Below are 57671 nucleotides of genomic sequence, written 5' to 3'. Positions count from 1 at the left end.
GGTCAGCGCCCAGGTGCTCAGCACGGTCGCCACCATGGCCGCCAGGAACCCGACCACGAGAGCCTGCACCGAGCGGCCGATCACCCCGAGCTGGCGGCGCAGCAGCGCCACGCACAGTGCGGCGAGGGGGCCGAACTCCGGACCGACCACCATGGCCCCGACGATGAGAATCGGCTGGTCCAGCAGCACCCCGATGCCGGCGATCATGGTGGCCACCACGATCAGCACGAGGTAGGTGCCGGACAGTTCCGTCTGCTCGCCGGTCTTCGCGGCGATCTCGTCCCAGACCACCGCGTCCGCGCCGCTGCCCGGTGCCTCCTCCGCCGCCCGGTCGGCCGCCGCGGAGATGGTCAGCTCGACGTCGTCGGCCGCGATGCCGCCGCTGGTGTCCACGCCGATCCGCCGCAACTCCCGCAGCACGCGGTCGGCGCTCTCCCGCACCACGTCGCAGAGGATGAGATCACCCGGTGGTTGCCGAGCGGCACCAGGCAGCACGGCGAGGTGAGTCACCCCCGCCTCCGCGGAGAGCAGGTCGACGACCTCCGTCGACCGGTCCACCGGGGCGATCACCCTCAGGTGCAGCACGCCATCCCCCTCGCCCGACCGGCCAGTTCTTCCCTCGCCTGACCGGCCGTCGCGACTCTACCGCCCGGCCCTTCGACGCCAGGAGCTGCACAAGGCCGCTGATCTGGCCGTGTCCGAGTACGGGGTTTCGGGGTTGATCGGGGGAATGCGGACTGACTGTCGCGATTCGGTGACACCGCGTCATGTGTACCTGATATGACAAATGAGTACCTTTTGTGTAAATCGTGTGGGAGGTCACACCGTGCCGGTGCCTGATGGTCTCGTGGACGCCGATCTGTCACTGCCCCGGTCCAGCCCGAAGCGGGGCAAGCGAGTCGCCGACGTCATCGTGGCGGCGGTCCTTCTCGTCCTGGTCACGCCGTTGCTGATCGTGGTGGCGGCTCTGGTCGCGATGGGTCTCGGTCGCCCGGTGCTCTTCCGCCAGTGCCGCGCCGGACTGCACGGACAACCATTCGAGATGGTCAAGTTCCGCACCATGCGGCCACCCAACCTGAACCTCGGCCTGGTCGGAGACCGCGATCGACTCACCCCGCTCGGGCGTTGGCTGCGCGCCACCAGCCTGGACGAGCTGCCCACGCTCTGGAACGTGCTGCGGGGCGACATGAGCCTGGTCGGCCCGCGCCCGCTGCTGCCCGAATATCTCAGCCGCTACTCCCCCCGCCAGGCCCGACGGCACGAGGTCCGGCCCGGCGTCACCGGGTTGGCCCAGGTGCGGGGGCGCAACAGCTTGAGCTGGGAGGAGAAGTTGGAATTCGACGTGCGGTACGTGGAGAGCCACAACCTCCGGGTGGATCTGTCGATTCTCGCCGCGACCGTGCGGACCGTGCTGCGCCGCGAGGGAATCAACGCGGCCGGGTCCGCGACCGCGCCGGAGTTCCTCGGTACGCCGCCCCGACGTCCGGCACCTCCGCAGCGCGACCGGACACCGGCGTGACGACCCTCGGGGGAGCCGGCCGATGAGCCAGACGATCCACCTGTCCCCGCCCGACGTCGGCCCTCTCGAAGAGTCGTACCTGGTCGCGGCCCTGCGTTCCGGCTGGGTGGCGCCGGCCGGCCCGGACCTGCAGGCCTTCGAGCACGACATCGCCGAGCGGGTCGGCACCAACGGAGCCGTGGCGGTCAGCTCCGGCACCGCCGCCCTGCACCTGGCCCTGCTCGGCGTCGGCGTGAGGCCTGGTGACGTGGTCATCGTGCCCACGCTCACCTTCGTCGCCACCGCGAACGCGGTCCACTACATCGGCGCGCGTCCGGTCTTCGTCGACTGCGACCCCAGGACCGGCAACCTCGACGTCGATCTCACCGCCGACCTGCTGCGTCGGCTGCGATCGCGCGGCGAGCGGGTCGGCGCGATCGTCCCGGTGGACATGTTCGGCAGTTGCGTCGACTACCTCTCGCTGGCCCCGGTCTGCGCCGAGGCCGAGGTCCCCCTGGTGGAGGACGCCGCGGAGGCGCTCGGGGCGAGTCACCGGGGACAGCCCGCCGGCTCCTTCGGGCACGCCGGCGTGCTGTCGTTCAACGGCAACAAGATCATGACCACCTCCGGCGGCGGGATGCTGGTGAGCGACGACGTCGCACTTCTCGACCGGGCCCGCCACCTCTCCACCCAGGCCCGCGAACCGGCGCGGCACTACGAGCACCGGGAGACCGGCTACAACTACCGGCTCAGCAACCTCCTCGCGGCGCTCGGCCGGGCCCAGTTGCTCCGGCTGGACGAGATGATCGCGCGACGCCGTCAGCTGCGCGACCACTACGCCAAGCTCTTCGCCCCGGTGCCGGGCGTCCAGCTGCTCGGCGCCGAGGACACCGAGTCGAACTGCTGGCTCACCGTCATCACCGTCGAGCGGGAGCGGTGTGGTTGGCAGGCCGACGACCTGGCGGCCCACCTGGCCGAGCGGGACATCGAGACCCGGCCGGTGTGGAAGCCGATGCACCTTCAGCCCCTGCACGCCGGCGCGGAGAGCCTGCTCACCGGCGCGGCGGAGCGGCTCTTCGCCGACGGGCTCACTCTGCCCAGCGGGAGCGCCCTGACCGAGCCGCAGATCGCACGCGTGCTGGCCGCGATCGACGAGTTCCTGGCCGCTCAAACGGGAGGGCCCGCGGCGTGACAACGGGACTGGTGGTGGTCGGTTGCGGCGGCCACGGCCGGGAGGTGCTGACCATCGCCCGGGCAGTGAACGAGGCCGCCAGCCGGCCGATCTGGCAACTGCTGGGCGTCGTCGACGACCGACCCAGCGAAGAGAACCTGAAACGGTTGCAGCGACTCGACGTGCCGTACCTCGGGGACGTGGCCTGGCTGCGCGACGCGCCCCCGGCCACCCGACACCTCATCGGCATCGGCGATCCCCGGATCCGCCGCGTCATCGGCGGCCGGATCGACGGGTACGACACCGAGGCCGCGAGTCTCGTCCACCCGGACGCCACCATCGGGCCGGACACCGAGTACGGGCCGGGTTTCGTGGCCTTCGCGGGAGCCAGGGTCACCACGAACGTCACCCTCGGCCGGCACGTCCATCTCAACCAGAACGCCACCGTCGGCCACGACAGCCGCCTCGCGGACTACGTCTCGGTCAACCCGCTCGCCGCGGTATCCGGTGACTGCCACCTGGCCGAGGGCGTGCTGGTCGGGACCACCGCCGCGGTGCTCCAGGGCCTGCGGATCGGGCGGGACAGCACGGTCGGGGCAGGTGCCTGCGTCGTCCGGGACGTACCCGACCAGGTGACGGTCAAGGGCGTTCCGGCCCGCTGAAGTACCGGACCTACCGCCTATTCAGCTCGCAAACACCGAAAGCGCCCAACAGCGCCACTTTGGCATGTAACAAGAACAAAGAGCCTAGAGGCTTCTTCCGCCGTGTGGGCGGAAGAAGCGCGCGACGGGACAGGGAGCCAGCACATGCCGCAGGACACCGAGAACACGCAGCGCGCGGACCGGCAGGCGCGGCGGGCCAGGGCCCGTCAGCGCACGGCCGGGTTCCTCGCCACCGACACCACCGCCTGGGTCGGTGGATTCGTCACCGCCGCGTGGACCCGGTTCGAGTTCCAACTCCCCCCGGGTCAACTGGGTCGGGCAGCAGCGGTCGGCGTCGTGGCGGCGGTCGTACACGTGGCGGTGGCGGCGCTACGCCGGCTCTACTCCGGACGGCACCCGCTGGGCAGTCTGCAAGAGGTTCAGGGCGTCGCCGGGACCGCCATCACGACGGGGGGCATCGTGCTGCTCGCCCTGCTGCCGTCCGGCGAGCGACCGGTTCCGGCGAGCACCCCTCTGGTCGGCGGCGCGCTGGCCCTGCTCTTCATGCTCGGCGCCCGGTTCGCGTACCGGCACCGGCGCGACCTCGCCATGCGGCCGGACGTCCGGTCGTCGACGCCCGTGCTGCTCTTCGGGATGGGTGACGCCGGCCAGGGCCTGCTCCGCGCCATGCTCAGCGACCCGCGCGGCCGGTACCTGCCGGTCGGCGCGCTCGACGACGACCCCGACAAGCGCGACCTGCGCATCGGCGCCGTGCGCGTGCTGGGTGGACGGCAGGACGTCGCCACCTCGGTCCGGCGTACCGGCGCCACCACCGTGATCTTCTCGGTGGCCAACGCGGACGCCGCGCTGATCCGCCAGATCCGCGAGGCCACCCTGGAGGCCGGCGCGGTCTTCAAGGTGCTGCCACCGGTGCGGGACCTGGTCGACCACCGGATCACCGTCACCGACGTCCGGGACGTGCAGGTCAGCGACCTGCTCGGCCGCCGGCAGGTGATCGGTGACCTGCCGCTGAGCACCAACAGCCTGACCGGCCGGCGGATCCTGGTCACCGGCGCCGGCGGGTCGATCGGCTCCGAGCTGTGCCGCCAGGTGATGAAGGCCAACCCGGGCGAGCTGATGATGCTAGACCGGGACGAGTCGGCCCTGCACAGTCTTCAGATGTCGCTCGCCGGGCGGGCCATGCTGGACGGGCCCGAGCTGATCCTCGCCGACCTTCGTGACGACGAGGGAATTCGGCGGATCATCCGGGAGCGCCGGCCGGAGATCATCTTCCACGCGGCGGCGCTCAAGCACCTGACGCTGCTGCAGCGGCACCCGGGCGAGGCGATCAAGACCAACGTCTGGGGCACCCTCTCGGTGCTGGACGCCTGCCAGGACGTGGCGAAGTTCGTCAACATCTCCACGGACAAGGCCGCCGATCCGATCAGCGTCCTCGGCTACTCGAAGCGGATCACCGAGCGGTTGACCGCACACGCCGCGTCCCGGTTCCCCGGCACGTTCCTCAGCGTCCGGTTCGGCAACGTGCTGAGCAGCCGCGGCTCGGTGGTGACGGCCTTCCAACGGCAGATCGAGACCGGCAAGCCGCTGACCGTCACCCACCCGGACGTCACCCGCTACCTGATGACCCTGCAGGAGGCCGTCCACCTGGTGCTGCAGGCCGCCGAGATCGGCCGGGACGGGGAGGCGCTGGTGCTCGACATGGGCGACCCGGTGCGGATCGTCGACCTGGCACGCCAGATGGCCGACCAGGCATCCAGTTCCGTGCCCATCGTCTACACCGGTCTGCGGCCCGGCGAGAAGCTGCACGAGGATCTGCTCGGGACCGGCGAGGTCGACACCCGACCACTGCACCCTCTGGTGTCCCACGTGGCCGTGCCGCCGCTCGACCCGATGGAGGTCAGCGGGCTCGACCCGTACGAGGACGCGGCGAAGGTCGTCGAGCACCTCGCACTGCTCTGCACCCAGCCGACCGACCCGGTGGTGGAAGGCCCCCTGGGCGTACCGCTGCAGTCACGCTGATCGCACGACCGGGCTGACGCATCAGGGCCGGCGACCGCAGGTACGCGGTGGCCGGCCCTGATGGCGACCCGGTCTCAGCGGCGGATGCCCGCCCAGTCGTGGTGCCGGCGGACCGTGGAGAGGATGAAGTCGACCACCCGCCGGGAGGTGTCCGGCACCTGGTAGTCGACCGGACAGGGCACCCCTCGCGCCTCGACCTGGGCGACGGTGACCCCGATGGCCTCGACCACGCCCTCCGGGTCGAGGCCGGTCATGATGATTCCGCCCGCGTCGAGTGCCTCCGGACGTTCCATCGAGTCGCGCAGGGTGACCGCCGGGAAGCCGAGGATCGCCGCCTCCTCACTGATGGTGCCGCTGTCGGAGAGGGTGCACCGGGCCTGGCTCTGCAGGCGTACGTAGTCGAACAGACCGAACGGCTCGTGGAAGGTGATGCCGTCGGCGCTGAGGTCGACGTCGGTCAGGGCCTCCAGCCGCTTTCGCGTGCGGGGGTGGGTGGAGACGAGCACCGGCAGCCCCCAGGTCTGCCGTACGACGCGGAGGCAGTCGAGCAGCCGACGCAGCCGGGCAGGCTGGTCGACGTTCTCCTCCCGGTGAGCACTGACCACGAAATAGCCGTCGGGTTCGAGGCCGAGTTGGCGCAGGATCCCGGAACCCTCGATGTCCGCGGCGTAGTGGTCCAGCACCTCACGCATGGGCGAGCCGGTGTGCAGGATGCGGCGCGGATGAAGCCCTTCGGCGAGCAGGTTGCGCCGGGCGTGCTCGGTGTAGACCAGGTTGAAGTCGGCGATGTGGTCGACCAGACGCCGGTTGGTCTCTTCCGGGACGTTGAGGTCGAAGCAACGGTTGCCGGCCTCCATGTGATAGACGGGCACTCGCATCCGCCGTGCCATCAGGGCGGCGATGCTGCTGTTCGTGTCGCCGAGGACCAGGAGCGCGTCCGGCCTCAGCTCGGTGATGGCCGTCTCCATCCCGGTCAGCACGCCGCCCAGAACCCGTCCCAGCGAGGACGTGTCCACCCGCAGCGACCGGTCCGGCTCCCGCAGCCCCAACTCCTTGAAGAAGACGTCGGAGAGGGTCGCGTCCCAGTTCTGCCCGGTGTGGACCAGCACGTGCTCCACGGTCTCGTCGAGCGCGGTCATGATCCGGGACAGTCGGATGATCTCTGGTCGGGTCCCTACCACGGTCATCACCCGTGTCATGTGTCCACCCTTCGCCGATGACTGCGCCGGACTCCGTCTCGGGCCGGCAATTCGATCGTTGGACAAACGAGTCGAGATAGCCGGTGGTAGCGGCATTTTTAATGAAAATTAGTCGCTTACCAAATTTGTCAGCGGTTATCCGGCTTCCCGGGTCATTGGTCTGCTTAGGACGGTATGGTCCGGATCTATGAAAACTGCGAACTCCCCTGAAACGGCGGAGAGGGCTGGAGGAGAAGTGATTTCCTCGCTTTCGGACCGACGTTTCCTGATCACCGGCGGGACCGGCTCCTTCGGGCAGACCATGGTCCGTCGCCTGCTCGACGCCGGGGCCTCCGAGGTGCGGGTACTCAGCCGCGACGAGTCGAAGCAGGACGCGATGCGGCACCGCATCCGCGACGACCGGGTCCGCTACTACGTCGGCGACGTACGCGATTACGACTCCGTGGCCAAGGCCAGTCGGGACACCGAATTCGTCTTCCACGCCGCTGCTCTCAAGCAGGTCCCCTCCTGTGAGTTCTTTCCCCTGGAGGCGCTACGGACCAACGTGTTGGGCAGCGCCAACGTCGTGGACGCCTGCGAGCGCAACGGCGTCGAAGCGCTGGTGCTGTTGAGCACCGACAAGGCGGTCTACCCGGTCAACGCGATGGGCATGACCAAGGCGCTCATGGAGAAGGTGGCGCAGGCCCACGCGCGCAACAACCCGGCCGCCCGGACCCGCGTCTGCTGTGTGCGCTACGGCAACGTCATGTACTCGCGGGGCTCGGTGATTCCGCTGTTCATCGACCAGATCCGCAAGGGGACACCGCTGACGGTGACCGAGCCGACGATGACCCGCTTCCTGATGTCGCTCGAAGAGTCAGTGGACCTGGTGGAGCACGCCTTCCGGCACGGCCAGCCCGGCGACATCTTCATCCGCAAGGCCGACGCCTGCACCATCGGCGACCTGGCGACGGCGCTGTGCAACCTGTTCGGGGTCCCCGTCAAGATGAACGTCCTCGGGATCCGGCATGGCGAGAAGCTCTACGAGACCCTCGCCAGCCGCGAGGACCTGTCCCGCGCCGAGGACTTCGGGGAGTTCCTCCGGGTGCCGGTGGACAGCCGGGACCTCAACTACGCCCTCTACTTCGACGAGGGCAGCGTCGACCGGGGCACCCAGGACTTCAACTCGCACAACACCCGGCGTCTCGTCGTTCCGGAGATCGAGTCGCTGCTGCTGAACCTGCCGGAGGTGCGGGCGCACCTCGACGCCGTCGCGGCGTGAGCGCCCCGGCCAGAAGTGGCGGACGGCCTGACCGGGTCGCACTGGTCAGTCAGTGGTTCCCCCCGGAACCGGCGCCCTTCGCCGAAGGCATCAGCGACTCGCTGCGCCGACAGGGCTTCGACGTCGACGTGCTCACCGGGGTGCCGAACTATCCGAAGGGCGTCGTGTACGACGGATACTCGGCCCGCCGACGGACCGTCGAGCTGCGCGACGGCTCCCGGGTCGTCCGTACGCCCCTGCACCCGAGCCACGACCGGTCCGCGGTCGGCCGGGCCGCCAACTACCTGAGCTGGGCGGCGTCCTCGTCCCTGCTCGGCGCGTCCGTGCTGCGCGCCGCCGACGTCGCTCTGGTCTACTCCTCGCCGGTTACCGCCACGGCCGCGGCCATGACGGCACGGCGACGCTGGGGCACCCCGTACGTGACCATGGTGCTGGACCTCTGGCCGGACTCCATCTTCGCCACGGGGTTCCTCACCGACGGGGTGGCCCGCCGGCTCGCGGAGGCGAGCCTCGGCTGGTTCACGGACCGGACGTACCGCTGGGCCGATCACGTCACGGTCCCGGCGCCCGGCCTGCGGGACACGATCATCGCCCGGGGCGTCCCGGCCGAGAAGGTCTCGGTGGTCTACAACTGGGCCGACGAGAAGGTCATGCAGCCGACCGAACCGGAGCCCGGCCTACGCGCCCGGCTCGGCCTGCACGACGACGACTTCGTGCTGATGTACGCGGGCAACCACGGCCCGGCGCAGCGACTCGACACCGTGATCGACGCTGTGGCCCGGCTGCACGACCTGCCCGACGTCCACCTGGTCCTGGTCGGCGACGGGGTGGAGAAGGACGCGTTGATCGCGCAGGCGGCGCGGAGCCGACCCGGTCACGTCCACTTCCTCGACCCGGTCCCGCCGGACCGCTTGGCGGCCCGGATGGCAGCCGCTGACCTGCATCTCGTGTCCCTGGCGAACGATCCGCTGTTCAGCATCACCCTGCCCAGCAAGGTCCAGTCGATCCTGGCCTGCGGCCAACCCGTGCTCGCCTGCGCGCCCGGCGACGCCGCCCGGGTCGTCCGGCACGCCGGCGCCGGCTTCGACGCCCGACCCGAGGACCCGGCGAGCCTGGCCGAGGTCGTCCGGCAGGCCAGGCAGACGCCGCGGTCGCGGCTCCGGGCGATGGGACGGGCGGGCCGGCACCACTACCTGACCCACATGAGTCAGGCGACCAACGTGCAGGTCCTCGCCGACCTGCTCACCGAAGCGGCACGGCGGGCCAGGAGCGACACCCGCCGGGACAAGGAGTCACGATGACCCGACGCGTCCTCGTCCTCGGAGCGACCGGGATGCTGGGCCACGCACTCGTCCGGGAGCTGAGTGAGGATCCGGGGCTCGACGTGTACGGCGCCGCGCGGAGCATGGAGGGCCGCGCGCACCTCTTCTCGCCCGACCTGCTCGCCCGGATCACCCCCGCCCTCGACGTCAGCCGGTTCGACCAGGTGCGACAGGTGATCGACGACATCCGCCCGGACGTCGTCGTCAACTGTGTCGGCGTGATCAAGCAGCGTCCGGATGTCCAGGACGCCGTCCACACGGTGATGCTCAATGCGATCTTCCCGCACCTGCTGGCCCATGCCTGCGCTCAACTCGGCAACCGGCTCGTGCACATCAGCACCGACTGCGTGTTTTCTGGCAAGCGCGGTGGCTACCTGGAGGACGACCTGCCGGACCCACCCGACCTCTACGGGCAGTCCAAATTGCTGGGCGAGACCAGGTCGGCTCCCGCGCTCACCCTGCGCACCTCGATCATCGGGCACGAGTTGACCACCAACCGGTCACTGCTGGACTGGTTCCTCTCCCAACAGGGTCTGGTGCGCGGGTTCACCAGGGCGATCTACAGCGGAGTGACGACCGTTGAGTTCGCCCGACTGCTGCGCGAGGTCATCCTGCCCCGCGAGGACCTGACCGGGCTGTACCACCTCGCCGCGGAGCCCATCTCGAAGTACGACCTCCTCCGGCTGGTCGCCGACGTGTACGGCTGGCGGGGCGAGTTGCTGCCGGACGTCGACTTCGTGATTGACCGGTCGATGCGCGCCGACGCGTTGGCGCACGCCACCGGTTACCGGCCGCCGGCCTGGCCGGACATGATCCGACTGATGCACGACGCGCGAGCCAGGTGGAGCATCCCCGACGCACTGGTGAGCCGACAGACCACGCCGGTCTGACCGCACGTACACCAGGGGTCGGCTGCCGGCCGGCCTCTCCGCTGACACATCGACCAGGACCACCCGCCGACGCCGATCCAGGCCGGCAGGAGCCGAAGGACATCACGTGGTAGAACGCCTTGGCCTCGTCGCCCTCGTCGTCGGGGCAGTCTGTCTCACGGCGGTCACGACCGCCTTTGCCCTGGACGAACCCATCATCGCCGCCGGTGTGGCGCTCCTGCTCGCCGCGCTCTATCTCACGCGGCGACTCGACGCCTTCCGACGGATCCTGGCCGTGGCGACGATCCTGCTGGTCTGCGCCTCGTCGAACATGCCGTCGCTGGTCACCTTCAGCTTCTACGCGCGGTACGTCGCGGTCGGCTGCCTGATCGTCTGCGCGTTGGTCGGGCGGGACCGCCGGGTCCGGCCAGCCGACAACTGGACACGCCTGTTCATCGCCGCGCTCTGGGCGACCGCGGCGCTGGCCACGCTGAGCAGCGTGTGGTCGATCGCCCCGCTGCACACCCTCCAGCAGGGCGTCGCGCTGCTGCTCCTCGCCGCGCTGGCCCACGTGTTGCTGCGCCGCCGGTGGGTCGACACAGCGGCCGTGGCCACAGACCTGCACGTGGTCTACGCGGTGCTCAGCCTGTCGCTCGTGGCCAGTCTCGGCTACGGGATCGCCGGGCGGGCGTCGGCCACCTCCTTCAACGACCGGTTCCAGGGCCTGTACGCCAACCCGAACATGCTGAGCATCATCTGTGCCCTGACGATTCCGCTCGGCTGGGCGCTCTACCAGCAGTCGCGCAAGCGAACACAGTTGCTCGGCGTCGTGCCGGCGCTCATCGCCGTCCCCCTCACCGAGTCCCGCACCGCGTTGATCGCCGTCGTCGTCGGCGGGCTCTGGGTGGTGCTGCGGCACGGAGCCGGGCCGATGGCACGCCTGCTGGTGGTAGCGGTCGGGGGCCTGGGGTTGGCGTACCTGTTCGGCATGCTCCCCAGCGTCGTGGGTTCGACCTGGGCGCAGACCTTCGCCGCCCGGTTCACCGACCCCGACAACGGCGATCTCTCCAACGGACGAACCCAGACCTGGCAGGCGGCCTACGAGCTGTGGCAGAGCCGCCCGACGCTGGGCTTCGGCTACTCGTCCGGAATCCACCTGTTCGAACAGACCCGCCAGAACGGCTTCTTCGACGTCAGCGTCAACCTCGTGCACAACAGCTACCTGCAGTGGCTCCTGGAGCTGGGGGTCATCGGCGTCGCCCCGCTGCTCCTGCTCCTGCTCGCCGCGATGCGGGCGGTGCTGCTGGCGCCCATCGGGGCACTCAACTCGGGTCTGGTCTGGCTCATCGTCACCGGCCTGCTGATCCAGGTCACCGAGTCGACGATGTTCGGCATGGGCCAGCCCTACCCGTACGTGTTCTGGCTGGCCGTGGCCGGCGTCCTGGTGAAGACCCGCTCGGGGCGCCACGTCTCCGGGGTCCCCGCCGCCGTGTACATCTCGGCGCGTTCGAACGGCGGGCCGTACCCGCACAGCTCGACGGGTCGGCGACAGCCGACCGGTGCGCCCGGTTCGAACCGGCGGGAACGGGTGCCCGTGCGATAAGGCCCGGCCAGGAATGCCGGACGGCCGCCCCACCGGGGCGGCCGTCGGTCGTTTCGGAACCCGCGCGTCAGCTCGCCGGGCCGGTCGGACCGAGGAAGGCCGTCACCCGTGCCCGCCAGGCCCGGTGGTCGAAGGACTCGCGGGCCGTCCTGCGGGCCGCTCGGCTCATCGCCGCCCAGTCCTCGTCCCGCAGGCGCAACGCCCGCTCGATGCCGCGCTGGACGTCCTCCGGACCGTTGCCGTCGAGCACGAGGCTCTCCACCCCGTCCCGCACGTACGCGGCGAGGTCGCTGGTGTAGTTGAGCATCACCGGACATCCGGCGGAGAGGCTCTCCGGCACCTTGGACGGGAAGCCGTGGGCGGCGTACCCCCCGGTGGGGCGCACCAGCAGCGAGAAGTGCGCCTCGGACAGCAGAGTGAGCACCGTGTCGCGAGGCACCCGGCCGAGGAACGTCACCTCGGCCGACATCGAGTCCAGCACCGAGACGTCCAGGTCGGACAGAGCGGCGGCGTCCTGGCGGCTGACCCCGGCGATGGTGAGGCGTACCCGCGCCTGGTCCTGCGGTGACAGTCGGCTGATCCCACGGAGGATGACGTCGAGCATGTCCTTACGGCCGGGAGTGCCGGCGTACAGCAACCGTAGCCCGCCGGTCAGCGACGACGGCCGCGGCTCGGCGAACTCGTCGCAGTCCACCTGCGGCGGCACCACCAGCACGTCGAGGCCACGCCGTTCGAAATAGCCGCCGAGGGTGGTCGAGACGGCGATGACCCGGTGGACGAGGCGGGTGGCCAGGAACGTCGACCAGCGATGCCGAACGAAGTAAGGGGCCAGCCAACCGCGCCGGAACTGGCGACGATCGTGCCGCTCGCTCGCGTCCACCACCACCGGGCAGCGCAGCGCGAACCGCAGGACCGCCCAGTTGCCCAGGGTCATCATGGCCATCGGCAACAGCACCACCGAAACGTCACCGCGCACCACCCCCCGACGGCGCATCGCCCGCAGCACCCGCACCGGACGGGCGAGGCGGGCCGACATCCGGGTGACGCGGTTCCCTCCCGGGGTCCGCAGCGTGATCAGCTCGATGCCCGGGACCTCGTCGCGCTGCGGTGGCGCGGACCCGTCGGACGGCCAGTCGTTGACCACCAGGGTGTGCGTGCCGTGCGGGGCCGCACACCGGGCGAGTTGCAGCAACCGGTTGGAGGTGGCGTCACCGTACGGGAAGCGGTAGTGGCCGATCAGGAGCGGACGTGGCTGCCCTGCCCGCCGCGCCGGGCCGTCGTGCGTCCCGTTGTCGGTTCCGAGCACCGTCGTCTGGTCGTTCATCTGTCTCACCGTTCCGAAGCGGCGGGCAGCCGACTTCTGTTCTTGGCAACAGGTACGGACGGCAGGCCTTCGGGCAGCCGCCGCCGGTAGATCGCCAGGTGCGTCTCGACTGCCGCTTCGATCGCGAAGGGGCTCGACTGGAAGCGTCTGCCGGCCGTGTCGGGATCGGTCGCCATGGTGTGGCCGGCGGCGCTCGCCACCGCCGCCGCCCACACCGCCGGCGCCGCGTCGGTGTCGACGATGGTGACTCCGGGCAGGTGCTCGTCGATGAAGCGCACACCGGGCAGGTCGGCGGCGACCGTGCCGATCCCCAGGGCGATGGGTTCCAGCACGCCGCCCGGCAGGCCTTCCAGGCAGGACGGGTGTACGACAACGTCGGCCTGGCGGAGCAGGCCGCCCACGTCGTCGCGTGGGCCGAGCAGGTGCACCCGGTCGGCGACGCCGTGTTCGGCGGCGGCGGCTCGCACGCGGGCTTCGTCGTTGTCATCCGAGGGGCCGATGAGGACGACGTGGGCGTCGACGCCCTGATCGCGCAGACCAGCCAGGATCGGTGGCAGGAGCCAGCGCCGCTTCTCCGGCGAGGCCCGGCCCACGCTCACGCAGAGCAGGTCGTCCGGGCCGGCCCCAGTCAGGGCCCGGAGGTGGTGGCCGGTCGGCCGGTGGAGCCGGTCGAGGTCCAGACCGTTGAGCACGACCTGACACCGCGGGTCGTCGCGCCACGCCCGGTGATAGCCACAGGTGAGAGCGCTGGGCGAGACGCCGAGGATGTCGGTGGCCGACGCTCGCAGGAGCTGTCTCCAGACCCAACGCTGCGCCCGCCGACGCAGGCTGCGGTGCTGGTTGTCGTCACCCCGGAAGTGGGCGACCCGGGTCGGTACGCGGCCGAGCAGCGCGAGGCAGAGAAGCACGCCGGAGAAGTTCGCGCAGTCCACGTGCACCACGTCCGGGCGCAGCCGCCGCAGCAGCCGGAGGAAGCGCAGCGGGAACCGGGCATCGAGCGGGATCGGGATGACCGACCCACCGTGCCGGACGGCCGCCTCGGCCAGGGGCCCGGGCCCGATCCGGTCGCTGAGCGTCACGAAGTGGACCTCCGTCCCGGCGGCCGCGAGACGGGGCAGCAACTCGGCGGTCCGCATCTCCGTACCCCCGAAGTTCAGCTCACCGAGGACCCGCAACACCCGGCACGAACCGTCGTCGGCCCGACTCCCCGGGCCGACGCCGACGTCGGCGCTACCGACCGCGTCCTCGCGCATTGCGCCCCCTCGCGCTGCCGTCCGGCTCCGCGTCACGGTCGGACCGCCCGTGACGCGGCTGCCGCCGACCTGTCGACCTGGCGGCCCGGACGCTCCCGGTCCAGTCCCAGCAGCCGGGTGAAGTACGCGCCCCGCTCGAACGCGTCCGGTTCCGGGACCACCGCCCGGTCTATCTCGTCGAGCGCATCAGCGAGGCTCGCCACGTCCGCAGTGCGGTACGGGGTCAGGGCACTGCCCGCGACCTCACGGGACTGCTCGCTGTCCGGTGCCAGCACGGGCAGGCCGTAGACGCGTGCCTCGGCCAACGGGTAGCCGAAGGACTCCACCAGGCACGGGAAGAAGACAGCCGTCGTCCGGCGCCAGTGTTCGGAGAGTTCGTGGTGCGGCAGCTGCCCCAGCAGGTCCAGTCGCGGATGCCGGGCCAGGTCTTCCGGCAGTTCGTGGGGGTGCGCGGTCATCCGTACCCGGGCCGGGTGCTGGCGTCGGTCCAGCGCGGCGAGCAGCACGCGGAGCTCCGCGACCACGTTCTTGAACGGTGACGGCACGATCGGGACGAGGATCGACACCTCGTCCGTGGGCACCCGGGGGCCGACCGGGCTCACCGGGTTCGCGAGCACCAGCAGCCGGTCGCGTACCGCCGGCACCCGGTCGGCGACCCGTCGCGCCATGGCCGAACACGGTACGGCGATCACGTCGGCCCGATGCAGCATCCGCCGGACCACGGGAATCTGCGCCCGCAGCGACCGGGGTTGCAGCGCCAACAGTCGCCCCTCGGTGGGTGCCAGGAAATGCAGGGCGTTGTGCACCAGCACCCGCCGCTCGGCGCCGCGCCAGGCGAACGAGACGTTGTTCAGCGAGACGACCACGGGGGTGCCCACGGCGGCGACCTCGCGCCGCACCAGCCACGACGGCGTGAGGTGGCGGTCCCGCCCGATGACCCGGATCGGGGCGGTGCCATCGGCGAGGAAGGCGTCGAGTTCGGTCTTGAGACGTCCGGCACCGCCGCCCGCCCCGCCCGCGGCGTCGATGACGATCTGCGCCTGTTTCATCGAAGGACTCCCCTAGCTGTTGAAGAGGACCGGCCGGCTGACGATCCCCGCCGGCCTGGACGGCGGACGGTCACACCGCCACCTCGGACCCGCTGCGCGCGGCGGCACGGTCGGACCTGGCCAGCGCGCGCCGGTAACCGACGATGGCGGCGGGCCAGATGGTGAGCAGGTAGGCCAGGCAGCCAGCCAGCGGCAGGCCCACCAGCCCGAACTCCCGTAGCCCGGCGAGCTTCAGCGCCGTCGCGAGCAGCAGGAAGGCCGCCCAGCCGACGAACTGCGGTCGAAGGAGGCCGATGCTGTTCTGTACGAGAAGCAGCGGGGAGGCGACCGCCACCAGGAACGACCAGAGCGCAAGCCCGGCCAGGACGGTGACCGGCACCACCGCCGTGTCGACCCCACCGACCCACAGGTCGAGCAGCCGGTGACCGAGAACGACCAGCGCGAGCCCGGCCGTTCCCACGATCAGGCCGTTGAGCAGCACCATCCGTCGGGTGGTCCGGCGTACCCAGGCGATGTCGCCACGGGCGAGGGCGGCTCCGTTGGCCGGCCAGACCGTCATCCCGACCAGCGCGACGAACAGTGACAGGACGCCGAAGAGCTTCCCGACGACCGCGTAGTACGCGGCGACGCTGAGCCCGAGGACGTGTGCCACCAGCGGGTTGTCCACATTCAGCGCGATCGACGACATCGCCGAGAGCGCGAAGAACTGGAGGCCCAGCCGGAGCAGGCCCACCGCCGTGGCCCGGTGCACCAGCCCGGGTCGCGGTCGTGCGGTGGACTCCTGCCGCCAGAAGTAGACGAGGGTGTTGATCAGGTTGGTCAGCGGGACGGCCAGCACGGCGCAGGCGATCACCGTCAGCGGGCTACTCCCGGCGGCGATCGCGGCGAGCACGGCCACCATCGAGGCCAGGGCACCGGCCGCCTGCCACGCGTTGCTCTGGGTAACCTGCCCGCGGGCGTACTGGACCCGTTGGATCAGCGAGAGCGGAACGTTGACCGCGAAGGCGCCGAAGCAGAGCAGGGCGAGGGCCGACGCCTCCGTGGCGATGGCGGGGTCGGTGACGCCGAACACCCGGGCCCAGGGCACCACGGGTTCGATCAGGACGAGTCCGGCCAGCAGGGCCATCGCGACCACACCGAGCGTGGCGTACGCGCTGGAGATCTCCCGCGCCCGCTGGCGGGGGTCGTCGGCGAGGAGACTCAGCCGGGTGAGCAGACCGTTGCCGAGCCCCAGGTCGGCGAACCAGGCCATCCCGGTGAGCGCGGTGATCGCCATCCACAGGCCGTAGCGCTGGTCACCGAGATATCGGAAGCACGCCGGGGTGATGACCAGTGGCGCGGCGAGACCCACGCCCTTGGCGACCAGGGAGGTGGCGATGTCGACGCTGAGTCTGCGGTCGCGCCCCGCCGGCAGGAGTCGCGACAGGCCGCGTCGGGCCTGGACCCCCGGCGCGGCCGGTGCGCCGGGGGGTGGGAGGGGCGGGTCGGCGGTGAGTTGGGCCCGCCCTGCCCTGCTCGTTGACTTCTGGGTCACCGCTGTGCGGCGTGTTCGACGTGCAACAGCCCGGCCATCCACTCGATCGTCGCCCGGAGCCCGTCGGTCCGGTCGATCGGCACGACGTCCGGGAACAGCGCCCGCAGCCTGGTGTTGTCGGCCAACGAGTGGGGGACATCCCCGACGCGGGGCGCTGCGTACTCGCGGGCGATCGGGCGGTCCAGCAACTCGGTGAGTTCGTCCAGCACCTGCAGCAGACTCGCCCGCGCGCCGAAGGCGAGGTTGACCGGGTGCGGGTGGTGCACGCGCCGACGGATTGCGTCGAGAATGACCTCGCACACGGTGCCGACGAAGGTGAAGTCGCGGGACTGGGTGCCGTCGCCGTGCAGCACCACGGGCTCCCCCCGCAGGGCCGCGTGGACGAACCGGGGGATGACCGCGGCGTAGGCATGGTCATGCCGCTGCCCGGGGCCGAACACGTTGAAGAACCGGAACGCCAGCGTCGGCAGACCGAACGATGCCTGGTGGGCGAGGGCGTACGCCTCGGTGGCGAGCTTGCTGGCAGCGTAGGGGCTCATCGGCCTGGTCCAGGTGAGCTCCTCCTTCGGTAGCGCGGGGTTCAACCCGTAGACCGACGAGGAGGAGGCGACCAGGACGTGGCCGACGTCGTGCCGTCGCGCCGCCTCGAGGACCATGAGCGTGCCCGTCGCGTTCGCGTGGTGGGAGGCGAGCGGGTCGCTCAGCGAACGGGGCACGCTGGGCAGCGCCGCCAGGTGGACGACGGCCTCCCGTCCGGCCATCGCGGCGTCCAACGCACCGGGATCCAGGATCGACCCCTCGACGAAGTCGACATCCAGCCCGTCGAGGTTGCTCCGCAGTCCGACCGACAGGTCGTCGAGGATGGCCACTTCCTTCACCGCAGGATCGACCAACGCGGCGCGGGCCAGGTTCGAACCGATGAAACCGGCCCCGCCAGTGATCAGAATGCGCATCGACAACCCCTCGGTGTGTGGACCGACCACCTGTACATCGAGCGAGGACAGCGCTCAGTAACGGGAATTCCCTAACGGGAAAAGGGCGTAATCCCGATTAATCGATGCGGCTGCCACGAGCAGCAGCGAACCTCGTCCATTTGTCGATGGCAACATTCCCGCCAATGGGTGAGGATGAGGTCCAGGGGTGTTAATCATGATCGATATGACTGTGTACCGGGGCGGCAGCACACTCTCCATCCGGTCCCGGTTCGACAACACCCGCGACGTGATGATGCCGGTGAATCTGGCGTACCCTCCCGCCACCATGGTCGGCCTGTGGCACGCCGGCCTCCCGCAGGTCATGCTCGTACCGACGACCGCGACCGACGCCCAGGTCTGGCCGGTCGTACCCTCGAGCATCGGCACGAAGATCCACGACACGTCGGACGACAACTGTCCGATCAACACCGGCTGGTCGTACGTCGGCGGCAACCACGGCTACAGCGTCGGCAACCGGATCGCCCTGGCCAACCACGGCAAGACGACGGCCGACGTGGGCTCGCGGTGGACCGACGGGGCGCGCGTCTACACCCTGTTGGCGATCATCGACGGCGACAACCTGTTGTTCGGTAACCCGTACACGATCGTCGGCGGCATCGCCGAGGGTGTGAAGATCCCGCCATCGGCACCGCTCACCCACCTGTCGGGTGCGACCCACGCGGCCACCGTGCCGATCCAGGACATCCTCATTCCGGCAGTACAGATTCTCCCCGCCACCCACTCCCGCACCGTGACCGTCGAGCTGGACGGCCGGCCGGTCCCCGACGGCACGTCGACGGGGCAGGCGTTGACGATCGAGGAGTCGTACAACATCTCGTCGTACCGAGGAATGATCGACACCGCGCAGGCGAACATCGGCACACCGATCTCCACGATCATGCCGCAGGCACCCTCGCTGTGCCACGTCGGCAATATCTACCGCTGGTCGCGGGGCACGCTGGTCGTCGCCCAGCGGGTGACCGCTCTGCAGAAGTTCACACTGAACATGGGCGTCACCCAGTGCTTTCCGCTGACCGCGCCGACGGGCGGCACCCGCAGGCAGTTCATGCCGAACGTGGGCGTCGCCGGCACCCTGGACTGGTCGACGTGGGCCAACATCGACACGCTTCCCGCGCTCACCGATATCACCCCGGCGACCCTGAAGAACCCGCTGATGCCGGCGAGCAGCATGACCCAGTGGGCGGTCGACGCAAATGGCGTCCCGCAGTGGGGCATCACCGTCGGCCTGCTGCCGATCGGTGACGGGCACCCCCAGATCCGGGTCAGGTACACCACAGCGAAGGGCTGGTTCATCAGCTCCAGCTTCAAGAAGAACTATCCGCAGCTGGTGTGGGGCCGCACTCTCGAGGCCGGGGAGTCGGCGGCTGGCACCGCCTACCGCCGGTACCTTCCCCCACCCCGCACCGCCACCGAGATCATCGTGTCGGACGGCACCCACGAGTTCGCCATGATCGAGCGGGTCGGCACCGTCACCGGTGCTCGCATGCACGCTGCGGAGCTGCTCAACCGGAGGCTGGTCCCGGCCGGGCCGACGAACCTCCGGGTGCCGGACCGGGTCACCGCCGACGGAATCCCGTACGAGGTGCCGACGTCCCCCGGGTACGGCATGTGGCTCGCGGAGCCCTACGAGCCACGCATGGAGGCCTTGCCCGGGGCGACGCACGGGGTGGGCACCTACTTCCTGCCCGTGGCCGGCGAGACCGGCAGCACCACCTGCGCGGGCACCTACCAGCGCCTCCTCCTGCACCCGACGTACCTGGCCGAGGCCACTCCGGTCGACCGGGTGTGCGTCGAGGTGACCGGGGCCGGCACCGGCGTCCTGCGGCACGGCGTCTACGGCCACGATCCGGCCACCGGCTGGCCCGTGACGAACCGCCCGATCGCCGACTTCGGCACGCTGGACGTCACGTCCACCGGGGTGAAGGAATCGGTCCTGGCGACGCCGGTGGTCCTGCCAGTCGGCTGGCACTGGTACGGACACGTGTGGCAGGCGACCTCCACCACCCCGCCCACGTTACGGACCAGCACCACCGGCAGCGCGACCCCGCTGAACCTCGGCACCAGCTCGGCGGCCATGACCGGCGACCGTTTCGGCTACGAGGCGACCGGGGTGACCGGGGCGCTGGGGACCATCACCATCGCCGGCGTCCACCAACTGCCCGCGCCCCGGGTCGCCTACCGGCGGGCCTAGCCGCGAGCCGCCCCGGAGGGCGGCGTCAGACCGTCGTCACACCGTAGATCTTCTTGATCGCCTCGTGCTTCGCCTGGACCGCGAGATGGCCGATGCCCAGCGACTTGGCCTGCAACTGCTTCAGATACTCGTCGGTGGTGCGCAGCGGGCGAGCCGGCACTCCGGCCGCCACGGTGTTGTCCGGGATGTCGCGGGTAACGATCGACCCCGCCCCGATCACGCACCTGTTGCCGATGTTGACCCCAGCCAGGATCATCGACCGCATGCCGATGTAGACGTCGTTGCCGATGGTGATCGGGGCCGTCCAGTCCAGCTCGGGGTGGTCCTTGCGCAGGATCAGGGTGCCACCGTCATGGGTCACGAACTGGACCCCGGCGGTGATGTAGACGTTGTCCCCCATGGTGATCAACCAGGGCTCGGACCCGAACATCGCACGGTTCACCGCGTAGAACTTGACCCGGCCGTTCAGCTTCACACCAAGTGACCGGGCGAACGCCTCCGGATCACGGGAGCCGGCGAGGTGGTCCTGGACCCTGCGGATCATCGTGCGAACGCGACTGGGCACCTGTCGACCTCACTTACTGAGCAATCGGCGGAGAACATGGCACAACGTGATCGGACCAGACACCTCCGTAACGATCCCGTCGAGCCGAGGTGACGGAACTTCTGAGCGCAGCTCTGCTTCGGACCGACCACGGTCACCGCCGTACACCTGCGGATACGCCCTCGGCGTGCCAGCACACCTTCCGGTGTACGCCGGGTGCGCTCGCCACCGATGTGATGAGCTGTACGGGTGTCGGGGCTGGGACTTGTGCTGCACCCCACCCGGGATGTCACCGAGGTGGTCGGGATCATCGAACGGTGGGCGACGCGCCACCGCAAGACGCTGATCGTGCGCGAGGAGGACCGGCACCGGGTGCCGTCCTGCGTCGAACCGGTGCCGGCGGACGAGGTCGCCGCCCGGGCCGACGCGTTGATCAGCGTCGGCGGCGACGGCACGATGCTCGGTGCGCTGCGCTCCGCCATCCGCGACCCGAAGCCGGTGCTCGGCGTACACCTGGGTCATCTGGGGTTCCTCGTCGAGGTCGAGCCGCCGGAGCTACCCGATGCGCTGAGCCGGCTGCTGTCGAAGGACTTCACCATCGAGTCGCACGCCTGCCTGGCCTGCGACGTGTGCGGCGACGACGTCGTGGCGTTCAACGACATCGCGCTGGTGCGCCAGCCCGGCTCCGGCTTCGTCAGCGTCACGCTCGCCATCGACGGCCAGCAGTACGGCTACTACCGCAGCGACGCCGTGGTGGTCAGCACCCCGATCGGCTCGACGGCCTACAGCTACGCCGCCGGCGGCCCACTGATCTCCCCCGCCGCCGACTCGGTGGTGATCACGCCGTCGGCGCCGATGGCCGGCATCTCCCGGTCGGTGGTGCTCTCGGCGGACGAAAAGATCCGGCTGGAGATCCGACCCGACTCGTCGCCGGTCGTGGTGGAGATGGACGGGCTGGTGTTCCGCGACGCGGCGACGGAGGGGACCGTGGACATCACGTACCGCCGCAACGCCGGCCTGGTGGTCCGTTTCGACCCGCTGCGCTACCAGGAGCGCAACCAGTTGAAGATGACCCTGCTCGACCTGCCGTTCCTCCCCGAGCAGCTCCGCGAGCTGCTCCCCGAGGAGTTACGCCGACGCACCCAACAAGAAATCCCCCCACCCTGCTGAACCCACCCCACCCATCCCGTCGATCATGAAGTTATTGCCGCGACACGCCGAGGTGCAGGGCAATAACTTCATGATCAACACGGACGTTCGGACGTTCGGCCCGGGGTTAGGCGGTTAGGGCTTGGTCTACCAGGGCTTTGGCTTCTTCCTGGATCTTCTTGAGGTGGTCGGGGCCCTGGAAGGACTCGGCGTAGATCTTGTAGACGTCCTCGGTGCCGGACGGGCGCGCGGCGAACCAGCCGGACTTCGTGCTGACCTTGAGGCCGCCGATCGGGGCGTTGTTGCCGGGAGCGGTGGTCAGCGTCGCGGTGATCGGCTCGCCGGCCAGCTCCGTGGCGGTGACCTGGTCCGGTGAGAGCTTGCCGAGCACGGCCTTCTGCTCCCGGGTGGCCGGGGCGTCGATCCGGGCGTACGAGGGCGCACCGAACCTCTCGGCCAGCTCCGCCCAGTGCTCGCTCGGGCTGCGCCCGGTGGTGGCCAGGATCTCGGAGGCGAGCAGGCAGAGCAGCAGGCCGTCCTTGTCGGTGGTCCAGGTGGAACCGTCGCGGCGCAGGAACGACGCCCCGGCGCTCTCCTCGCCGCCGAAACCGACCGCGCCATCGAGCAGGCCCGGCACGAACCACTTGAAGCCGACCGGCACCTCCAGCAGCGGCCGGCCCAGGTCCGCGGCGACCCGGTCGATCATCGACGAGGAGACCAGCGTCTTGCCCACCGCAGCGTCCGGACCCCATTCGGTACGGGTACGGAACAGGTGACCGATCGCCACCGCCAGGTAGTGGTTGGGGTTCATCAGGCCGGCGTCGGGGGTGACGATGCCGTGCCGGTCGGCGTCCGCGTCGTTGCCCGTGGAGATCTGGTAGTCGGCGCGAGCGGCGATCAGCGACGCCATCGCGTTGGGCGAGGAGCAGTCCATCCGGATCTTGCCGTCGCCGTCCAGGGTCATGAACCGCCAGGTCGGGTCGACCGTCGGGTTGACCACTGTCAGATCCAGCCGGTGCCGCTCGGCGATCTCACCCCAGTACGCCACGCTGGCCCCGCCCAGCGGGTCCGCGCCGATCCGGACCCCGGCATCGCGGATGGCGTCGATGTCGATCGCCGACGGCAGGTCGTCGACGTAGTGGGCGAGGAAGTCGTACTCCCCGGTGGTGTCCGCGGCCCGGGCCCGCGCGTAGGTGATCCGGCGGACCTCCTTGAGCCCGCCGGTGAGGATGGCGTTGGCCCGGTCCTGGATCCACCGGGTGACGTCGGTGTCGGCCGGCCCGCCGTTGGTGGGGTTGTACTTGAAACCGCCGTCGTCGGGCGGGTTGTGCGACGGGGTGATGACGATGCCGTCGGCGAGCCCGCTGGTGCGACCCCGGTTGTGGGTGAGGATCGCGTGCGACAGCGCCGGCGTGGGGGTGTAGCCGTCGCGGCTGTCCACCAGCACGGTGACCCCGTTGGCGGCGAGCACCTCCAGGGCGTCCACCGCGGCCGGCGCGGAGAGCGCGTGGGTGTCGCGGGCGAGGAAGAGCGGCCCGTCCAGGCCCTGCTCCCGTCGATAGTCGCAGAGCGCCTGGGTGACCGCGAGGATGTGGTCGGAGTTGAACGCGTTGCGCAGGCTGGAGCCGCGGTGCCCGGAGGTGCCGAACGAGACCTGTTGCGCCGGGTCCGTGGGATCCGGATGCTCGGCGTAGTAGGCGGTCACCAGGCGCGGCACGTCGACCAGGTCGGCGGGCTCGGCGGGCTGGCCGGCACGGGGGTGGGTCACTGCGGGATCCTCCTCGGGGAGTGCGGGTCGGTCACGGCTCGACCTTCTGGCCCTTGCCGATCACTACGATGCCGTTGTCGGAGACGGTGTAGCGCTGCCGGTCCTTCTCCAGGTCGACGCCGATCTCGGCGCCCTCCGGGACGAAGACGTTCTTGTCCAGGATCGCTCGCCGGACCACCGCGTGCCGGCCGATCTCCACACCCTCCATCAGCACCGAGCCCTCGACGTGCGCCCACGAGTGCACCCGCACCTTCGGCGAGACGATCGAGTTCTCCACCAACGAGCCGGAGATCACCACGCCCGGGGAGACCATCGAGCCGACCGCCCGGCCGACCCGCTCACCCCACTGGTGGACGAATTTCGCCGGCGGCCACGGCGGCTGCTCGGTGTAGATCGGCCAGTCGAAGTTGTACATGTTGAACACGGGGTGCACGTTGATCAGATCCATGTGCGCGTCGTAGAACGAGTCGAGCGTCCCCACATCCCGCCAGTAGCCACGGTCGCGGTCGGTGCTGCCCGGCACCTCGTTGTCGCGGAAGTCGTAGACGTTGGCCTCGCCGCGCTCCACCAGCATCGGAATGATGCTGCCGCCCATGTCGTGCTTGCTGGTCTTGTCTTCGGCGTCGCGCTCGACCGCTTCGCAGAGCGCGCGGGTGGTGAAGACGTAGTTGCCCATCGAGGCGTAGATCTCGTCCGGTGCGTCGGGCAGACCCACCGCGTCGGTGGGCTTCTCGCGGAACGCCCGGATCCGCTTGCCGTCCTCGCCGACCTCGATGACGCCGAACTGGTCGGCCATCGACAGCGGCTGGCGGATGCCGGCGACGGTCACCGCGGCGCCGGAGGCGATGTGGTCCTCCACCATCTGCCGGGGGTCCATCCGGTAGATGTGGTCGGCGCCGAAGACGATCACGTAGTCAGGCTGCTCGTCGTTGATGAGGTTGAAGCTCTGGTAGATGGCGTCGGCCGAGCCGGCGAACCACCACGGGCCGCGACGCTGCTGCGCGGGCACCGGGGTGACGTAGTTGCCGAGCAGCGTGGACATCCGCCAGGTCTTGGTGATGTGTCGGTCGAGGGAGTGGGACTTGTACTGGGTCAGCACGACGATCTTGAGATAGCCGGCGTTGGCCAGGTTGGAGAGGACGAAGTCGACCATGCGGTACATCCCGCCGAACGGGACGGCCGGCTTGGCCCGATCCGTGGTGAGTGGCATCAGGCGCTTGCCCTCACCACCCGCCAGGACGATCGCGAGCACCTTGGCAGCCATGCCCCGACGCTATCCACCCTCGCCCCACTTCACCACTCGTACGGGGACTCTTCTGCACTAGGGTGCGGGGTCATGACGGAACCCACCCCGCTGCGCGTCGATCTGCTCACCCGCGAGTACCCGCCGGAGGTCTACGGCGGCGCCGGGGTGCACGTCGAGTACCTGGCCCGGGAGTTGCGCCGCCTCACCGACGTCCGCGTGCACTGCTTCGGTCTGCCGCGCAGCGAGCCGGGCGTCACCGCGTACGCCGAACCGCCCGGCCTGACCGGCGCGAACGCCGCGCTGCGCACGATGGGCGTGGATCTGGAGATGGCCGCCGCCGCGGCCGGCGCCGACGTGGTGCACAGCCACACCTGGTACGCGAACATGGCCGGCCACACCGCGAAGCTGCTGCACGGGGTGCCGCACGTGGTGACCGCGCACAGTCTGGAGCCGCTGCGGCCGTGGAAGGCCGAGCAGCTCGGCGGCGGTTACGCGCTCTCGTCCTGGATCGAGCGCACCGCCATGGAGGCCGCCGACGCCGTGATCGCGGTCAGTGGGGGGATGCGCAACGACGTGCTGACCGCCTACCCGCAGATCGACCCGTCCCGGGTCCGGGTGGTCTACAACGGCATCGACACCATCCAGTACGCCCCGGACTCCGGCACCGACGTGCTGGTCCGGCTCGGTGTCGACCCGTCCCGACCCAGCGTGGTCTACGTGGGCAGGATCACCCGGCAGAAGGGCCTGCCCTACCTGCTGCGAGCCGCCCGGGAGTTGCCGGCGGACACCCAGCTCGTGCTGCTCGCCGGCGCGCCGGACACGGCCGAGATCGCCGCCGAGGTGGAGGACCTGGTCGCCGAGTTGCGGGCCAACCGCTCCGGCGTGGTCTGGGTGGCGGAGATGCTGCCCAAGCCGGAGGTGATCCAGGTGCTCACGCACGCCACCGTCTTCGCCTGCCCGTCGATCTACGAGCCGATGGGCATCGTCAACCTGGAGGCGATGGCCTGCGAGACGGCCGTGGTGGCGACCGCGACCGGCGGCATTCCCGAGGTCGTGTCCGACGACGAGACGGGCCTGCTGGTGCCGATCGAGCAGGTCAGCGACGGCTCGGGGACCCCGTTGGAGCCGGAGAAGTTCGTCGCCGACCTGGCGTCGGCGATCAACACGCTGCTCGCCGACCCGGCGCGTACCGCCCGGTTCGGTCAGGCCGGTCGGCGGCGCGCCGTGGAGCACTTCTCCTGGGACGCCATCGCCCGGCAGACGCTCGACATCTACCGCTCGCTGCTGGCGTAGGGGGCCTGACGGAGAACGCCGCCGGACCGGCGTGCCTGCGCCTAGATCAAGCTGCCGAGCCACAGGCCGAGCGCGGCCAGCACGAGGCTCGCGCAGAGGCTGCCGAGTACGTTGAAGGCCTCGACGGCGGCGTTCTTGCGCAGCAGTCCCAGGGAGTGCCATTCCTCGGTGGAGAAGGTGGTGTACGCGCCGAGGAAGCCGACGCCGACGATCGTGGCGAAGTCCTGCGCGCCAGCGGCGGTGTGTTTCACCGCGTAGCCAGTGACGATGCCGAGCACGAAGGCGCCGGAGACATTGATCAGGAAGGTGCTCGCCGGGAAGGCCTTGCTGGGCCCGTTGGCCCGCCTGCTCCACCACGGCTTCACCAGCGCGTCCACCCCGGCCCGGGACAGCGCACCCAGCCCGCCGGCCAGGAACACTCCGATGCCCACCCACATCACGCACCCCTTCCCGCCGGGTGCCCCACCCGCAGTTCCGCCAGACGGGCGCCGAGCGCCGCCGCGATCACCCCACCGACGATGGACACGACGAGGTAGACGATCCCGATCCCACTGCGCCGCGCCCCGATCAGTTGGTCAGCCTCGACGATGAAGTGCGACCAGGTCGTGAACCCGCCGATCAGTCCGGTCGACAGAAACGGCTTGCCCCACGGGCCCGGCAGCCGATGTGCCGCGAGCAGCGTCATCACGGCGCCGAGAGCGAAGGCGCCCACCATGTTGATCACGAAGGTGACCCAGGGGAAGTCAGGTGGCGTGGACGGCGCGAGGCCGAGCCCCAGCAGGTAACGCAGGGTGGCGCCGATGCCACCGCCGACGACGATCGCGAGGATTGTCATTCGCTCATTCACTCACCGTCGTCCTCCACCGACGCCCCGGCTGGGCAACCCTCACCCGTACGGTCGACGCCCCGCCCGGTCTCCCCGACGCCCTGCGTCGCCAGTCAGATCGCCGTTCCGGGCGGAGACTTGAGCAGGGACGTCGCCTGAGCGGGATGACCACCGTGCCCGTTGCGGAGCGCGCTGGCCGCGATGCGGATGAGGTCGATGTTGACCCCGGCAGCGCCACTGGGGTCGTCCACCCTCAGTTTCACGTCAAGGCTCACCACCGTTTCGCCCCAACCCCGCGCCTCGATGTTGAGGTGCGCCACCTTCTGTGATCGCAGGTGCGGCAGGTACCCGAGCGGAGCCATCTCGACCTTGCCGGCATCCGGCAGGGCGTTGAGCTTGGACCGCTTCTTGGTGTTGGGGTTCTCGACCAGGTTGCGGAAGTCCTCGGTGCCGCCCAGATTGACCTGGTAGGAGCTGACCAGCGTGAGGCCCCGCTCCTGGAGCAGCCGCAGCAGCGCGTTGTGCACCACCGAGGTGCCGAACTGGCTGGCCAGGTCATCTCCGAGCAGCGGCAGACCGGCCGCCTCGAACCTGCTCATCACCTCCGGATCGCGGGCGATCGGGTCGGCGGTGGTGTTGATGAAGGCGACGCCCGCCCTGCACGCTGCCTCGGCGTACGCCCGGGCGACCTCCGGTCGGCCACTCGGCGCCGAGTAGAGCAGCACCTCCGCCCCGGCCAGCGCCGCCGCCACCCTGTCCACCCCGGTCGCGTCGACCAGCCCCTTGGTGACGGGGACACCTGCCTCGGGCAGGTCGCAGTCGAGCCGGGGGAAATTGTTGGGCGGCAGGAAGATCGCCTCGGTCAGGTCCTTCCCGATCTTCTCCTGAGAGGTGGCGAAGGCCGCCACGAACTCGATGTCGCCCACCGCGAGCCCGTCGACGGCGGGCCTGCGGACACCCACCAGACTGCCGCTGTGGCGGTGGAGCGCGATTCCCTGCACCAGCGCCGAAGTGTTGTTGCCGACACCCACTACCGCGACTCTCGCCTGCTTGATCATGGCCGGAGGCTACGTCACGTCACGTCACGTCACCCGCACCGCGAAGACGCGAATGCACGGATCCTGGCTCGCGCCGCAAGGGTGGGATGGACAGGCGTGCTTGGCCGCGCGCGAACGGATCTCGCGCAGTAGGTTGGCGGGGTGACTGGACGGTTCCCGATCGAAGACGTCTCCCCCGTCGTCTCGTGCGGGCGGTACCCGGCCAAGGCGGTGGTCGACGAGCCGGTCCCGGTGTCGGCCCGCGCCTACCGGGAGGGGCACGACGCGCTCGGCTGCAACGTGGTCTGGACGGGTCCGGACGGCGAAGCCCGGCCGTTCACCCGGATGCGCCCCGGCGAGCCCGGCCAGGACCGGTGGCACGCCACGATCCGGCCGGACGCCGTCGGCTCCTGGTCCTTCGCCGTCGAGGCGTTCCAGGACCCGTACCTGACCTGGCAGAACGCGGTGATCAAGAAGATCGCCGCCGGGCAGGGGCCGGAGGACCTGGCCAACGACCTGGCCGAGGGCGCACGCGTGCTCGCCGCCGCCCGGGACCTCGTCCCGACCGCCGACCGGCCCCGTGTCGCCGATGCCCTCACCGCGCTGGTCGAGACCGACCTGCCGCTGCCGCAGCGGGTCGGCCCGGCACTGGCACTGGCCGACCTGCTCTGGGAACACCCGGTGCGGGAGCTGGTCACCACCGGTGACACACACTCGATCTGGGTTGACCGCAAGCGCGCGCTCTACTCGGCCTGGTATGAGTTCTTCCCCCGTTCAGAGGGGGCGGTGGGTGGCCGCTCCGGCACCTTCGCCACCGCCACCGACCGGCTGCCCGGCGTGGCCGCGATGGGCTTCGACGTGCTCTACCTGCCGCCGATCCACCCGATCGGCCGGGTCAACCGCAAGGGCCGCAACAACGCGCTCACGGCCGGGCCGACCGACGTGGGCTCACCGTGGGCGATCGGCGCCGCCGAGGGCGGCCACGACACCATCCACCCCGACCTGGGTACGCCCGCGGACTTCCGCGCCTTCATCGAGGCGGCGGCGGCGCAGGGCCTGGAGGTCGCGATGGACCTGGCGTTGCAGTGCGCGCCGGACCACCCGTGGGTCACCGAGCACCCGGAGTGGTTCACCACCCGGGCCGATGGCAGCATCGCGTACGCGGAGAACCCGCCGAAGAAATACCAGGACATCTACCCGGTCAACTTCGACAACGACCCGGAGGGCATCCGGGCCGAGGTGCTGCGGGTCGTGCTGCACTGGGTCGGCGAGGGCATCCGGATCTTCCGGGTGGACAACCCGCACACCAAGCCGTTCGACTTCTGGCACTGGTTGATCGCCGAGGTGAAGGCGGTCGACCCGGACGTGCTGTTCCTGGCCGAGGCGTTCACCCGGCCGGCCATCATGCATGGCCTCGGCAAGATCGGCTTCACGCAGTCGTACACCTATTTCACCTGGCGCACGACGGCGGCCGAGATGCGGGAGTACTGCGAGGAGCTGGTCGAGTCGGCCGACTACATGCGGCCGAACTTCTGGCCGAACACGCCGGACATCCTGCACGAGTCGTTGCAGCACGGCGGCCCGCCGATGTTCAAGATCCGGGCGGTGCTGGCCGCGCTGCTCTCCCCGTCCTGGGGCATGTACGCCGGCTTCGAGCTGTTCGAGCACGTGGCCCGGCCGGGCGCCGAGGAATACCTGGACAACGAGAAGTACGAACTGCGCCCCCGGGACTGGGCCGGCGCCGAGGCGCAGGGCCGTTCGCTGGCACCGTTCCTCACGACCCTCAACCGGGTACGCCGTGACAATCCGGCCCTGCACCAGCTCCGCAACCTGCGCTTCCACGAGATCGACAACCCAGCGCTGCTCTGCTGGTCGAAGCACGACCCGGAGACCGGCAACGCGGTCATCGTGATCTGCTCGTTCGACTCGCGCGAGGTGCAGTGGGGCAACACCACCCTCGACATGCCGGCGCTGGGCTTCGACTGGCACGAGCGGTTCACCGTGCACGACGAGCTGACCGGCACCAGCTACGACTGGGGTCAACGCAACGCGGTGCGGCTCGACCCGTACCTGCAACCGGCTCATGTGCTGACCGTGCGTCGGCCGGCCCCGCCGACCGAGACGCAGCCGGCGGGCGCCGAGCCGGCGGACCTCACCGTCGCCGAGGTGCCGGAGGACCTCTCCGGCGGCACCGCGCCGACAGCTCCCGCGCCGACAGCTCCCGTTCCGACTCCGCCCCGCCGGTCGGGCCCGGTACCGACCCCGCCGCGCCGATCGGCGACCCGCCCGCCCGCCTCCGCACCGACCGACGCCGCCCCGAAGGACGCCCGATGGACCAGCTGATCTCCGGCGCGACGCACGACCCGCACGCGCTGCTCGGCGCGCACCCCGCCGACTCCTCGACGACGATCCGCACGATGCGCCGGGGCGCCGGCGACGTGGTGCTGCTCGTCGGCGACGAGCGACACCCGATGAAGCGGGTGCACGACGTGGGCGTCTTCGAGACCCAGGTCGAGGGCACCGTGCTCGACTACCGGGTGGAGGTCGACGGCACCGCGCACGACGACCCGTACCGCTATCCGCCGACTCTCGGCGAGCTGGACCTGCACCTGATCGGCGAGGGCCGGCACGAGCGACTGTGGGACGCCCTGGGCGCACGGGTCTTCGACGAGGGCGTGGCGTTCAGCGTGTGGGCGCCCAACGCCGGCGGGGTCCGGGTGGTCGGCGACTTCACCGGCTGGGGGCCCGACGACGGCTGGCCGATGCGCTCGCTGGGCTCCAGCGGCGTGTGGGAACTGTTCGTCCCCAACGCCCGGGTCGGAGCCCGCTACAAGTACCGGGTGCTGGGCGCCGACGGGCAGTGGCGGGACAAGGCCGACCCCCTGGCCGCGTACGCGGAGGTGCCCCCGGCCACCGCCTCGGTGGTGCACCACTCGACGTACCGGTGGAACGACGCGGACTGGCTGGCCCGACGGGCCGAACGGCAGCCGCACCAGGAGCCGATGAGCGTCTACGAGGTGCACCTCGGTTCGTGGCGACCCGGGCTGAGCTACCGCGAGCTGGCCGACCAGCTCACCACGTACGTCACCGAGTTGGGCTTCACGCACGTGGAGTTCCTGCCGGTGATGGAGCACCCGTTCGGCGGTTCCTGGGGTTACCAGGTCACCGGCTACTACGCGCCGACCTCACGCTTCGGTGACCCGGACGAGTTCCGGCACCTGGTCGACCGGCTGCACGCCGCGGGCATCGGCGTGATCCTGGACTGGGTGCCCGCGCACTTCCCCAAGGACGAGTGGGCCCTCGGTCGCTTCGACGGCACCCCGCTCTACGAGCACCCCGATCCGCGCCGTGGCGAACACCCCGACTGGGGTACGTACGTCTTCGACTTCGGCCGCAACGAGGTGCGCAACTTCCTGGTCGCCAACGCGCTCTACTGGTGCGACCAGTTCCACGTCGACGGGCTGCGGGTGGACGCCGTCGCCTCGATGCTCTACCTCGACTACTCCCGCAACCACGGCGAATGGGCCCCCAACCAGTACGGCGGCCGGGAGAACCTGGAGGCCATCGCGCTCATGCAGGAGGTCAACGCGACCGTCTACAAGCACCACGCCGGGGTCGTCATGATCGCCGAGGAGTCCACCGCCTGGCCGGGTGTCACCAGCTCCACGGCAGAGGGCGGGCTGGGCTTCGGGTTCAAGTGGAACATGGGCTGGATGCACGACACCCTGCTCTATACCTCGAAGGACCCGATCTACCGCCAGCACCACCACCACCAGCTCACCTTCTCCCTGGCGTACGCCTGGAGCGAGAACTACGTGCTGCCGATCAGCCACGACGAGGTGGTGCACGGCAAGGGCTCGCTGGCCGGCAAAATGCCCGGCGACACCTGGCAGCGGCTGGCGAACGTACGGGCGCTGTTGGCGTACATGTGGGCGCACCCGGGCAAGCAGCTGCTCTTCATGGGCTCCGAGCTGGCCGACGACCGGGAGTGGAGCGAGGAGCGCGGCCTCGACTGGTACCTGCTGCACGACCCGGCCCGCGCCGGGGTGCAGCGCCTCGTCGCCGACCTCAACCGCGTCTACCGGGACACCCCGGCGCTCTGGGCACAGGACACCGAGCCGGCCGGCTTCCGGTGGATCGCCGGCGACGACGTCACCAACAACACCATCTCGTTCGTCCGGATCGCCCCGGACGGCTCGACGCTGGTGTGCGTGGCGAACTTCTCCGCCCAGCCGCTGCACGACTACCGGATCGGCCTGCCGGCCGGCGGAACGTGGACCGAGGTGCTCAACACCGACGCCCACCACTACGGCGGCTCCGGGGTGGGCAACCTGGGCGAGGTACGTGCCGAGGACGTGCCGTGGCACGGCATGGTCGCCTCCGCGGCCCTCCAGGTCCCGCCGCTCGGTGCCGTCTGGCTCCGCCAGGGGTGAGGTGCGGGCGGGCCGTTCGGTTCAGCAGGGACCGGCGCCCTCGTGGAAGCGACCGTCCCCCGGAGCGTCGAGACGCCCCGGGGGAACAGACGCGGCTCAGAGCCGGGTGATCCGGACGGCGTCGGCTACGACGTACCCCTGGGTGCTGGTCCAGCGGCTGACCCCGACGACCTGGCGCGTCCCCGCGGCGAAGTCGTAGGTGCCCAGCACCCGCCACTGGCCGCCGCCGGTGCGCTGGTCGACGAAGGCCGTCACGGTTCCGTTCGCGGTGGCCACCAGGTGCGGCGTGGCGCTGTTGTAGCCGGGGTCCGCCGGGTACCAGACCTCGACCCGGTACGAGCCGGCGGCGGGCAGGGTCGCGCTGAACCAGGCCGGGTCGCTGACCGCCTGCGGCTCGGCGAATCGGTAGTTCGTGCCGTACCGCGTGGTGAGGTACGACGACGTGCCCCAGGTGGCGGCGGCGGTGAAGCCAGCAGTGGTGGTGTTGTCCACGATCACGCTGAACGTGCCGCCGGTGCCGCTGACGACCCGCGCGTTGCTGGCCGGGCTCTCGTGGTGCAGCCGGTCCAGGGCGGTCACCAGGTACCGGTAGGTCGAGCCCGCCGCGGCGGTGGCGTCGGTGAACGTCCCGGTGCTGCCGGACGCGCGCACCGTGCCGAGCAGGTTGCGGGCGTCGGCCAGGTCGCAGGGGTCGACCGCGCCGTCGCCGGGCAGTCGGTACACGGCGTACTCGGCGGTGCTTCCGGTGCCGCCACGCTGCCAGTTCAGGATCACACCGCCGGTGCCGCGTACCGCCGAGGTGAGGTTCGGTGCGGCGGGCGCTGTGCCACCCACGCCGGCCGGCGAAAGGGCGGGCCTGCGGTAGTGGTCGGTCGCCACCCGGGAGACGGCACCGATGCGGTCGGCGCGTACGTCCTTGGCGCTGAAGTGGATGTCGCCGAGGATCCGGGGGTAGGTGCGGTTGAGGGTCAGGTGGTCGGTCAGTTCCGCCGGGTCCTGCCAGGCGGCGTCCTGCCCGGACGCCCCGGCGCGGTAGGTGGCCTGCCCCACGAGCAGCTGCACGTTGGTGCCGGTGACAGTCTCCGACCACCAGCGGACCAGCTCCGCATAGTCGGCCGACGGGTGGCCGATCTGCCAGTAGATCTGCGGGGCGATGTAGTCGATCCAGCCCTGCTTCACCCAGCGTCGGGTGTCGGCGTAGATGGCGTCGTACGACTGGAGGCCGGTGGTGCGCGAGCCGAGCGGGTCGGTGCCGGCGTTGCGCCAGATGCCGAACGGGCTCACGCCGAGCTTCACCCACGGCTTCGCCGCCCGGATCTTGGCACTCATTTCCTGCACCAGCAGGTTGACGTTGTTGCGCCGCCAGTCGGCGATGGTGCTGAAGCCGGCGCCGTACTGGGCGTAGGTGGCCTGGTCGGGGAAGCCCCCACCGCTGCCCGGGTACGGATAGAAGTAGTCGTCCCAGTGCACCGCGTCGATGTCGTAGCGGTTGACGGCGTCCATCATGGCGGTCTGCACGAAGGCCCGGACGGCGGGGATGCCGGGGTTGTAGTAGAGCTGGCCGTTGTAGGCGACGGCCCAGCCCGGGTTCTTGCGGGCCGGGTGGCTGGCGGCCAGCTTGGTGAGGTCGGTGTGGGTCGCGACCCGGTACGGGTTGAACCAGGCGTGGAATTCCAGGTTGCGGGCGTGCGCCTCGGCCACCATGAAGGCCAGCGGGTCGTAGCCGGGGTTGCCGCCCTGGGTTCCGGTGAGCCACTGCGACCACGGCTCGTACGTCGAGGGCCAGAACGCGTCGGCGGCGGGGCGGATCTGCACGACGACGGCGTTCATCCGACGCTGCTTGGCCAGGTCGAGCCAACCCCGGTACTCCGCCTGCTGGGCGGCGGCGGTGAGCCCGGTGCGGCTGGGCCAGTCGATGTTGGCCACGCTGGCGATCCACATGCCCCGGAACTGCCGTTTCGGGGTGGCCGGATCGGTCACGCAGGCTGCCTGGGCGGCCACCGGCACGGTGTCCGGCGGGGTGGCGGGGGCTGCTGCGCCGAGCATCAGCGCCGCTACCAGCGCCAGGCCTGGAAAATATCGATAGCAGTCTCTGGGCATGAAGGGATTTTCAAGGTTGCCCGACTGTTGTGCAAGTAACCTTCACGACGGCGAGGTCGAGCGGTCAGACCAGCCCGGCGTCGCGCAACAGCTTCCACAGCCCCGCGCCGTCGGGTGCGGAGAGCCACTTCTGCCCCACCGGTCCCGCCGACGACGAGCCGGCCGGGGCAGGCAGGCTACCGGCCAGCACCGACTGCGTGGGCGAGAGCCGACGGATCGCCACCCCGGCGACGTTCTCCGGGTGGGCGGCGGCGAACTCGCGGTAGATCTCCTGGTCGTGCTGCCCGTCGTCGCCCACCAACAGCCACTTCACGTCGGGAAACTCCTTGGCCATCCGGGCCAGGGTGACCCGCTTGTGCTCCCGCCCGCTGCGGAACCAGCGGTCGGCGGTCGGCCCCCAGTCGGTGAGCAGCAGCGGCCCGGCCGGGTAGAGGTGCCGAGACAGGAAGCGGGTCAGGGTGGGGGCCACGTTCCACGCGCCGGTGGAGAGGTAGAAGACCGGGGCGCCGGGGTGTCCGGTGACGAGCCGCTCGTAGAGCACGGCCATGCCAGGCACGGCGTTGCGGGCGTGCTCGTCGAGCACGAACGTGTTCCACGCGGCGAGCAGCGGTCGGGGCAGCGCGGTCACCATCACCGTGTCGTCGATGTCGGAGATGATGCCGAACTTGACCTCCGGGTCGAGGATGCGCACCGGCGCATCGACCGGCTCGGCGTCCGGCACGCTGAGCCGGACAGTGCCCCAGCCGGGTGGCAGGTCGGCCTCGACCAGGGTGTCGACGAAGCCGCTGCGGTCGGCCTGCGTCTCGTGCCGCACCCCGCCGGCCTCGATGGTCACGGTGACGTGCTTGTTGGGCAGAGTGGTGAAGCTGCGCCAGCCGCGGACCTTGTCCAGCCGACCCCGCTGGCGGGTGTCCGGACGGCCCAGCAGGACCCGGCACATCACCCGCACCCAGCCCGGCGCGCCATAGCCGGTGTACGCGACGATGTTGACCCGCCACCCTGTGCGCCGCAGCCGACGCTGGACGAGCTCGTGTACGGCGTCCTCGATCCGCGCGGCTCGGTGCAGGTTCGGAACGGCCAACTGGCCGGCGGGAGTGGGTGGCACGCGCCAACCCTGCCACACGTCGTCAGCCACGGCCACGTGAGCCGTCCCGGCTGCGCCGATCCACCTCGGCGACCCCGCCGAACGTGAAACACTGCGTCGGGACGGCGACGGGGGCGTGGTCGTGTCAGATCTGGAGCAGCACCGTGGGCGATGGCGCCCGCGACTCGACCGGCCGGCGCTCGTCGCGCTGCTGTTCGGGCTGGCCGGTGTCGTCTACCGGCTGGTCCTGACCCTGTTCACGGTGCCGGTGTCGAACAGCGACGAGGCAACCTTCGGTCTCGCCGCGCTGCACATCGGGCAGGGCCGGGAACGCCCGGTCTTCCTCTACGGTCAGCACTACATGGGGATGCTGGAGTCGTACTTGGCCGCTCCCCTGCTGGCGGTGGCCGGGCCGAGCTGGCCGGTGCTGCGGCTGCCGATGCTCGCGCTGTACGCGCTGTTCCTCTACCTGATCCACCGGCTGACCCGCCGGCTCTGCACACCCTGGTTCGCCACCTTCGTCGTGGGCCTGCTCGCGCTCGGCGGAGAGCGGGTGGTGCGCGATCAACTCACGGTGGTCGGTGGCCGGCCCGAGGTGAAGCCGGCGGTGCTGCTGATGCTGCTGATCACCGTGGGGTTGGCCGCCGGCACGGTTCGCCGCCGACGGCTCGCGGTCGCGGTGTTCGGCCTGCTCGTCGGGTTGGCTGCCTGGTCGGACTGGCTGATCCTGCCGTACCTGGCGGTGGCCGGGCTCGCCCTGGTGTGGGCGGTGCGGCGGGAACTGCTCGGCTGGTCCGGCCTGCTGCTGGTGGTGGGGGCCGTCGTCGGGGTGGCGCCGATGATTCTCGACAACCTGCGGGCCGGGCCCGGTGAGGACTCGCTGTCGGTGTTCCGCGAGGTCAGCACCAAGGCCGGGCCGGTGCCGCCGTGGTCGGACCGGATCCGGGGCGGTCTGCTGGAGGGGGTGCCGCTGGCGCACGGGCTCTGCCCGGTGGGCGGCTGCGGCCGGTGGCAACAGTGGTTCGGCGTGTTGTATCCGGTGCTGCTGGTGGTCGGCGCGGTGCTCGCGGTGCTCGCGTACCGTCGCGCGGCCGGGGCGCCGCGCGGGGAGCGGGTCGGGCCGGTCGTGCAGCTCGCGCTGGTCGCCGGTGCCGCGTTGACCCTGCTGTCGTACGTGCGCAGCCCGCTCGCCGCGACCAGCCCGCTGGACAACGCCCGGTACCTGTCGGTGCTGCAACTGTCGGTGCCGGCGGTGCTCTGGCCGCTGTGGGTGGCGGCGGTGGCCTGCTGGCGGGGGACGGTCGGGGCGCTCGGCCGGCTCACCGGCGCGCTGTCCACCGCGGTGCTGGCCGCGCTGACCGCGACCACCGTGGTGATCACCGTGCTCTTCGCGGCCACCGACACCGGCGCGTCGCGGACCGAGGAGCGCGAGGCCCGGGAGTTGGCCGCCGCGCTGCGCGCTGACGGACCCCACGAGGTGTACGGGGACTACTGGACCTGCAACCGGTTGATCTTCAACACGGATGAGACGGTGGTCTGCGGAGTGCTCGACGGCGACCTGTCCCCCGGGCAGAACCGCTACCTGCCGTACTGGCGGCAGGTCGGGCGGGCCGAACGACCGGGGTACGTGGTGGAGGTCGACTCGCCGATGGACCGGCGGCTGCGCCGGCTGCTCGCCGACCGTGCCGACACCGCACTCGTGCGCGAGGTCGGCGGCTATCGCGTGTACCACCCCGACACCCCGGTACGACCCTGGCGGTAGCGACGGGTCGTACGCTGGCCGGGCCGGCGCGTGGGGCGCCGCCGTTGCGCCCGTCGAGGAGAACCATGCTCATCCTGCTGCCGCCCTCGGAGGGGAAGGCCGACGCCGGCACCGGGCGGCGCTGGGCCCCGGACCGGGTCTCGCTGCCCGAGCTGAACCCGGCCCGCGAGCGGGTGCTGGACGCCCTGGTGGCGCTCTGCGCCGGGCCGGACACCGACGCCGCGCGGGCCGCGCTCGGGCTCAGCGACGGCCAGCGCGGCGAGCTGCTGCGCAACGCCCGGCTGCGGGAGGCGGCCACCGCGCCGGCCGAGCGGCTCTACACCGGGGTGCTCTACGAGGCGTTGGACCTGGCCTCGTTGCCGGCTGCGGCGCAGCGCGCGGCCCGCCGCTCGATCATGATCAGTTCCGGGCTGTGGGGCACGGTCCGGCTGGCCGACCGGATTCCCCCGTACCGCTGCCCCATCGGCGCTCGCCTGCCGGGCGTCGGGGCGTTGTCCGCGTACTGGCGTCGGGAGCTGACGCCGGTGTTGGACGCCGCCGCCGGCAAGGGCCCGGTGCTGGACCTGCGCTCCGGCGCGTACGCGGCCACCTGGACGCCGCGCGGGACGCTGGCCGAGCGGACCGTCACCGTGCGGGTGCTGCACGAGCGGGAGGTGGACGGCGTACCGGTCCGGTCGGTGGTGAGCCACTTCAACAAGGCGACCAAGGGGCGGCTGGTCCGCGACCTGCTCGTCGCCGGTGCCCGACCGCGCACCGCCGACGAGCTGGTCGGCACGCTGGGCGAGCTGAAGCACACCGTCGTGGAGCAGACCAACGCTCCCGGCCGGGTACGGCAGGTCGATCTGGTGGTCACCGAGCTGTAGCGGTTCCGGCAGCCGCAAGATTTGCTCAAGGCTGGGCCGGAGGAGTTCCGTAACGGCGAGGCAGGAGCCACGGTAGGGGAACCCAGACTCCGACAAGGGAGCCTTCGTTGACCCTCGAACCCGCCCTGCTCGACCGGCCCCGCTCCCCGGCGCCGTCCTCTCCGTTGGACTGGCTGACCCTGGGCGACGCGTTCGAGGCTGCCTGCCTGCTGCGCTGCACACCGCCGCCGACCGCCGCCCGACCGGGCGCGGCACGCCTGGCGCACGCCCCCGGGGTGGAGTTCAACCGGGAGGACGCCGCACAACGCACGCGGCAACTGCTCGCCCGGCTGGACATCCCGGTGACCCACGAGGTCGTCGTGGGCGGTCTGCGCCGCCGCTACGAGCTGCACCGGCTCTGGGTGCCGCAGGAGCACCGGGAGGCGTACACCCGGGTGTTGGACGCGGGCTGGTGGCAGGGGCGGCGTGAGCTGCTCGGCGGGCCGCTTCCCGGGGCCTCGCCGGCGCGCCGGCGGTTGGTGAGCCGGCTCGCGGCGGCGGCCTGGCGCTCGGCGCTGCTGGCCGCCGGGCGGCACGTCCGCCGGCACATCCTCGGCGTGCGGCTCACCGACCGGGAGCTGGCCGCGGTGCTGATCCGCAGCGCTGCCGTGCTCGACGTGCCGGCCCGGCTGCGCCCCGGCACCGGTTGCTTCCTGGTCAGCGTCGCCGACGGCCCGGACCGGGCGCGGATCCTGAGCAGCGCGGCGTTGGAGCCGGCGCGCGGGCCGGTGGCGGCGCGGGGCGGCGCCGTGGCGCCGGCAGGTCGCCCGGCCTGCTGATCGAGGTTCCGGCCACACCCGCCCGGCGCGGCGGCAGGGGGCTTGCGCGCGCCGGAGCGACGGCGCACAGTGCACCGCGTGAGTCGTACCTCGTCCCGCCGGCCCGGCCGCCACCGCGCGGGGCCGGCTGCCCTGTTGACGGTGCTGCTGACCGCGACCCTGGCCGCCGCAGGCTGCCGGGACGCCCCGACCGCGCCGACGACGATCCGGATCGCCACCGGCAGCCCCACCGCCGTCTACTACGCGTTCGGGCAGTCCCTGGCGGCCATCCTCAACCGGGAACTGCCCAACGTGCGGGCCAGCGTGGTGATCACCGCCGCCTCGGCGGAGAACGTCCAACTGGTCGGGTCCGGCGCGGCCGAGCTGGGTTTCACCCAGGCCGACGTGCTGCCCGCCAGCACGGCGGAAAGCCCCGCGGTCGAGGCCATCGCCCGGGTGTACGACGACCAACTGCACCTCGTCACCACCGGCGGCGGCCCGGTCCGCACGGTGGCCGACCTGCGGGGCCGTCGAGTCTCCGTGGGCGCGTCCGGCTCGGGCACCGAGATCACCGCGACCCGGCTGCTGGAGGTCGCCCGCCTGGGCGGTGACGAGGTACGCCGGGAACGGCTCGGGCTGGACGACTCGGTGGCGGCGCTGCGGTCCGGGCGGATCGACGCGTTCTTCTTCTCCGGCGGGTTGCCGGTGCGGGGCATCGAGGAGCTCGCCTGGCGCAGCGCCACCCGGGTCGTCGACCTCAGCGAATGGACCGAGCCGCTGCGCTCCCGCTACGGGCAGGTCTACGTCTCCCGGGACATCCCCCGCTCGGTGTACGGGGTGGACGCGGTGACCACGGTGGCCAACCCGAACTACCTGATCGTGCGGGCCAACCTGCCGGAGCGGTTGGTTCGGGAGGTGACCAGGCTGTTGATGGAGCGCCGGGCCGAACTGGCCGCCGCGCACCCGGCGGCGGGCCGGATGAGCCCCCGCTCGGCGATCGTCACCGCGCCGCTGCCGTTGCACCCCGGGGCCGCCGCCTGGTACCGCGCGGCCAAACCCTGACGGCGGGCGTCACCGCGCCGGAGCGGGCCGCAGGTCGGCGGGCACCTCCTCGTCCGCGGGCTCCACCGACGGGTCGGGCTCCGGCGCCGGAAACCACAGGGCGGCGACCAACCCGCGCGACTCCCCCGGGCGCATGGTGAGCCGCCCGTCGGACGCGTCCACCAACACCGCGGCGATGGTCAGACCCAGCCCGGCACCGTCCACGTTCTGCGCGTCCGGGGCCCGCCAGAACCGCTCGGTCGCCTGGCCGAGCTGACTCTCGGTCATGCCCGGGCCGGAGTCGCGCACCTCCAGGGCCACCCCGTCGTCGCGGCGGGCCACCGTCACCGTCACGGCCCCACCGGCCCCGCTGAACTTCACCGCGTTGTCGATCAGCGCGTCCAGCGCCTGGTCGACGGCGGTCGGCACCGTCCGGGCGTACGCCGGGGCGTCGGTCGTGGCCAACCGCAACGCGACCGAACGGTGCCGGGCCAGCGGCGCCCACGCGGCCACCCGGGACGCGGCCACCGCGGCGGCGTCCACGGTGACCCGCTCGTTCTCCTCCCGTTCGGCCCGGGCGAGGGTGAGCAGCGCGTCGAGCACCAACGCCAGCCGGTCGGTCTCCTCCAGTGCCAACTGGTGCTCGGACCGGCCGTCCGGGTCGGTGAGGCTGGGCCCCAACTCCTCCACCCGCAGCCGCAGCGCGGTGAGCGGGTTGCGCAGTTGGTGGCTGGCGTGCGCGACGAAGGCACGCTGCCGGTCCATCACGTCGGAGACCACGTCGGCCATGTGGTTGAAGCTGGCCGCGAGACGGCGCAGCTCCGGCGGGCCCAGACGGTGCTGCACCCGGGCGCCCCGGTCCCCCTCGGCGATCTCGTGGGTGACCGCGTCCAGCTCGGTGACCGGGCGCAGCACCCAACCGGCCAGCCCGAACGCGGTGAGCACGCAGGCCAGCACGACGAGCAGACCAGCCAGGGCGAGCAGCAGCCACCACGAGGCGACAGCTCGGCGGATCGGGCCGGACGGGGTCACGATCACCACCGCGCCGAGCACCTCGCCTCCGTCGTTGATCGGCACCGCCACCGCCACCGGGTCGGTCGTCCAGGGCCAGACCGACTCGGGCGCGCTGGTCTGCTGCCCGGACAGGGCGATGTCCAGGACCGTCGCGGTCACCGGGCCGGGCCGGTACCTCGGCGACGAGACCGGGGTGCTCCGGTCCCGGTCGACGATCGCGGCGCCGATCGCGTACAGGTTGTCGTAACTGGTCAGCTCCGACTCGATCGGGCCCGGCCCGCCGTCGCGTAACGCCGGCCCGGCCAGCGAGGCGAACCGGGTGGCGTCGGCGAGCCGGTCGGCGCGCACCCGTTCGGTCTCGCGGCTGGCCATGGTCGCGGCCAGCGGTGTCTCCAACGCGATGAGGACCAGCACCATCAGCAGCAGATAGCTGATCACCAGACGGCGGCGCACGTCAGCTCCTCACGCGTCGCGCAGTCGGTAGCCGACACCGCGGACGGTCTCCACCAGGCGGGCGTCACCGAGCTTGCCCCGCAGCGACCCGACGTGCACCTCGACCGTGTGCCGGTCAGCCCAGGTGGTGCCCCAGGCGTCGAGCAGGATGCGGTCGCGCGGCACCGCCACCCCGGGCTGGCGGGCCAGCGAGAGCAGCACGTCGAACTCCTTGCGGGTCAACGTGACGTCGCGGCCGTCCACGGTCACCGTCCGGGCGGGCACGTCGATGCGCACCGACCCGGCCTCGATGAGGTGCCGCTGCGGCGCGGCGTTCGCGGCCCGGCGCAGCACCGCCTCAATCCGGGCCTGCAACTCCACCATCGAGAACGGCTTGACGACGTAGTCGTCCGCGCCGAGGCGCAGACCCAGCACCCGGTCGCGTTCCTCGCCCCGCGCGGTCACCGCGATGATGCCGAGCTGGCTGCTGCGCCGGCGCAGCTCCCGGCACAGGTCGGTGCCGTCCCCGTCGGGCAGGGTCAGGTCGAGCAGCACCAGGTCGCACGGGGCGGCGGAGAGGGCGGCGGCTACGGTGCCCGCGTGCTCGACCTCGTATCCGCGGCGGGTCAGGGCGGAGGAGAGCGCAGCGGCGACCCGGCGGTCGTCCTCCACCAGCAGGATCCGCACCCGTGCCCCCGTCCGTCGCAGCGCCGTTCTGCGAATGGTGGCAGAAGCGTGCGCGGAACGGGAGGCCGGATACCGCGATGTGCCAGCCAGGCTGTGTGTCAAAGTCCTCGGTCGAGCCGAGGCGGGGGGCTCTGACGCAGACCCTAGAGGCCGAAGACGTCGTCGGCGGTGGCGTCCCGGACGCCGTCGGTGAAGCCGCGAAAGCCCGGGTCCTCGTGGCTGGCCGGCACGCTGGTGACGTTGACGCCGCTGGCCTGGGTCACCGCGTCGACCAAGGGCGGATAGTCGATCTCGGCATCCTGGAAGGCGTCGTCGTCCGCCTCGGCCAGGTTGATCACGTGCTGGACGTCGTCGGACGGAGTGTCCGGATCCTCGGCCCACTCGCCGCCCGCCCGGTAGCACTCGTCGTACAGCGCGCGCTGGCTGTCGGTCCAGTCGTCGTCGTAGCTCTGCATCGCCCATCCCCTCCGCGGCCCTTGACCTGAGCATGCCCGGCGGGGGGCGACGGGCGCGGCGGTACCGGCGAAAACCGGGCCAGCACGCCGACCGGACCCCCGTAGGCTGCCGAGGTGATCTACAAACTGCTGTCGAACACGGAATGGGACAACGCCCTCGCCGTCGGCGCCTTCTCCGGCTCCGCCGTGGACCGGCAGGACGGGTTCATCCACCTCTCCGGCGCGGACCAGGTGGTGGAGACGGCGCGGCGGCACTTCGCCGGTGCGACCGGTCTGACCCTGCTCAGCGTGGCCGAAGAGCGGTTGGGCGACACGTTGCGCTGGGAGCCGTCGCGCGGCGGGCAGCTCTTCCCGCACGTGCACGGTCCGCTGCCGGTCGCGGCGGTGGTGGCGGCGCAGGCGTTGCCCGTGGACACCCCGGCCGCCGACGCGGTGGCCGCCCTGCTCGGCTGACACAGACGCGCCCGGCCCGACAGGTGTCCGGGCCGGGCGCGCAACGCCGTGCGTACGGTTCAGCGGCAGAGGCGGTCGATCTCCTCCTGGAACCGGTCCATCGGGTTCGCCTCGGCGGGGCCGAGCAGATAGGTCTTCAGCTCCCGGCGGGCCTCGGTCATCGGGTCGTCGCCGGCCCGGGTCACCGACACGATCTTCTCCAGCTCACCGCAGTCCTTGGAGAGCAGGTACGCGGCGCGAGCCGTCGGGTAGTCACGGCGGAAGTCGTCCTCGGACAGGCCGGCCGGGTTGGCCACCACGTACGGCCGCTGGCTCTGCACGAAGTCGGAGACCACGCTGGACACGTCGCTGATCAACAGGTCGGTCTGGTTGAAGCAGTCGAACAACCCCGGCGTACGACCGGTGACCACCAGGTGCGCGGTGCCGTCCAGCGATGACGCGTCCGGGTTGCCGCCGGCGGCGCGGATGGCCGCGACGACCCGCTCGTGCACGGTCCGGGCCGCCTTCGACCGCGACCCGGTGAGAGGGTGCGGCTTGTAGATCAGGCGCAGCCGGGGATTCGTGGCCAGCAGTCCCTTGACGATGCGCTCACCCATCAGCACCAGCGAGGTGTGGAACGGGTCGTCGTCGAGCCAACCCTCCCAGGTGGGGGCGTAGAGCACGGTGTACGGCCGGTCCACCGACTCGGCGCCGAAGGTGTGCACCCCGGCGAGCTGCGGACGGCCGATCTCGACGATGTCCGAGTCGAGCACCCCCACACCGGCCCGGGCGTAACGCTCCCGGCCGGCCAGCCCGGCGACCCAGACCTCGTCGTACACCTTGCTGTAGGGGTTGACGCTGGCCTGCTTGTCGCTGTCACCGTGCCCCACGAAGACGTGCTTCGTGCCCGGCTCGCGGAGCATGTGGATGTTCGCGCCGACGTTCGCGGAGTAGAGCGCCGCGCGGATGCCGCTGATGTCGAGGTTCATGAAGTCGACACCGGTCGGAACGCAGATCACCGGCAGCCGGGTGTCGGCCAACTCCAGGAACGCGTCCCGGCTGCGCATCAACACCACCGCGCGCTGCTGGAGCGCCTCGGTGGGGGCGAGCCACATGTTGGCCTGGTAGACGTCCTTGGCCGGGCCGGCGAAGTAGAGCGCGACCTCGGGCCGGTAGGTGTCCAGCCACCGCTGGACGGCGGGCAGCAGCGGCGCCTGTGGGGCCTTCCGACCCCGCAGCCAGGTCAACGCCAGGACGGCACCCACCAGCGCGGTCGCCACGACCGCCACCGCGCCGGCGGCGAGAAACGGCGTCGGATCGTGCTGCACCGCGGCGGCCACGGCGGCCGGCACCAGCAGCAGGTTGAGCAGCGGCATCCGGTCGCCGGTGACCGCCACCACCCAGGCCGGCGGCTGGGGTGCGGAGCGCAGGTCACCCAGCTCGATGTTGCGCACCATGGCGGAGAGCGGGTTTCGACGCTCGATCATGATGGAGAGCGCACCGGCGAAGACCGACACCACCCACACCACGGCCGGCAGCACCAGCAGCAGGGTCAACTCGCCGCCGGTGAGCCGCACCTCGGCGGCGACGAGCAGCACGGCCGCGAGATCCCGGGTCAGCTGCCGGTACGACCAGTGCAGGCCCGCCTTGTCCAGCAGCAGCTGCGAGGTGGGCGACCAGCGGGCGAGGGCGAACTCGCCGATGACGGCGGCCGACCCGACGACCGCGAACAGGGCGATCCAGCCGAGTGCGCCAGCGACGAGCATGACCAGGTAGGCCAGCAGCAGCAGCGCGGCGCTGGCGGCCGCTCCGATGCGAGCTGAGAACGTGCCGAACAAACGAGTTCGCTCCCTACGATTTCCGTATCGGGCTGGGCTCGGTCTTCACGCCCACCAGGAGCCGAGACTGAAGCGCCTGGTGGCGCTCGTCACGTCACGCCAGCGCGAGGCTGACGGACGTGACTGCGACCTTAACGCGAATGGGTGCGATGGTATCGAGCGGGTACGCGAGCAGCATTCCGGTCAAAACTCCCAGCACGACAAACCTCAGGACCCGCCGGTGGTCGAGCCGGGTGCGCCGACGCGATAGCAGACCATGGCGCCGGGCGCCTTCCTCGACGCGAAGCGCTCCAGGCCCAGGGTGGGGGCGACCTCGGCGACGGTCGTGTTGCCCTTCCACACGCAGACCATGCCCACGCCCACCCTGCCCATCGCCTCGGCGACCGCCGGGATGGAGACGGCTTCCCCGTCGGCGAACTTCGCGAGCAGCAGCCGGTCCTGGGCGAACTGCGTCTCCATGCCGTAGTCGGTGAGATACAGGTCGCGTGGCAGCACCACCCGGACCTCCGTGGTGACCTGCGGGAGCGCCCGCATCATCGACGACGGGGCGAGCACCAGGCCGGCGGGACGGTCCAGCTTCTTGATCCAGAAGGAGGCGGCCTTGCGGTTCTCCGGCATCCGCCAGGTCGGCTTCGACTCGACCAACGTGCCGCCGTACCACATCGGCCTGCCCTGGGTGTAGAAGAGGAACACCAGGACCACGGGCAGGGCGACGGCGAGGACCCGGTTGACCCGGGTCAGCCCGGGCAGGCGGATGACCGCGAGAAAGCCGACGAGCGCAGGCACGGGCAGGATCCACGGCACCCGCCAGAGCACCGCCGTCAGACCGCTCAGGTCACCACCGACCTTCAACAACCCGGGGACCATCAGGACCGTCACCGCCAGCCCGGCACCGACGGCGAGCTGCTGTGGCACGCCTCGGCGGAGCAGGAAGGGCGACCACCAGACGGCCAGCCCACCGATGAGACCGAGGATGCCGAGCCACAGGGTGAGCTCGTAGATGGTCCGCAGGGGCAGCAGCTGCGTGTACGTCGTCACGGCGCCTTCCAGGCCGCCGCGGAGCAGCTGGACGAGCACGCCGGACAGCAGCGGATAGGCCGAGGCGGCCAGGAAGCACACCACGGCCTCCCGCCAGCGCCTGGTGACGACCAGCGTCACGCCGGCCGCCGCGGCGAGCAGGGGCAGGAGGATGACCGCGGTGGTGGTGTAACCGACGCCGGCGACGGAGAGCAGCACGAGCAGGACCAGGGCGCGCCGCGAGCGGCGCTCCAGGTAGTCCGTCAGGTACACCCAGGCGAGCGGGATCAGGCCGTGCACGAAGACGCTCTTGCCCTGGGTGAGCCGCGGCAGGTGGTAGGTGTTCAGGGCGTCGGCGTAGTGCGCGACGAGCAGGATGTAGGCCACCGCCACGCCGAACACGACCAGCGGCCGCCGGGGGGCCCAGCGCTGCACGAGACGCCACAGGGCGAGGACCACGAAGACGGCGAGCACCGGGAGGAGGAGGTACCACATCACGGACGCCGTGTGGATGTGCAGGGCACGGGCCAGCGCCCCGATGAACACCTCGAAGGAGGGCAGCGGCGGGTTCGCCGAACCACCCGGCAGCACCCCCTCGGTGAACAGGAAGTCCCGGAACGGGATGTTGTCCCGCTCGGCCACCCACACCGACTTGCCGACGTAGAAGACGTCGTCGAGCGACACCCGGTTGATCAGCGTGGCGAAGTACGCGGCGGCCAGGGCGACGGCGAGGACCACGTACCCCTGCACCGGGGTGGTCGCCCGCACGATCGGCGCGGCACCGGCGTCGGACGGTCGGCCACCGCGGGGCAGCGCCAGCCAGGCGGAGACGACAGCGACCAGACCGAGCCCGGCCGCCAACCACCAGCTCAGCGATCCGGTGCCGAAGGAGGCGAAGATCGCCGCTCCGATCGCGGCGACCACCGGCAGGGCGTAGCGACGCAGCAGCGAGGCGCGGTCGACCGGGGCCTCGGCCCGCTCGGTCACCGCCTCACCGTCGCCGGAGTGCCGCGTCACCACGTCGCGTCGGCGGAGCCTCCAGGCCGCGTACGCCGCGACCGGTTGCAAGACGACCCAGACCAGGAAGATGACCGACGGCCGCAGGTTCAGGCCGAGGTTGAGGTGGTAGAGCAGCGTCCAGATGGCGAAGCTGACCACCGCCGCGTCGGTGAACACGACGGGCACACCCGCCACCGCGGCGTTGAGCCGCCCGATCAGACCGCGGCCCGGTCCGGGCCGACTGCTACCACCAGGTCGGGCACCCACGCTCGGGGTGTTCCTCTGGTCAGCTGGCGCTGGAGCCACAGCAGCGTCTTCGACTTGCGTCACGGGGCGTCCTTGTCGTCCGGCGATGGATTCGGGGAGGCGAGAAGCGGATGTCTGATCGATGACAGCCGGGTATCAAGGGGGCAGCCTAGCGGAATCGGACAGACGGACCGCTGCTGCGGGCGACCGAGTGTCGGGTGCCTGGTCAGCCCGAGATCGGGGCCGCCCGAGGGCGGGGCAGGGCACTGTCGGCGCCGAGCCCGGCGGCCACGGATTCGACCAGGTTGTCGAGGTATCTGTCGGTGAGCGGGAGCCGGGCGATGGCGAGCCGCCAGTAGAGCGGGCCGACGATGAGGTCGATCGCCGCGTCCGGGTCGGTGTCGGCGGGCAGTTCGCCGCGCTGCACGGCGCTGGTGACGAGCCGACCGCCGATCTCCTGTTGGCGGGCGTACACCACCTGACGCAGCGTCTCGTCGATGCTGGGGTTGCGGGCGGCCTCGGCCAGCAGGTCCGGGATGATCTGCGACGCCAGCGGGTGACGCAGCGCGTGCGCCACCGCCTGGAACAGCAGGGCGAGATCACCGCGCAGGGTGCCGGTGTCCAGTGCCGGCAACTTGCCCTGTGCCGCCGCGGCGACGATCTCCAGCACCAGGTCGAGCTTCGAGTTCCAGCGCCGGTAGATCGCCGTCTTGCTGACGCCGGCCCGCCGAGCCACCGCCTCGATGGAGAGCCGGCCGTAGCCGACGGCGGCGAGCTCCTGCATCAGCGCGCGCCGGATCGCCGTGGTGATCTCGTCACGCAGCACCGCCGCTCCAGCCGGGGCCCGCCTCTTCTCGGTGGTCATCGAGAGCTCTTATCGCAGGTCACGCCGACCAGAGTAACGCAACGACGATACGGTTGCGTCCCGACGTGTTTCGGACTACTGTCCACGCAGCGACGAGGCGGCGCCCCGCGCACATTTCCCACTAGGATCCCATCGTCGCGAGCCACCCCGTCTGCACGAAAGATCGGAGCGCCATTTCCATGGCCACCACCGCGCTGGTCGACCCCGACACGGGCCTGACCCAGGCGCAGCTGGCCGCTCGGCACGGGCTACGGGTCGCCGGTGAGCGCCCCAGCGTCGTCGAGTACAGCCGCCGACTATGGGCCTACCGGCACTTCATCGCCGCGTACGCCAACGCCAAGCTGGTCGCCTCGTACAGCAACGCCAAGCTGGGTCAGCTCTGGCAGGTGCTCACCCCGCTGACCAACGCGGCGGTCTACTACCTGATCTTCGGTGTGGTGCTGGCACAGAACGACATGCCGAACTACATCGCCTACCTCACCACCGGGCTGTTCATCTTCAACTTCACCCAGAGCGCGGTCCTGACCGGCACCCAGGCGATCAGCAGCAACCTGGGGCTGATCCGGGCACTGCACTTCCCCCGGGCCAGCCTGCCGCTGTCCACGACGCTGACGCAGTTCCAGCAACTGCTGGCGTCGATGGTGGTGTTGATCGGCATCGTGCTGGTCACCGGCGAGCCGCTCACGTGGGAGTGGCTGCTGCTGGTGCCTGCCCTGCTCCTGCAGGCGGTGTTCAACGCCGGCGTCGTGCTGACGGTGGCCCGGCTGGGCTCCAAGTCGACCGACCTGAAGCAGGTGATGCCGTTCATCCTGCGCACCTGGATGTACGGCTCCGGCGTCCTCTACAGCGTCAGCCTCTTCGAGCGGCTGCCGAGCTGGGCCACGACGCTGGTGCAGTACAACCCGCTGCTGGTCTACATCGAGCTCGCGCGGTACACGCTGCTGGAGGAAGCACCGCTGCTCAACGAGTCGCTGACCCAGCTCTGGCTCGTCGGCGGCGGGTGGGCGCTACTCGCCGGCCTGGGCGGCTTCCTCTACTTCTGGCGCGGGGAACAGGAGTACGGCCGTGGCTGAGCAGTTCGACGCCCCCATCGAGGCGAGCGCGACGATGACGTCGACGCAGGAGCGCATCCCGACCGTGGTCGTGGACGACGCGCACATCATCTACCGGGTGCACCAGGGCGCCGGCGGTGGCACCACGCCGGTGGCCGCGCTGCGCCGACTGGTCAAGCGCACCAACGCCCCGAACATCCGGGAGGTGCACGCGGTCAAGGGAATCTCCTTCACCGCGTACCGGGGCGAGGCGATCGGGCTGATCGGCAGCAACGGCTCCGGCAAGTCCACCATCCTGCGGGCCATCGCCGGCCTGCTGCCGGTCAACCGGGGCGCGATCTACACCCAGGGGCAACCGTCGCTGCTGGGCGTGAACGCCGCCCTGCTCAACGACCTCTCGGGCGAGCGCAACGTCACCCTCGGGTGCCTGGCCATGGGCATGGACCCCGATGACGTGGCCAAGCAGGCCGCCGGGATCATCGAGTTCTCCGGGATCAACGAGCGGGGCGACTTCGCCAGCCTGCCGATGCGGACGTACTCCTCCGGCATGGCGGCCCGGCTGCGGTTCTCCATCGCCGCCGCCAAGAAGCACGACGTGCTGCTGATCGACGAGGCGCTCGCCACCGGCGACAAGGGCTTCCGCAAGCGCAGCGAGCAGCGGGTACGCGAGTTGCGGGAGGGCGCGGGCACCGTGTTCCTGGTCAGCCACCAACTCTCCTCGGTCCGGGACACCTGCGAGCGGACGATCTGGCTGGAATCGGGCGTCCTGCGGATGGACGGGCCCACCGACGAGGTCATCCGGGCCTACGAGGCGTACGCGAACAGCAAGTAGAGGTCCGGCGAACACCAGCATCGACACGGCGCCATGGACCGCGTCGCCCGCGTTGGGGCGGCGCGGTCCGCGCGTTAAGGTTCATTCCGTCGCCGCTCGGGCGGAACCTTCCGTTAACGCATCCCTGAGAGTGAGGATCCGGCAATGACGCAGGACCAGACCACTGGCCCGGACGCCGAAGCGGAGACCCCGACGCCGTGGCGGCCCTCGCGGACGGTGGCCGTGGTTCTGGCCGGAGGCACCGGAACCCGCCTGGGCCTCGGCATCCCGAAGCAACTGCTGAAGATCGCCGGCAAGCCGATCATCGAGCACACCCTGGCGGTCTTCGAGACGGCACCGGAGATCGACGAGATCATCGTGCTGATGGCGTCCGGTCACGTCGATGACGCCCAGCAGATCGTCGAGAAGGCCGGCCTGCGCAAGGTCACCAAGGTGATCGAGGGTGGTGACACCCGCAACGCCACCACCCGGATCGCGCTCGACGCGGTCGGCCCGGCGGACTGCAACATCCTCTTCCACGACGCGGTGCGCCCACTGCTCAGCGGGCGGATCGTGCGCGAGTGCGTCAACGCGCTGTGGACCTACGACGCCGTGGACGTGGCCATCCCGTCCGCGGACACGATCATCCAGGTCGACGACAACGACTGCATCACCGACATCCCGGTGCGCTCCCGGCTGCGCCGCGGGCAGACTCCGCAGGCGTTCCGCTCCCCCACCATCCGCGAGGCGTACCGGCTCGCCGAGGGCGACCCGAACTTCGCCGCCACCGACGACTGCGGCGTGGTGCTGCGCTACCTGCCCGGCACCCCGATCAAGGTGATCGACGGCTCCGACGAGAACATCAAGGTCACCCACCCGGTCGACGTGCACCTGGCGGACAAGCTCTTCCAGCTCGCCGCGGCGCAGGCACCCCGGCTGACCGACCACCGCAGCTACAGCGAGGAGCTGACCGGCCGCACCATCGTGGTGTTCGGCGGCAGCTACGGCATCGGCCACGAGCTGACCGAGCTGGCCCGGCGCTACGGCGCCCAGGTCTTCCCGTTCAGCCGTTCCACCACCGGCACCCACGTGGAGCGGGCCGAGGACGTCGAGGCCGCGCTGACGACCGCCTTCGAGGCCACCGGCCGGATCGACCACGTGGTGGTCACCGCCGGGATCCTGGAGAAGGGCAACCTCGCCGAGATGGACGAGGAGACCATGGACCGGGTGCTCCAGGTCAACTTCGTCGGCCCGGTGACCATCGCCCGCCAGGCGCTGCCCTACCTCCAGCAGACCAAGGGCCAGCTGCTGCTCTACACCTCCAGCTCCTACACCCGGGGCCGGGCCCGCTACGCGCTCTACTCGGCCACCAAGGCCGCCCTGGTCAACCTGACCCAGGCGCTCGCGGACGAGTGGGCCGACGTCGGCGTACGCGTCAACTGCATCAACCCGGAGCGGACCGCCACGCCGATGCGGACGCGGGCCTTCGGCGAGGAGCCGGAGCACACCCTGCTCGCCGCGGAGGCCGTCGCCCAGTCGTCGCTGGACGTGCTGATCTCCGACCTGACCGGCCAGGTGATCGACGTACGCCGGGCACCCGGCGACGGGCCGACGCCGACCGTGCCGGCCCAGTCCGGGCCGGGTCAGGTCGAGGTGCCGGCCGGCGCGGCCTCGGCGAACTGACGCCCACGGCTGCGGAACCACGAACGGAGCGACATGCGCGGCGACCTGGTCCGAAAGCTGGCTGCCCGGTGCCTGAGCACCGGGTTGGCCGTGCTGGCCTTTGTCGTGCTGGCGCTCACCGGCGCCACCGGCTGGGGCCTGGCGCTGGCCGTCGCCGCGGTGCTCGCCTCGGCCGTCGAGCAGCGCATCCGCCCCGGCGCTGACCTCGTCGCGGAGACGACGCTGATCGCCGCCGCGATCCTGGTGGGTTACTCGCGGCGGCTGGACGACGGGCTGGACCTCGCGCTGGTCGCCACCGCACTGGTCCTGCTGGGGTTGGTGCTGCTGGTGGGGCCCCTGCGTACCGCCGCCAACCTGGAGATCCGGGCGGCGAACCTGCCGGTGCGCGCCTGGACGCCGCTCTTCGCCGACCGACTCGGCAGCGCCCTGCTCGCGCTTCTCACCGCCCTGGCGCTCGCTGCCGCGCTCGCTCTTCCCGCCTGGGTGGCGCTGGCCGGCAGCCTGCTGGTCGGCGCGGGCACCGGTGTGGTCGCACTGGACCTGGCCCGGCGACGGTTCCGGCCGAGCGCCGGGGGCGGGGCGGTGGGCCGGGCGCTGCGCCGGCACCAACCGGAGTTCCTGCTCTACTTCTCCGCGCCGCCCGGCTCGGAATACCAGGTCACCATGTGGCTGCCGTACCTGCGACGGATCGGCCGGCCGTTCCTGGTCGTGCTGCGGGAGCCGGAGTTCCTGGCCCCGGTCGCCGCGGCCACCGACGCACCGGTGGTCTACTGCCCCACCCTGCGGGCCATGGACGAGGCGCTGGTGCCGAGCCTGCGGGCGGCGTTCTACGTCAACCACGGCGCGAAGAACAGCCACTGCATCCGGTTCACCCAGCTCACCCACATCCAGCTGCACCACGGCGACAGCGACAAGGCACCCAGCGCCAACCCGGTGTCGGGGATCTTCGACCGGATCTTCGTGGCCGGGCAGGCCGCGATCGACCGGTACGCCCGCGCCGGCGTGCAGATCCCCGCCGACAAGTTCGTGGTGGTCGGCCGCCCACAGGTGGAGTCGATCGAGGTACGCCCGGAGCCGGCGCGAGGGCTGGCGAACCCGACAGTGCTCTACACCCCCACCTGGACCGGGCACCACGCCGACGCCGACTACTGCTCACTGCCGGTGGCCGAGGAGCTGCTGCGTCGACTGCTGGCGCGCGGCGCGACAGTGATCCTGCGCGCCCACCCGTACACGGCGCAGAACCCGGCGTCGGCGCGCCAGTTGGGCCGGCTGACCGAGCTGCTCGTCGCCGACCGGGCCCGCACCGGCCGCCCGCACGTGGTCGGAGCGGCGGCCCGGGAGCTGAGCCTGACCGAGTGCGTCAACTCCTCCGACGCGCTGGTCTCCGACGTGTCCGGGGTGATCTCGGACTATCTCTACTCCGGCAAGCCGTACGCGGTGACCGACATGGGTGACGCGGGCGACCGGTTCACGGAGCGCTTCCCGTTGGCCGGTTCGGGGTACGTGCTGCGGCGGAACATGTCCAACGTGGACGCTGTGCTGACCGACCTGTTGGACACCGATCCGCTGGCCGAGACGCGCTGGGCCACCCGCCGCCGCTACCTGGGTGACTTCCCCGCCGAGGCGTACGCCGAGGCGTTCCTGAGCGCGGCCCGCCGTGAGCTGGAGCCGGTGCAGGAACTGGCCGCGCCCACACCTGTCTGACCGGTCAGCGGTACGGGTCCAGCAGCGCCAGCACCGCCGCCGGGTCCTCGACGTGCGCGTTGTGCCCGAGCCCGGGCAGTGTGGCGACCGGTACGCCGTACTCCTTGAGTTGTTCGTCGGTGACCATCGGGTCGTGCTCGCCGCGGGCCAGCACCACCGGCACGTCGGTGGCCGCGAGCAGCGCGGCCAGGTCGGGCTCACCGACGGCGAACGCGGCCGGGTCCATGGCGAGGCGCCACCGGCCGTCGACCTGACGGAGACCGGCGTCCACCACCGGGTGGTCCGGCGGGACGAGGCCGGCGAGCCCGGAGACGCGCAGGTGGCGGCGGGCCGCCTCGGCGCGGGTGGCGAACCAGCTCACCGGGCGGGCGGCCAGTTCGGCGGCGCGGGTCAGCTCCACGGGCGACCAGACCGCCTTGATGCCCAGCCCGACCACCGCGTCCACCGGCTTTCCGGCGGCGCGAGCGGCCAACGCCAGGCCGACCACCCCGCCCAGCGAGTGCCCGAGCACGACGAGCCGGTCGTCGGGAGCGAGGGCCTGCGCGATCCGCTGGGCGAAACCGGCGAAGGAGTACGACGCCAGCGGCGGCGCCCAGCCGTGGCCGGCCAGGTCCGGTGCCAGCCACCGCCCGGGCCAGTGCTGCTCGAGGTACGGCGCCCAGGGCAGCCACACGTCGCCGGTCGCACCCATGCCGTGCAGCAGCAGCAGGACCGGCCCCCGGCCGGCGTGACCACCCGATTCATCCACCACGGCGGCAGTCTCCCACGGTTCACGGCCTGGTACGAGAGTCGTCATCCGCGCCACCCCCGCGACGTGAAGATCCACTGTAGAGTTCGGCGCCTGGACGGGGAGCGTCATCTGTCGATCCCGTCGCGGAGAGGAGTCCACCGTGCTCACGAGGCATCGGTCCGCACTTGTCGCGGCCCTGGCGGTCGTCGCGCTCGGCACGGCCCTGAGCGCCCCCGCGCTCGGCACGCCCCCGAGCGGCCCCGCGCGGGGCACCGAGGCGGTCGCGGCGGCCGACCGGGTCCTGCGTGTCTACAACAACAACATCGAGAACCTGGTGGTGAACAACTCCGACGGGAGCTGCACCCGCATCTCCGGACCGGACCACCTGACCTCGATCCTGGTCGACGACGCCGGTCGTACCGGCACCAGCGGCGTGGTCGCGCCCGACATCCTGATCGTGCAACAGGTACGCGGGACCGGCCAGGCCGAGGCGTACGCCGACCAACTGTCGGCGAAGTTCGGCTACCCGGCGGGCAGCTACGGGGCGATCGTGGCGTGGAGCGACCCGGAGCCGTGGGGCAGCACGCACAAGTGCAGTTCCCAGTTGCTCGGGGACCTCAAGAAGAAGCAGACCAACGGCATCATCTGGAACAAGCGGACGCTGAGCCTGGCCAGCGGCGACGTCTCGAAATACTGGAGCGCGGGCTGGCTCAGGCCGGGCACGGCGTACGCCAACGGCGCCGGATGCACGCTGTACAAGCCGCCGAACAGCGACCCGGACAGCACCGACTTCTACAAGTGGAAGCGGACCAGCGCCATCGCGGCCCGGTTCACCATCAAGGCGACCGGCACGAGTGTGTTCGCCGCGACCATGCACCTGCCCCAGGAGAACCGGCAGAACGCCTGCGCCGGTGACGGGGACCGGGGCATCGCCAACACCGGCATCCACCTCGGCGCGGACGCGACCAGCCTGCTGAACGCGTCCACGATCCGCGTCGTGGGCATCGACGCGAACCGTACGGGCATCGGGGCCGGCACGTTGAGCGGCTACGGCATGACCGGTTACGGCTCGAAGGCCACCAGCGGCTCCAGCAAGATCGACTATCTCTTCCTGAACGGCGGTGTTCAACCGTCCACGATCGACCACACCGTCGGCGGGACGAAGTCGAACCACCTCGCGCTGTACGGCTTCATCGCGTACTGACGGCACGGACGAAGACGCCGCGGGCGCCGGCCCCTTGTGGGGGACGGCGCCCGCGGCGGTCCAGCGTGCCTGGGTCAGGCGGAGTAGCCCCGGCTCGCGATCCAGTTGGCCAGGTTGATCGTGGTGATCCAGTACGACGCGTCGGCCGGGTTCGCCGAGTCGGCGATCCGTACGGTGCGGCCGTTGTCCTTGTAACCCACGACGGCGATGTAGTGACCGCCACCGTAGGAGTGCCAGCCGCCAGCGGTGTCGGTGGCGTCGCCGACGACGTTGGCGACCACGCCACGGCCATCGGTGATGGCCTTGACCACGTCGGCCTGCAGCTGGTCCATCTGGGCCGGGCTGGGCGCGCCGGCGAACATCCGGGTCCGGTACGGGGAGCCCTTCACCTCGGCGTTGAGCACCCGGGTGGTGTCCAGGGCCGAGTTGGTGCCCATCTCGGTGGTGCCCAGCTCGGCGCCGAGCTCACCCTGGGTGCGGTCGATTCCGGCGGCGCTGAGCGCGTTACGGGTGGCTGCGGGGCCGCAGTTGTAGTACGTGTTCTGCGCCTCGTAGTCGTAGTCGAGCACCTTGGTCGCCGGCGGCTTCGGCCGCTCCGGCTTACGGGTCAGGTCGGGGTTGCTGCTGGCCTTGGCGGCGGGTGACGCGGCGGTGGTGGCCGGGGCTGCGGTGGTCGGCGCGGCGCTGGCCGACGGGGACGCCTCGCGCACCTCGCCGCGGGAGGCGGCGACGTCGCTGCGCATCTCGGCGACCGTGGTCGCGGTGCGCTGGCCGGCCGGCGCGTCGTCGGCGGTGGTGAGCAGGGCGCCGGTGGTGGTGGCGATGGCGAGGGCCGCGGCGGAGGCGGCAACGATCTGGTACGGACGCTCGGTGGTGAGGCGGCGGAGCTGACGCTTCAGGGTGTGCTTCACGGGGTCCTCCACGGATCGGGGGGAGAGCGGCACACCGGGGCCGGACCGGCATCCGGGCAGGCGCCAGCGCGCGGACGATGGTCCGCGGATGGTGAACCGCTCAGGGGAACGCCCGGCGCGGCCGGGCGGTTAGGCGATGACCCGGGGGGGTCAGCTCACCGTCACTGGACGAATGAGCGGGGGCACCGCTACGCCGTGGAGGCGAAGGAACAACCGAGGGGTGGAAAGGTGCTGCACGAGGATGGAACTCCTTCCGACACCGCCTACCGGGTTAGCTGACGGATTCGGGCGGGAAGATCGCCCTACCGCGGGCCGTGGCTCGCGGATTCACCCCGGACTTACTGATGGGTCCCCGGTTCGTTAAGCACGATTGAGCGGGTCGGCGCGGCGTCGCCTCTTGCGATCGGTTACCGCACCGGACGGGACGACACTACTGGGCCGTCCACACCCTGCCAAGCCAGGTTCACCTGCGTAAACCCGAATTCACGCGGCAATTTCTGCGCGTATTGCCGATGACGTGACTCGATGGGACAAGCGGTTACGGCGACGCCAACGGGCGACAACCGGACAGGTCGTCGAGAATGCGGCCACAATCACGGGAACAATCGGGCCGATCGCGCCGGACGACCGATTCGGCATCGGCGTGACCCGGCTCACGTCACGGATCGGGCTCAACTCGCCCGGGCCGGGCGCCACCGTGCCACGACGGCGGGTCGGAACACCCCGGTCGCCGCCCGGCGAGCGGGCAGCGGGGCCGGTCGCAGCCGGGCCGCCGCCGCGTACGCCTCAGCGGTGAGGACGCGCGCCGACTCGGCGGCCAGCTCCGCGTCGCGCCACGCGGCCCGCTCCCGGGTGGCGGCAGCGTCGTAGTCGGCCAGTCGCGCGTCCCGGATCGCCCGGCTGAGCAGCACCTCCTGCTCGACCGGATGCCGCCGGGGATCCCAGCCGCGCCGGTGGGCGAACACGTCGCCGAGCTGCGCCATGGTCAGGTCGCCCCGCCAGTACGCCGCCATCGCCGCCCGGTGCAGATAGCGCTCCCGGGCGGCGTACTCGGCGGGGGTGTGGGGGGTGCAGGGGGTGGGTAGCGCCCCGGCACCCGCGAAGCGACGGGCGGCGGTGTCCGCCTCGTCGTACTTGGCCCAGGCCCGCTCCATCTCCTCCTGAGCGGTCAGCCAGGCAACACGTCGCCGCTGTGCGGTCCTGGCCGCGCCGGCCGCGGCGACGGCCACCTCCTCGGCGTACCGGTGCAGGTCGACGGCTTCTGCGGCGGCCACCTCCCGAGCGGTGGGCACGGCTGGGAGCGGATCACCAGTGGGCCGGTCCCGCTCCGGGCGGGCAACCAGCAGGGCGAGCAGACCCAGGGTCAGCAGGAACAGGGTCGACCAGATGGCGGCGGCCTGCGGCACCTCGGTCACGAACTGGTAGAAGACAGCGGTCTTCATGGTCGGCACCTCGGGGAGAGAGCAGTGCGATGGGGATCGGCACCGGCCACCTGGCCACGGCGGAGCACGGGTCGGCGGAGCGGTGCTGGTGGGTCGACAGGCGCAGCGTCGGGACGCTCGTCCCGGTGGCTCAGCGCCCGGGTGGGGCCCGGGGTGCCCGGCTGCTCGGGCCGTCGGCGAGGGGCAGCCGGTCAGACCCGGCGGCGCGCACCGGCAGCACGCCGGCCGGGATGACGCCCTGGCCGTCGGGCGGCGC

At 71.1% G+C, this 57671-nt stretch carries 48 protein-coding genes and 1 riboswitch (2 of these 49 running past the window's edge); of the genes, 23 read left to right on the top strand and 25 right to left on the bottom strand.

Going from position 1 to position 57671, the window contains the following annotated elements; all coding sequences use genetic code 11:
• Window positions 1–585, bottom strand: partial view of a DUF389 domain-containing protein gene (locus HNR22_RS29275; RefSeq protein ID WP_179783085.1) — the 5' portion only. It extends 363 nt beyond the left edge of the window; only the first 585 of its 948 coding nucleotides appear in the window; the start codon lies at window positions 583–585; its stop codon lies off the left edge, out of view.
• A 247-nt stretch (window positions 586–832) separates the two neighbouring features.
• On the opposite strand from HNR22_RS29275, the gene HNR22_RS29270 reads away from it, so the two are divergent.
• The 4 genes from HNR22_RS29270 (at window position 833) to HNR22_RS29255 (ending at window position 5350) form a co-directional block, all read left to right on the top strand.
• Complete coding sequence (locus HNR22_RS29270) at window positions 833–1519, top strand: sugar transferase (protein WP_343060011.1); 687 nt, start codon at window positions 833–835, stop codon at window positions 1517–1519.
• A gap of 22 nt (window positions 1520–1541) precedes the next feature.
• Window positions 1542–2690, top strand: a complete 1149-nt coding sequence (locus tag HNR22_RS29265) for a DegT/DnrJ/EryC1/StrS family aminotransferase (RefSeq protein WP_179783083.1) — start codon at window positions 1542–1544, stop codon at window positions 2688–2690.
• On the top strand, window positions 2687–3331 hold the full coding sequence (locus HNR22_RS29260) for a NeuD/PglB/VioB family sugar acetyltransferase (RefSeq protein WP_179783082.1): 645 nt from the start codon (window positions 2687–2689) through the stop codon (window positions 3329–3331). Before HNR22_RS29265 ends, HNR22_RS29260 begins: the two co-directional genes overlap by 4 nt.
• 144 nt (window positions 3332–3475) lie before the next feature.
• Window positions 3476–5350, top strand: coding sequence for a nucleoside-diphosphate sugar epimerase/dehydratase (locus HNR22_RS29255; protein ID WP_179783081.1), 1875 nt, complete (start codon window positions 3476–3478; stop codon window positions 5348–5350).
• A gap of 74 nt (window positions 5351–5424) precedes the next feature.
• Here the strand turns inward: HNR22_RS29255 and wecB are convergent, their stop codons facing one another.
• A complete protein-coding gene (gene wecB / locus HNR22_RS29250) occupies window positions 5425–6549 on the bottom strand; it encodes a non-hydrolyzing UDP-N-acetylglucosamine 2-epimerase (protein WP_179783080.1) in 1125 nt (374 codons plus the stop codon).
• A 235-nt stretch (window positions 6550–6784) separates the two neighbouring features.
• Between wecB and HNR22_RS29245 the strand changes: the two genes are divergently transcribed.
• From HNR22_RS29245 to HNR22_RS31960, 4 genes are all read left to right on the top strand, one after another.
• Window positions 6785–7810: a polysaccharide biosynthesis protein gene (locus HNR22_RS29245; protein ID WP_343060010.1), complete on the top strand. Its 1026-nt coding sequence runs from the start codon at window positions 6785–6787 to the stop codon at window positions 7808–7810.
• Window positions 7807–9111 carry a glycosyltransferase gene (locus tag HNR22_RS29240; RefSeq protein WP_179783078.1) on the top strand — a complete coding sequence of 435 codons (1305 nt, stop codon included), beginning with the start codon at window positions 7807–7809 and terminating at the stop codon, window positions 9109–9111. The genes HNR22_RS29245 and HNR22_RS29240 overlap by 4 nt, the downstream gene beginning before the upstream one ends.
• Window positions 9108–10022 carry a dTDP-4-dehydrorhamnose reductase family protein gene (locus HNR22_RS29235; protein WP_179783077.1) on the top strand — a complete coding sequence of 305 codons (915 nt, stop codon included), beginning with the start codon at window positions 9108–9110 and terminating at the stop codon, window positions 10020–10022. Before HNR22_RS29240 ends, HNR22_RS29235 begins: the two co-directional genes overlap by 4 nt.
• Window positions 10023–10128: 106 nt before the next feature.
• Window positions 10129–11604, top strand: coding sequence for an O-antigen ligase family protein (locus tag HNR22_RS31960; protein ID WP_179783076.1), 1476 nt, complete (start codon window positions 10129–10131; stop codon window positions 11602–11604).
• Window positions 11605–11671: 67 nt separating this feature from the next.
• Here the strand turns inward: HNR22_RS31960 and HNR22_RS29225 are convergent, their stop codons facing one another.
• From HNR22_RS29225 to HNR22_RS29205, 5 genes are all read right to left on the bottom strand, one after another.
• Window positions 11672–12928, bottom strand: a complete 1257-nt coding sequence (locus tag HNR22_RS29225; protein ID WP_179783075.1) for a glycosyltransferase — start codon at window positions 12926–12928, stop codon at window positions 11672–11674.
• Window positions 12929–12933: 5 nt separating this feature from the next.
• Complete coding sequence (locus tag HNR22_RS29220) at window positions 12934–14181, bottom strand: glycosyltransferase family 4 protein (protein ID WP_179783074.1); 1248 nt, start codon at window positions 14179–14181, stop codon at window positions 12934–12936.
• Window positions 14182–14213: 32 nt separating this feature from the next.
• Window positions 14214–15230 (bottom strand): glycosyltransferase, encoded by a 1017-nt coding sequence (locus tag HNR22_RS29215; RefSeq protein WP_179783073.1) that lies wholly within the window; start codon window positions 15228–15230, stop codon window positions 14214–14216.
• A gap of 70 nt (window positions 15231–15300) precedes the next feature.
• Entirely contained in the window at window positions 15301–16764 is a 1464-nt protein-coding gene (locus HNR22_RS29210) for an oligosaccharide flippase family protein (protein WP_179783072.1), read from the bottom strand.
• Complete coding sequence (locus HNR22_RS29205) at window positions 16761–17717, bottom strand: NAD-dependent epimerase/dehydratase family protein (RefSeq protein WP_179783071.1); 957 nt, start codon at window positions 17715–17717, stop codon at window positions 16761–16763. The genes HNR22_RS29210 and HNR22_RS29205 overlap by 4 nt, the downstream gene beginning before the upstream one ends.
• 205 nt (window positions 17718–17922) lie before the next feature.
• Here HNR22_RS29205 and HNR22_RS29200 point away from each other — a divergent pair, with 205 nt between their 5' ends.
• Complete coding sequence (locus tag HNR22_RS29200; RefSeq protein ID WP_179783070.1) at window positions 17923–19950, top strand: hypothetical protein; 2028 nt, start codon at window positions 17923–17925, stop codon at window positions 19948–19950.
• A gap of 25 nt (window positions 19951–19975) precedes the next feature.
• Here the strand turns inward: HNR22_RS29200 and HNR22_RS29195 are convergent, their stop codons facing one another.
• On the bottom strand, window positions 19976–20494 hold the full coding sequence (locus HNR22_RS29195; RefSeq protein WP_099851971.1) for a DapH/DapD/GlmU-related protein: 519 nt from the start codon (window positions 20492–20494) through the stop codon (window positions 19976–19978).
• 258 nt (window positions 20495–20752) lie between these two features.
• On the opposite strand from HNR22_RS29195, the gene HNR22_RS29190 reads away from it, so the two are divergent.
• Window positions 20753–21664 (top strand): NAD(+)/NADH kinase, encoded by a 912-nt coding sequence (locus tag HNR22_RS29190; protein ID WP_218908509.1) that lies wholly within the window; start codon window positions 20753–20755, stop codon window positions 21662–21664.
• A gap of 106 nt (window positions 21665–21770) precedes the next feature.
• Here HNR22_RS29190 and pgm read toward each other — a convergent pair whose 3' ends face one another.
• Together pgm and glgC are read right to left on the bottom strand one after the other, a co-directional pair.
• The gene (gene pgm, locus HNR22_RS29185) at window positions 21771–23411 is read right to left on the bottom strand and encodes a phosphoglucomutase (alpha-D-glucose-1,6-bisphosphate-dependent) (protein WP_179783068.1); all 1641 of its coding nucleotides are present in this window, start codon (window positions 23409–23411) and stop codon (window positions 21771–21773) included.
• Between the two features lie 31 nt (window positions 23412–23442).
• Entirely contained in the window at window positions 23443–24675 is a 1233-nt protein-coding gene (gene glgC, locus HNR22_RS29180; RefSeq protein WP_124823459.1) for a glucose-1-phosphate adenylyltransferase, read from the bottom strand.
• 72 nt (window positions 24676–24747) lie between these two features.
• Here glgC and glgA point away from each other — a divergent pair, with 72 nt between their 5' ends.
• On the top strand, window positions 24748–25950 hold the full coding sequence (gene glgA / locus HNR22_RS29175; RefSeq protein ID WP_246381018.1) for a glycogen synthase: 1203 nt from the start codon (window positions 24748–24750) through the stop codon (window positions 25948–25950).
• Between the two features lie 41 nt (window positions 25951–25991).
• On the opposite strand, the gene HNR22_RS29170 is transcribed toward glgA, so the two are convergent.
• From HNR22_RS29170 to HNR22_RS29160, 3 genes are all read right to left on the bottom strand, one after another.
• A complete protein-coding gene (locus tag HNR22_RS29170; RefSeq protein ID WP_179783067.1) occupies window positions 25992–26387 on the bottom strand; it encodes a fluoride efflux transporter FluC in 396 nt (131 codons plus the stop codon).
• A complete protein-coding gene (gene crcB / locus HNR22_RS29165) occupies window positions 26387–26785 on the bottom strand; it encodes a fluoride efflux transporter CrcB (RefSeq protein ID WP_141908682.1) in 399 nt (132 codons plus the stop codon). Before crcB ends, HNR22_RS29170 begins: the two co-directional genes overlap by 1 nt.
• Before the next feature lie 104 nt (window positions 26786–26889).
• Window positions 26890–27834, bottom strand: a complete 945-nt coding sequence (locus HNR22_RS29160; RefSeq protein WP_179783066.1) for an inositol-3-phosphate synthase — start codon at window positions 27832–27834, stop codon at window positions 26890–26892.
• Window positions 27835–27975: 141 nt separating this feature from the next.
• Here HNR22_RS29160 and HNR22_RS29155 point away from each other — a divergent pair, with 141 nt between their 5' ends.
• Entirely contained in the window at window positions 27976–30156 is a 2181-nt protein-coding gene (locus HNR22_RS29155) for a maltotransferase domain-containing protein (RefSeq protein WP_179783065.1), read from the top strand.
• Window positions 30144–32246: a 1,4-alpha-glucan branching protein GlgB gene (gene glgB, locus HNR22_RS29150; RefSeq protein ID WP_179783064.1), complete on the top strand. Its 2103-nt coding sequence runs from the start codon at window positions 30144–30146 to the stop codon at window positions 32244–32246. Before HNR22_RS29155 ends, glgB begins: the two co-directional genes overlap by 13 nt.
• A 96-nt stretch (window positions 32247–32342) precedes the next feature.
• Here glgB and HNR22_RS29145 read toward each other — a convergent pair whose 3' ends face one another.
• Both HNR22_RS29145 and HNR22_RS29140 read right to left on the bottom strand, forming a co-directional pair.
• Entirely contained in the window at window positions 32343–34346 is a 2004-nt protein-coding gene (locus HNR22_RS29145; protein ID WP_179783063.1) for a family 10 glycosylhydrolase, read from the bottom strand.
• Window positions 34347–34410: 64 nt separating this feature from the next.
• Window positions 34411–35451, bottom strand: a complete 1041-nt coding sequence (locus HNR22_RS29140; RefSeq protein ID WP_141912519.1) for an App1 family protein phosphatidate phosphatase — start codon at window positions 35449–35451, stop codon at window positions 34411–34413.
• A 121-nt stretch (window positions 35452–35572) separates the two neighbouring features.
• Here HNR22_RS29140 and HNR22_RS29135 point away from each other — a divergent pair, with 121 nt between their 5' ends.
• From HNR22_RS29135 to HNR22_RS29120, 4 genes are all read left to right on the top strand, one after another.
• Window positions 35573–37192 (top strand): hypothetical protein, encoded by a 1620-nt coding sequence (locus HNR22_RS29135; RefSeq protein WP_179783062.1) that lies wholly within the window; start codon window positions 35573–35575, stop codon window positions 37190–37192.
• Between the two features lie 65 nt (window positions 37193–37257).
• Window positions 37258–38055 carry a peroxide stress protein YaaA gene (gene yaaA / locus HNR22_RS29130; RefSeq protein ID WP_179783061.1) on the top strand — a complete coding sequence of 266 codons (798 nt, stop codon included), beginning with the start codon at window positions 37258–37260 and terminating at the stop codon, window positions 38053–38055.
• A gap of 107 nt (window positions 38056–38162) precedes the next feature.
• Window positions 38163–38873, top strand: coding sequence for a hypothetical protein (locus HNR22_RS29125; protein ID WP_179783060.1), 711 nt, complete (start codon window positions 38163–38165; stop codon window positions 38871–38873).
• 78 nt (window positions 38874–38951) lie between these two features.
• Window positions 38952–39914, top strand: coding sequence for a TAXI family TRAP transporter solute-binding subunit (locus HNR22_RS29120; protein WP_343060009.1), 963 nt, complete (start codon window positions 38952–38954; stop codon window positions 39912–39914).
• A 9-nt stretch (window positions 39915–39923) separates the two neighbouring features.
• On the opposite strand, the gene HNR22_RS29115 is transcribed toward HNR22_RS29120, so the two are convergent.
• The 3 genes from HNR22_RS29115 to HNR22_RS29105 all read right to left on the bottom strand — a co-directional run bounded on the left by HNR22_RS29115 (window position 39924) and on the right by HNR22_RS29105 (window position 42481).
• On the bottom strand, window positions 39924–41360 hold the full coding sequence (locus HNR22_RS29115; RefSeq protein ID WP_179783058.1) for an ATP-binding protein: 1437 nt from the start codon (window positions 41358–41360) through the stop codon (window positions 39924–39926).
• Window positions 41361–41369: 9 nt separating this feature from the next.
• Window positions 41370–42026, bottom strand: coding sequence for a response regulator transcription factor (locus HNR22_RS29110; RefSeq protein WP_099851951.1), 657 nt, complete (start codon window positions 42024–42026; stop codon window positions 41370–41372).
• A gap of 143 nt (window positions 42027–42169) precedes the next feature.
• On the bottom strand, window positions 42170–42481 hold the full coding sequence (locus tag HNR22_RS29105) for a hypothetical protein (protein WP_088947217.1): 312 nt from the start codon (window positions 42479–42481) through the stop codon (window positions 42170–42172).
• Window positions 42482–42595: 114 nt separating this feature from the next.
• Between HNR22_RS29105 and HNR22_RS29100 the strand changes: the two genes are divergently transcribed.
• Window positions 42596–42934: a DUF952 domain-containing protein gene (locus HNR22_RS29100; RefSeq protein WP_179783057.1), complete on the top strand. Its 339-nt coding sequence runs from the start codon at window positions 42596–42598 to the stop codon at window positions 42932–42934.
• Between the two features lie 59 nt (window positions 42935–42993).
• Here HNR22_RS29100 and HNR22_RS29095 read toward each other — a convergent pair whose 3' ends face one another.
• From HNR22_RS29095 to HNR22_RS29085, 3 genes are all read right to left on the bottom strand, one after another.
• Window positions 42994–44751, bottom strand: a complete 1758-nt coding sequence (locus tag HNR22_RS29095) for a CDP-glycerol glycerophosphotransferase family protein (RefSeq protein ID WP_425488082.1) — start codon at window positions 44749–44751, stop codon at window positions 42994–42996.
• A 207-nt stretch (window positions 44752–44958) separates the two neighbouring features.
• The gene (locus tag HNR22_RS29090; protein ID WP_179783056.1) at window positions 44959–46953 is read right to left on the bottom strand and encodes a DUF6077 domain-containing protein; all 1995 of its coding nucleotides are present in this window, start codon (window positions 46951–46953) and stop codon (window positions 44959–44961) included.
• Between the two features lie 286 nt (window positions 46954–47239).
• Window positions 47240–47878, bottom strand: a complete 639-nt coding sequence (locus HNR22_RS29085; protein ID WP_179783055.1) for a TetR/AcrR family transcriptional regulator — start codon at window positions 47876–47878, stop codon at window positions 47240–47242.
• A 179-nt stretch (window positions 47879–48057) separates the two neighbouring features.
• Between HNR22_RS29085 and HNR22_RS29080 the strand changes: the two genes are divergently transcribed.
• From HNR22_RS29080 to HNR22_RS29065, 4 genes are all read left to right on the top strand, one after another.
• A complete protein-coding gene (locus HNR22_RS29080) occupies window positions 48058–48951 on the top strand; it encodes an ABC transporter permease (RefSeq protein WP_179783054.1) in 894 nt (297 codons plus the stop codon).
• Between the two features lie 34 nt (window positions 48952–48985).
• A complete protein-coding gene (locus tag HNR22_RS29075) occupies window positions 48986–49762 on the top strand; it encodes an ABC transporter ATP-binding protein (RefSeq protein ID WP_179783768.1) in 777 nt (258 codons plus the stop codon).
• Window positions 49763–49906: 144 nt separating this feature from the next.
• A complete protein-coding gene (locus tag HNR22_RS29070) occupies window positions 49907–51424 on the top strand; it encodes a bifunctional cytidylyltransferase/SDR family oxidoreductase (RefSeq protein ID WP_179783053.1) in 1518 nt (505 codons plus the stop codon).
• Window positions 51425–51457: 33 nt separating this feature from the next.
• Complete coding sequence (locus tag HNR22_RS29065) at window positions 51458–53128, top strand: CDP-glycerol glycerophosphotransferase family protein (protein WP_179783052.1); 1671 nt, start codon at window positions 51458–51460, stop codon at window positions 53126–53128.
• A 4-nt stretch (window positions 53129–53132) separates the two neighbouring features.
• On the opposite strand, the gene HNR22_RS29060 is transcribed toward HNR22_RS29065, so the two are convergent.
• The gene (locus HNR22_RS29060; protein ID WP_179783051.1) at window positions 53133–53924 is read right to left on the bottom strand and encodes an alpha/beta fold hydrolase; all 792 of its coding nucleotides are present in this window, start codon (window positions 53922–53924) and stop codon (window positions 53133–53135) included.
• Between the two features lie 94 nt (window positions 53925–54018).
• On the opposite strand from HNR22_RS29060, the gene HNR22_RS29055 reads away from it, so the two are divergent.
• Window positions 54019–55062, top strand: coding sequence for a hypothetical protein (locus HNR22_RS29055; RefSeq protein ID WP_179783050.1), 1044 nt, complete (start codon window positions 54019–54021; stop codon window positions 55060–55062).
• A gap of 74 nt (window positions 55063–55136) precedes the next feature.
• On the opposite strand, the gene HNR22_RS29050 is transcribed toward HNR22_RS29055, so the two are convergent.
• The 3 genes from HNR22_RS29050 to HNR22_RS29040 form a co-directional block, all read right to left on the bottom strand.
• Window positions 55137–55985, bottom strand: a complete 849-nt coding sequence (locus HNR22_RS29050) for a C39 family peptidase (RefSeq protein WP_179783049.1) — start codon at window positions 55983–55985, stop codon at window positions 55137–55139.
• A 233-nt stretch (window positions 55986–56218) separates the two neighbouring features.
• Window positions 56219–56360: riboswitch (cyclic di-AMP (ydaO/yuaA leader) on the bottom strand.
• 284 nt (window positions 56361–56644) lie between these two features.
• Entirely contained in the window at window positions 56645–57415 is a 771-nt protein-coding gene (locus HNR22_RS29045; protein ID WP_179783048.1) for a hypothetical protein, read from the bottom strand.
• A 130-nt stretch (window positions 57416–57545) separates the two neighbouring features.
• Window positions 57546–57671: the 3' end of a hypothetical protein gene (locus HNR22_RS29040; protein ID WP_179783047.1), read on the bottom strand. 261 nt of this gene lie beyond the right edge of the window; the window shows 126 of its 387 coding nt (coding positions 262–387); its start codon lies beyond the right edge, outside the window; the stop codon is at window positions 57546–57548.

It is taken from the genome of Micromonospora jinlongensis (assembly GCF_013410645.1).
Taxonomy (GTDB): Bacteria; Actinomycetota; Actinomycetes; order Mycobacteriales; family Micromonosporaceae; genus Micromonospora; species Micromonospora zamorensis.
This window is presented reverse-complemented; position numbering and strand designations above follow the sequence as displayed.

Bases quoted from the DNA above. Each gene is read 5' to 3' on its own strand.
- HNR22_RS29265 (WP_179783083.1), top strand. From the start codon at position 1,542: ATGAGCCAGACGATCCACCTGTCCCCGCCCGACGTCGGCCCTCTCGAA.
- HNR22_RS29255 (WP_179783081.1), top strand. From the start codon at position 3,476: ATGCCGCAGGACACCGAGAACACGCAGCGCGCGGACCGGCAGGCGCGG.
- wecB (WP_179783080.1), bottom strand. From the start codon at position 6,549: ATGACACGGGTGATGACCGTGGTAGGGACCCGACCAGAGATCATCCGA.
- HNR22_RS29235 (WP_179783077.1), top strand. From the start codon at position 9,108: ATGACCCGACGCGTCCTCGTCCTCGGAGCGACCGGGATGCTGGGCCAC.
- HNR22_RS29225 (WP_179783075.1), bottom strand. From the start codon at position 12,928: ATGAACGACCAGACGACGGTGCTCGGAACCGACAACGGGACGCACGAC.
- HNR22_RS29220 (WP_179783074.1), bottom strand. From the start codon at position 14,181: ATGCGCGAGGACGCGGTCGGTAGCGCCGACGTCGGCGTCGGCCCGGGG.
- HNR22_RS29215 (WP_179783073.1), bottom strand. From the start codon at position 15,230: ATGAAACAGGCGCAGATCGTCATCGACGCCGCGGGCGGGGCGGGCGGC.
- HNR22_RS29205 (WP_179783071.1), bottom strand. From the start codon at position 17,717: ATGCGCATTCTGATCACTGGCGGGGCCGGTTTCATCGGTTCGAACCTG.
- HNR22_RS29200 (WP_179783070.1), top strand. From the start codon at position 17,923: ATGACTGTGTACCGGGGCGGCAGCACACTCTCCATCCGGTCCCGGTTC.
- HNR22_RS29195 (WP_099851971.1), bottom strand. From the start codon at position 20,494: ATGATCCGCAGGGTCCAGGACCACCTCGCCGGCTCCCGTGATCCGGAG.
- glgC (WP_124823459.1), bottom strand. From the start codon at position 24,675: ATGGCTGCCAAGGTGCTCGCGATCGTCCTGGCGGGTGGTGAGGGCAAG.
- glgA (WP_246381018.1), top strand. From the start codon at position 24,748: ATGACGGAACCCACCCCGCTGCGCGTCGATCTGCTCACCCGCGAGTAC.
- HNR22_RS29170 (WP_179783067.1), bottom strand. From the start codon at position 26,387: ATGTGGGTGGGCATCGGAGTGTTCCTGGCCGGCGGGCTGGGTGCGCTG.
- crcB (WP_141908682.1), bottom strand. From the start codon at position 26,785: ATGACAATCCTCGCGATCGTCGTCGGCGGTGGCATCGGCGCCACCCTG.
- HNR22_RS29160 (WP_179783066.1), bottom strand. From the start codon at position 27,834: ATGATCAAGCAGGCGAGAGTCGCGGTAGTGGGTGTCGGCAACAACACT.
- glgB (WP_179783064.1), top strand. From the start codon at position 30,144: ATGGACCAGCTGATCTCCGGCGCGACGCACGACCCGCACGCGCTGCTC.
- HNR22_RS29145 (WP_179783063.1), bottom strand. From the start codon at position 34,346: ATGCCCAGAGACTGCTATCGATATTTTCCAGGCCTGGCGCTGGTAGCG.
- yaaA (WP_179783061.1), top strand. From the start codon at position 37,258: ATGCTCATCCTGCTGCCGCCCTCGGAGGGGAAGGCCGACGCCGGCACC.
- HNR22_RS29105 (WP_088947217.1), bottom strand. From the start codon at position 42,481: ATGCAGAGCTACGACGACGACTGGACCGACAGCCAGCGCGCGCTGTAC.
- HNR22_RS29085 (WP_179783055.1), bottom strand. From the start codon at position 47,878: ATGACCACCGAGAAGAGGCGGGCCCCGGCTGGAGCGGCGGTGCTGCGT.
- HNR22_RS29080 (WP_179783054.1), top strand. From the start codon at position 48,058: ATGGCCACCACCGCGCTGGTCGACCCCGACACGGGCCTGACCCAGGCG.
- HNR22_RS29075 (WP_179783768.1), top strand. From the start codon at position 48,986: ATGACGTCGACGCAGGAGCGCATCCCGACCGTGGTCGTGGACGACGCG.
- HNR22_RS29070 (WP_179783053.1), top strand. From the start codon at position 49,907: ATGACGCAGGACCAGACCACTGGCCCGGACGCCGAAGCGGAGACCCCG.
- HNR22_RS29065 (WP_179783052.1), top strand. From the start codon at position 51,458: ATGCGCGGCGACCTGGTCCGAAAGCTGGCTGCCCGGTGCCTGAGCACC.
- HNR22_RS29060 (WP_179783051.1), bottom strand. From the start codon at position 53,924: ATGACGACTCTCGTACCAGGCCGTGAACCGTGGGAGACTGCCGCCGTG.
- HNR22_RS29045 (WP_179783048.1), bottom strand. From the start codon at position 57,415: ATGAAGACCGCTGTCTTCTACCAGTTCGTGACCGAGGTGCCGCAGGCC.